The following is a 56,396-nucleotide window of genomic DNA, read 5'->3' on the forward strand; positions in this document are numbered from 1 at the left end:
GCAGCAGGGCTGGACCAGCGATAACCAGTTCCACCGTGCCGTCGCAGACATCAACGGCGATGGGTTAGACGACATCGTCGGCTTTGGCGCTGCCGGCACATGGGCGGCGCTCTCCAATGGGGATGGCACCTTCGGTCAGGCCTACTTCGCCTCGGAGAACTTCGGCAAGGCGCAGGGGTGGAGCAGTCAAGACGCGTTTTCCAGGCACGTCGCCGATGTGAACGGTGACGGCATCGCCGATATCGTGGGCTTCGGGGCCGCTGGAACTTGGCTAGCCTATGGGCGGGGCGACGGAAACTTCTCAGCCGTTAGCCATGACGTCGATGCTTTTGCCGCCAACCAGGGTTGGACCAGCGATGCCACCTATCACCGTGAATTGGCCGACCTCAACGGAGATGGCGCCGCCGACATCGTTGGCTTCGGGTATGCTGGCGTATATGCAGGAATGAACCAGGGCAACTGGTTGAGTACCTAGCATCACGCTAGGCACTGCTTAGCTACGTCGCGTCCGAGGTTTACGCTTCTCGGGCGCGGCGAAGTGAAGGGCTTGTAATCGCAACAGCAATACAGAGCGGGATTGGTCCTAACACTGGGAGTGTGCAGAAACCCGCGTGACGATCTGCTCACGGCCAATCGCAGCCCTAAGGTGCACATGAACGAAGGTCTGTTTATGGGCAGTGGCGCGGCGGCCCTGAGTGTCAGCAAGTGGGTCATTGCAGACGTTGGAAGTATCCACTCGACTGTTCTTGAGATCGGAGCATTGGTGTTCGCGTGAGTCGCGGTGCTCGGTGCGCGCCGCTGCCCTGACCGGCTGACCGGCAGGGCTGTGAGTGGTGGAAGCAGCATGTTGCCGCTTCAAACCGAAAGGCACTCACATGACCAAGGCAGACAAAGGCAGCGGCTCCGCTCAGCGGAGGGTCCACAGCCTCGGCGACGAAGCAGCTTTAACAAGGGTCAAGCCAGCTTCTAAGCTGGAAAGCCTGGCAGCGCTGCTGGTGCGGGATGAAGGCGCCACCCTCGACCAGATGATCGCTGCCACCGGCTGGCTTCCGCACACAACACGGGCGGCGATGACCGGCCTGCGGAAGAAAGGCTACTTGATCGACGGCGACAAGCTTGAGGGCGTGCGCACTTACCGCGCGGTGGCGCCGTAATGACTGCCATCGTGAACGAAGTCGCGGCATTGACGCAGCTTGGCCGCCCCGGACTGCAGATGCGCTGGCGGGAGGTGTTCAAGGCGGCGCCGCCGGCAGCCTATACCCCAGACCTGCTTGCTCGCGGGATCGCCTACCGGTTGCAAGAGAAAGCGCTCGGTCGCCTCGATCCCGCGCTTGCTCGTCAGCTGCAATCCACTGGCAGAGGCGGAAGGTCGGCGAAGACGAAGCTTCGGCCGGGCAACCGCCTTGTCCGGCGGTGGCGAGGCCGGACCTATGTCGTTGACGTGATCGAGGAGGGCTTCTGCTACGATCAGGTGACCTATGGCTCGTTGAGCGAAATCGCGACAAAGATCACCGGCACCCGGTGGTCGGGCCCTCGTTTCTTTGGGCTACCCAAGTGAGTCGGGTGCGCTGCGCGATCTATACGCGCAAGTCGAGCGACGAGGGGCTCGAGCAGGAGTTCAACAGCCTCGATGCCCAATACGACGCCTGCAAGGCGTACATCGCCAGTCAGAAGCACGAGGGTTGGTCGCTTGTTCGCGAGCGCTACGACGACGGCGGGTTCTCAGGTGGGAGCATGGAGCGACCTGGACTTAAGGAGCTGCTGGCCGACATCGCCGAAGGCAAGATCGATGTCGTCATCATCTACAAGATAGACCGGCTGACCCGCAGCCTGGCGGACTTCGCGCGCATCATCGAAACGCTCGAGAAGCATGGCGCCAGCTTCGTCAGTGTCACGCAGTCTTTCAACACCAAAACCAGCATGGGGCGGCTGGTGCTGCACGTGCTGCTGTCCTTTGCGCAATTTGAGCGGGAGGTTGGCGCCGAGCGGGTCCGCGACAAGATCGCTGCCTCGAAAGCCAAAGGCATGTGGATGGGCGGCACGGTTCCGCTTGGCTACGACGCTGTCGACCGCAAGCTGATCGTCAACGAAGCTGAAGCAGCCACAGTCCGCGCACTATTCAGTAAGTTAGTGGAGCTTCGGTCAGTGCAGGCGGCGTTATCTTGGGCACAGACGCAGGGCCTATGCACCAAGCAGCGCGCACGCAAAGGCAAGCAGGTTGGCGGAGGGGCGTTTCACTATGGAGCGCTGCGCTGCGTCCTTGGCAATCCGCTATATGTCGGGGACATTGCGCACAAAGGCCGCACATACAAAGGGCAGCATCAAGGTATCATTGGACGAGAGCTGTTCGACCAAGCTCGAGCTGTCCTTGCTAATGCGAAAGGATCAGGAAGACGGCAGCAAGCCGTTCTACCCAGCGTGCTGCAAGGCTTGTTGGTGGATCCGCATGGGCGACCGATGGGACCGGTACATACCCAGCGGAACGGGCAGCGTCTTCGTTACTATGTCACTCACCACCGCAGCTTGAGCGCTACTGGACCCGCCGCTTACCGGTTCGCGGCAATGCCGCTTGAGCGAGAATGTGCTGCCATGCTGGCCGAACATGTAAGGTCGCGGGTGACGAGTGCCGAAGAGCACGAACACGCAACCAAAGCGGCCGCGACCCTTACCGGTGGCGATCAGTCGGCGCGGCGGTGCATCATGATGACATGGATAAGTCAGATTACAGTTGGCGAGGGCGAGCTTACGATTGCAACTCATGATGGACAAAGGTTGCGTAAGGCGGTCACTCGGGTGCGGGATGGCCGTGATGTAAGGTTGGTTGTCGGCGAGCAGCAAGCTGGACGCGAAAACAAGGTCGATGCTCAGATCATTGCCTTGCTTCAGGACGCCAGGCGAGCCCAGGAGCTGGCGTTGGCGAAGCCGAAGCTAAGTCTTGCCGAGCTTGCGATTAAGTTCGGTCGATCGCCGGACCGGTTCAAGCGCTTGTTACGGCTTAGCTACTTATCGCCCACGATCGTGAATGCCCTGCTGCAAGGCAGCGCACCAGATGATCTCCATGCTGCCCGCCTTCGGCAGCTCGATCGTCTGCCGCTGGGGTGGGCGGAGCAAGAAGGCTTGCTCCTTCGTTGAGACGACCTGAGTCGGGCTCGAGTGGCTCCAGAGATAAACCCCGGCCGATTGCCGTATGGCCGGAAGGCAAGAGGGTCTCGGGACTTCGAGCAGCCGAACCGCCAGCGGTCTATCGGCGGATTTCAGCCTCTGTCAGAAGCACCCGCCAAGTTTGCTCAGGAGATAAGTCGCACCATGCACTGTGTGGTGAGCCCTGCTGGGTTCGAACCAGCGACCTACTGATTAAAAGTCAGTTGCTCTACCGACTGAGCTAAGGGCCCGCGCATTGGCGTGAACGCCCGTTAGTCGCGTGCGGGCCGGCGGGCAAGGCGTGCGGCGAAATGGCGCACGGTGAGCGCGCCCGCCACCGGCCACGAAGGGGCTATGGCCAGCAGCGGGTGAAGCGCGAAGTTCCGGTCGGCGAGACGCGGATGGGGGACCGACAGGTGCCGCGAGCGGACCGGCCCGCCGCTCCACAGCAGCAGGTCGAGATCGAGCACGCGAGCCGCCCAGCGCCGCCCGGGCCGGCGACCGAATGCGCGCTCGAGCTGCTTGAGTTCGGCCAGCATCGCCACGGGCCCGAGCGGGCTCTCGACGAGGGCGGCGGCGTTCGCGAAATCGCGGCCCGCTCCGCCGTTCGCCGGATTAAGGAGGGTCGGTGAGGCATCGAACAAGGTGAAACGGCGATCGAGCTCAGCGATGGCGGCCGCCACGACCCCGGGCGGGCGGCCGTGGCGGCCGTGCGGGCGGTTGGAGCCAATACCGATAGCGTAGAAGTGGAGCACTCGGGTGCCCTAGGCGTTCGGGCGGGCCTTGTCGAAGCGGACGGACACACCCTTCGACAAGCTGGGGGTGAGCGCTATGGGTGTAGCCATGCTGTTTTCCGCTGCGCCCGCCGTCGTGTCGCCCGTTCCGAACGCCGAGGCGCCGCGCGACTGCCCACTATGCCCGCGGCTGGTGCGGTTTCGTGAGGACTGCCGGGTAGAACATCCGGACTGGTGGAACTCGCCCGTCCCTGTATGGGGCGATCCGGGAGCGTGGCTGGCGGTAGTGGGCATGGCGCCGGGCAAGCACGGCGCCAACCGGACGGGGCGGCCGTTCACCGGCGACTATGCCGGCGAACTGCTCTACGCGACGCTGCTCAAGCATAAGCTAGGAGAGGGCGAGTATCGGGCCGACCCGGGCGACGGAGTCCGGCTGACCGGGGCCGTGATCCTGAATGCGGTGAAGTGCCTGCCCCCGGCGAACAAGCCAGAGCCGGGCGAGATCGCGACTTGCCGGACCTATTTCGAGGCGGCTCTGGGCCAATTGCCGAACCTCCGGGTACTGGTGGCGCTGGGCGCAATCGCGCATGCGGCGACGGCACGGGCCCTTGGCATGCGCCCAGCCCAGGCAAGGTTTGGTCATGGTGCGGAGGTTACCGCACCGAGCGGACAGGTGCTCCTGTCGAGCTATCACACCAGTCGCTACAACCAGAACACCGGCCGGCTTGACGCCGCGATGTTCGACGCGGTGATCGAACGGGCGATCATGCTTGGAAGGGGGAGCAATGGCGGGGGAACCGGAAAGCCTGAATAAAGCGGAAAGCTTTGCCCGGCACACGGCACGGCACCAACTCAACCGATCGTTCATGCTGTCGGATGGCGTGTTCGCCACCGCCAAAATCTTGCCGGCCGTGGAACTGAGGGTGCCCGGGGAGTGGGTTGGACAGCTTGCCTCGCGGCTGCACGAGAATGCCGACAGCGCAGCGTGGACGCGGCAGCAGCTGAGCGGGGCCGCCAGGAGAGCTCGGCTTGGTTGAGAGCATCGCAACCGAGCGGCTGCTGCTGCGGCGAGCGCGGGCCGAGGATGCGACGCCGCTTCACGCGATCATGCGTGACCCGCATGCCATGCGCTTCTGGTCGACGCTGCCGCATGCCGGAATGGCCGACACGGAAGCATTCGTCGCGAGCATGATGGCGCCGCCGCACGATGGCAGCGACGACTTCATCGTGGAAGCGGATGGAAGGGTGATCGGCAAGCTTGGCGCGTGGCGGCTACCGGAGGTGGGTTACCTCCTAAGTCCGGGCGTGTGGGGGCGAGGCTACGCCAGCGAAGCGCTGGCCGCCTTCATCGCGCACCGTCGCCGGTGCGGGTCGCAGGAGCTGACGGCGGACACCGACCCGCGCAACGAGGCGAGCATGCGGCTGTTGCGGCGGCACGGCTTCATCGAAACAGGCCGGGCGGAGCGGACCTGGCTAATCGGCGGCGAGTGGTTCGACAGCGTCTATTGGCGATTGGGACTCTAGCCCGCGCCGCGCGCGGCTGTGGCTTGCCGGCGGCTGCGGTCGACGATGATCGCCAAGACATTCGCCTGGATATCTCCCAGCCCGATGAGGGCGGAAGCATAGGTGCTCCTAGATGTCCTCCACCAGCCTCTTGTAGAGCTCCGGTCGCCGGTCGCGAAAGAAGCCGAACGCGGCGCGATGGCGGCGGGCCTGGTCGATGTCGAGCCTGGCCACCAGCACGCCCGTCTCGTTTGCGCCAAACTCCGCAAGCATGTCGCCGCGCTCGTCGCAGATGAAGCTGTGGCCGTAGAAGCGCTGGCCGCACTCGGTGCCGATGCGATTGGCGGCGACCACGGGCACGACATTGCTGACCGCATGGCCGACCATCGCCCGCCGCCACAGGCGCGAGGTGTCGAGGTCGGGGTCGTGTGGCTCGGAGCCGATCGCGGTCGGGTAAAAGAGGATCTCGGCGCCCATCAGCATCATCGCGCGGGCCGTCTCGGGGTACCATTGGTCCCAGCAGACGCCGACGCCGAAGGTGGTCGCCTCCGGACCCTGCCAGACCTTAAAGCCGGTGTTGCCGGGCCGGAAGTAGAACTTCTCCTCGTAGCCGGGGCCGTCAGGGATGTGGCTCTTGCGGTAGAGGCCGGCGATCTTCCCGTCGGGGCCAATCATCGCCAGGCTGTTGTAGTGATGCGGTCCGTCGCGCTCGAAGAAGCTGGTCGGGATCCAAATGCCGAGCTCGGACGCGAGCGCCTGCATGGCCGTGACCGACGGATGTTCGGCCGTGGGCTGGGCGGTGGCGAACAGGCCTTCGTCCTCGACCCGGCAGAAGTAGGGCCCTTCGAACAGCTCGGGCGGAAGGACGACCTCCGCGCCCTTGCCGGCCGCCTCGCGGACGAGTTCGGCGACGTTGCGGATGTTCTCGGCGGTGTCTTCGGAGAAGGCTAGCTGCAGGGCGGCGACAGTGATCTGGGTCATGGCCGCCTACTTAGTGGCTCGGACCGGGATGTCGAAGTGCAGCACGTCCTCACGCTGCCCCAGCTTGCTGTAGAGCGCGATCGCGGGATCATCGCCGTGATCGGCCTGGACGTAGACCACCCAGGCGCCGATCTCCGCCGCGATGGCCCGCAGCTGAGTGATCAGGGCCGTTGCCACGCCCGACCGGCGATGGCTGGCGGCAACAGCGAGATCGTAGAGGTAAACCTCACTCCGTTCCTGTTCGAGCTTGGGGAGAACGTAGGCGACCAGCGCGCCGACCATCTCGGCGCCGTCCTGCGCGACCAGGGCGACGACGTCGGCCCGGCCCAGCACCGTCCGGAGATAGCGGTCGGGCGGGGGCGCCGACGAGTAGCTTTGCGGATCATCGAACGCGGTGGCGAACAGGTCATTCAGGGCACGGGCGCCGGTCACGTCGCCAGCGTCGAGGCGCCGAACGGCGAGCATCAGGCGGGAAGTTGCTGGCTGATGCAGTGAAAGCTGCCGCCGCCGGTCAGGACATGGTCGGCACGCAGGCCGACGGCCTTGCGCTCGGGGAACAGCGCCTGAACGGTATGAACGGCGGCATCGTCGTTGGCGGCGCCATAGAGGGGCACAACCACCGCCGCATTACCGATCAGGAAATTCATGTAGCTGGCGGGCACGATCTCTCCATCGCGCTCGACCTGGCCGGGCGAAGGGATGTTCACCACATCGAGCCCGGCAGCCTTCAGCCGCCTGGCCGCATCGGAGTAGACGGCGGCGTTCGGGTCGTCCTTGCCCGCCGCCGTCGGAATCGCGACGCGTCCGGGCGCCACGAAGCGGGCCAGGTTGTCGACGTGGCCGTCAGTGTGGTCGTTGAGCAGGCCTTCGCCCAGCCACACGACGCGCTCAAGGCCAAGGTCGGCGTGCAGGCGCTGCTCGATTGCCTGACGGTCGGACGACGGATTGCGATTGGGGTTCAGCAGGCATTGCTCCGTGGTCAGCACGCAGCCAGAACCGTCCATGTCTATGGCGCCGCCTTCCAGCACCCACTCGCCGCGCTGGTAAGGAAGGAGCGCGGACTGCGCGAGGCGCTGGCCGATGCTTTCGTCCCCAGGCAAGTCGTACTTGCCGCCCCAACCATTGAAGCGGAAACCCTGCGCCCGGCGGCCTCTGCCCGAACCGGTGACAATCGGACCGGTGTCGCGAAGCCAGATGTCGCCGAACGGTTCGACGATCACCGTGGCGAACGGCGCAAGTTTGCGGGCCGTCTTGGCGGCGATCTCGCTGGCGGCGACCAGCCGAATTTCCTCGCCCTTGCCGCCGGCGTGGAGCGCCCTTGCGAGCGCCGCCACCTCCTTCTGGGCGGGCTTGAGATCCTCAAGCCATAGCTCGGGATCGGACGGGAAGCCGATCCACATCGCCTCGTGCGGGGACCATTCGGGCAGGGGGGTCTGCATGGGCGCGGCGACTAACAGAGGGGGTGCAAGCCGCCAAGTTGCATTCCCGGAGATGTGCGCCAAGGTGGAAGGGCTCGGCAGGGGGAAGCGCCACCGCTATGAGTCTGCGCCGAGCGGCGGCAAGGTCGCCTTCATCGGCCTCCAGCCGGGCAGGACAATCGCCTCCACGGCCGATTTCGCCACCGGGGTGGCCAAGGGTTCCGCAGCAGCGCCAAGCCGGTAGAATCGCTGTGCTGGTGCCGGCTCGTCACGGACGAGCGCCTGATCTGCGATTTACGATAACCCTGTGGATGGACGGCTGACGTCGGTTGGGCGGCTGCTGGAGCAAATCGATCGGACATTGAGGCAGGCGAGGAGGGGCCGGCGGCCTCCCCTGCACGTTCACACTTCGTTCAAGGCCGCCGGGCCAGTTCTTGGCTGGGGCGGGTTGGTTTTCGCAAGTGGAGCGTACCTATGCCTCTTTCCCTTCGCCTGGCCGCAGTGGCGGCAGTCGGCGCTGCGCTCGGCGGCTGCGCGACGTACGGCCCTTATGGCTACAGTGGTGTCTCGGTCGGCTATGGCTCGGGCGGCTACTACGATGACGGCTATTACGGCGGTTACGGCTACGGTTCGCCGTACGTCGGTTATGGGTACGGTTCTCCGTACGTCGGCTACGGCTATGGCTCGCGTGGATATGCGTGGCCGTATGGCGGCTGGTACAACAACTACTATTATCCGGGTACCGGCATCTACGTTTATGACCGCAGCCGTCGTTCGTACCGGATGAGCGACGCCCAGCGCCGTTACTGGGAGCAGCAGCGGGCCCTCCGCCAGCGCAACCCCGAGGTGATCCAGAACCGGCGCGCGTACCGGGTCGACCGCCAAGGTGACCGCCGCGTCTATCGGATCGAGCGGCGCGAGGAGCGCCAGGCGCTGCAGAGCGGCCAGGTTACTCGCGAGCAGTACCGGGCCGACCGCCAGCAGGACAGGCGTGCCTATCGCCAGGAGCGACGGGAGGATCGGCGCAATCTGCGGCGCGAGAATCGCGAGGATCGTCGACCCGATTGATGCAGCACGGGCTGGCGGCTTGCCGGTGGGCGTGAGCCTCGCTAACGCGCGGCCATGTCCGTCGATACCGCCACCGTGCGGCACATCGCTCGGCTTGCGCGTCTGCAGATGAGCGACGCGGAGGTCGCGGCGATGGTGCCGGAACTCAACAACATCCTCGGCTGGGTCGAACAGCTTGGCGAGGTCGACACAGACGGCGTCGAGCCGCTGACTGCTGTGATCGAGCAGAAGCTGCGCCTGCGGGACGATGTCGTGAACGACGGCGGAATACGGAACGAAGTGCTCGCCAACGCGCCGGATGCGCAGCACGGCTTCTTCGCCGTACCAAAGGTCATCGAATAGTGGCCGGATTGACAGGCAAGACGATCGCCGAGCTGCGCGACGGCTTCCGCGCGGGCGAGTTTAGCGCGCGGGAGATCGCCACTGCGTTCAACGACGCGGTGGCTGCGGCACGTGCGCTGAACGCTTATACGGTGGAGACCCCCGGCGATGCATTGGCGGCCGCCGACACGGCCGATAACGCCCGGAATCGCGGCGACCTCCAGCCGCTGTCCGGCATTCCGCTGGGCATCAAGGACCTGTTCGCGACCGCAGGGGTGGACACGACCTCCGGCTCCAACATCCTCAAGGGCTTCAAGCCGCCGTACGAGAGCACGGTGACGCTGAACCTGCGCCGAGCGGGCGCGGGCATGCTGGGCAAGCTCAACATGGACGAGTTCGCCATGGGCTCGTCGAACGAGACCAGCGCCTATGGACCGGTGATATCCCCATGGAAGCGCTCGGACGGCGGCAATGCGGCGCTGACGCCGGGCGGGAGCTCGGGTGGTTCGGCGGCGGCGGTCGCGGCCGGGCTGGCGCCCGGGGTTACCGGCACCGACACGGGCGGCTCCATCCGGCAGCCGGCGGCGTTCGTCGGCATCTCGGGAATCAAGCCGACCTACGGCCGCTGCTCGCGCTGGGGCGTGGTGGCGTTCGCCAGCTCGCTCGACCAGGCGGGGCCGATGACGCGGACGGTGCGCGACTGCGCAATCATGCTCGAGGCGATGAGCGGGTTCGATCCGAAGGACTCCACCTCGCTGGACCTGCCGGTACCGCATTGGGAAGCCGGGCTGTCGAGCGATCTCAGGGGCAAACGGGTCGGCATCCCGCGGGAGTACCGGATCGACGGCGTGCCCGAAGAGATCAACGCGCTGTGGGACCGCGGGATCGAGTGGCTGCGCGACGCTGGCGCCGAGCCGGTCGAGATCAGCCTGCCGCATACCAAATACGCGCTGCCGACCTACTACATCATCGCGCCGGCCGAAGCCTCGTCCAACCTCGCCCGCTATGACGGCGTCCGCTATGGGATGCGGGAGCAGGGCTCGGGCGGGCTCGAGGGCATGTACGCCGCGACGCGCGCGGCCGGCTTCGGGGCCGAGGTCAAGCGGCGGATCATGATCGGCACCTACGTGCTGTCGGCCGGCTTCTATGACGCTTATTTCAACAAGGCGCAGCGGGTGCGGGCGCTGATCAAGCAGGACTTCGCGCGCGCCTTCGAGCAGTGCGACCTGATCTTGACGCCGACGGCACCGAGTGCGGCGTTCGGGCTGGGCGAGAAGATGAGCGATCCGCTCGCCATGTACTTGAACGACGTATTCGCGGTGCCGGCGAGCCTGGCCGGGCTGCCGGCGATGAGCGTTCCGGGCGGGCTGGACGCACAGGGCCTGCCGCTGGGGTTGCACCTGATCGGCAACGAGCTGGACGAGCAGGGCGTGCTGAACGCGGGTCTGGCGATCGAGGAGCGCGCCGGGTTCACCGCGCGGCCGGAGAAGTGGTGGTGAGCTGGGTTGGCGAACTCATCGTCCACGCTGTGGGCGGGCTTGTCGATCGTCGCAAGAACAAGAGTTTTGACCCGAGCCGCTATGGTGAGGCTCGCTTTGACAGCAGCACCGGGAAGCAGATCAAGTGAACGCACCTTACCGCCTCAAGGGCATGACTGGCGAGTGGGAGGTCGTGATCGGCCTTGAGGTCCACGCGCAGGTGGTCTCCAACGCCAAGCTGTTCTCCGGCGCGGCGACGGCGTTCGGAGCCGAGCCGAACACGCAGGTATCGCTGGTCGACGCCGCGATGCCGGGCATGCTGCCGGTGCCGAACCGCGAGTGCATTCGGCAGGCGGTGCGGACCGGCATGGCGCTCGACGCACAGATCAACAAGTGGTCGCGGTTCGACCGCAAGAACTACTTCTACGCCGACCTGCCGCAGGGCTACCAGATCAGCCAGCTATACCACCCGCTGGTGGGCGAGGGGACGATCGAGGTCCTGCTGGACGAGAAGGACGAGGGGAGCGTGCGCCGGATCGGCGTGGAGCGGATCCACGTCGAGCAGGACGCGGGCAAGCTGATGCACGACCAGCACCCGACCATGAGCTACGTCGACCTTAACCGCTCAGGCGTGGCGCTGATGGAGATCGTGTCCAAGCCGGACATGCGCTCGCCGGCGGAGGCGGGCGCGTACCTGCGCAAGCTGCGGGCGATCCTGCGCTATGTCGGGTCGTGCGACGGCAACATGGAGGAAGGCTCCATGCGCGCGGACGTTAACGTCAGCGTGCGCAAGCCCGGTGAGGCGTTCGGGACGCGGACGGAGACCAAGAACGTCAACTCGGTCCGCTTCGTGATGGCGGTGATCGAGCACGAGGCCCGGCGCCAGATCGACGTGCTGGAGGAAGGCGGCGCGATCGTCCAGGAGACCCGCCTGTGGGACCCCGACAAGGGCGAGACCCGGACACTGCGGTCCAAGGAGGACGCGCACGATTATCGCTACTTCCCGGACCCCGACCTGCTGCCGCTGGAGCTGGACGACGCGTTCTTGGACGAGTGCCGCAAGAGCCTGCCGGAGCTGCCGGACGCCAAGCGACGGCGCTTCGAGATGATGGGCATTTCGGCGTACAATGCTTCCGTGCTGACCGCCGAGGTGGAGACGGCTGCCTGGTTCGATGCGCTGCTGAGCAACGATGTCGATCCCAAGCAGGCATCGAACTGGGTGGTGGCTGAGCTGTTCGGGGCGCTAAACCGGCTGGGCGCGTCGATTGCCGAATGCCCGGTCTCGCCGGCGCATGCGGCCGAGTTGCTAAGGCTGGTGGCCGACGGGACGATCAGCGGATCGATCGCCAAGACCGTATTCGAGAAGATGCTCGAAAGCGGCGACCCGGCGGGCGCCATCGTGGAGCGCGAAGGGCTCAAGCAGACCAGCGACACGGGCGCTATCGACGCGGAGATCGATAAGATCCTGGCGGCGAACGCGGACAAGGTCGAGCAGTACAAGGCCGGCAAGCAGCAGCTGTTCGGCTTTTTCGTGGGCCAGACGATGAAGGCCATGGCCGGCAAGGCCAATCCGGGCGTCGTCAACGAGCGGCTGCGGGCCAAGCTGGACTAGTCATTGGCGGCGACGCGTGGCCGCTGCTAAGCAGCGGCTCATGCGTTCGCTTCTCCTTGCCGCCACTGCGGCGGCCCTCACCGCCGCACCCGTTTCCGCCCAGCCGACCACCCCGCCCAAGCTGCTGATCGCCATCTCGGTCGACCAGTTCGCGGCCGACCTGTTCGACCAGTACCGACCGCTGTTCACCGGCGGCTTCGCGCGGCTGGCCAGCCAAGGTACGGTTTTCGTCAACGGCTATCAGAGCCACGCGGCGACCGAGACCTGCCCCGGACATTCCACGCTGCTGACTGGCAAGCATCCGGCCGGCACCGGCATCATCGCCAACGACTGGATCGATCAGGGCACGGCACGCACCGACAAGCATGTCTACTGCGCGGAGGACGAGAGCCAGCCGGGCACCACCTTCACCAATTACAAAGTGAGCCCGGTCCACCTCAGGGTACAGACTTTCGGTGATCGCCTGAAAGCCGTCAGTCCGCAGAGCCGCAACGTGGCCATCGCCGGCAAGGACCGCGCGGCGATCATGATGGGTGGGCGCAATGTCGACCAGCGCTGGTACTGGGACGGCAAGGTGTGGAGCACGGACACCGGGAAGACACCGCCGCGCACGATCGCGGCGCTCAACCAGTTTTTCACGGCGAGGCTGGCGCAGCCGAGCGAACCGCTGGTGCCTCCGGCGGTCTGCACCGCGCGAGCCAAGCCGTACACAGTGGCGCCAGGCCTGACGGTCGGCAACGGGACCTTGCAGCGGGCCGCCGGTGACCTGCGCTTCGTGCGGGCGCATCCGGATTTCGATGGAGCGGTGCTGGCCGGAGCGGCCGCGCTGGTCGGTGAGCTTGGGCTGGGCAAGGGACCGGCCGCGGATGTGCTGTCCGTGGGCCTGTCGGCGACGGACTATGTCGGACATGCTTATGGCAACGGCGGGCAGGAGATGTGCCTGCAGATGCTGGCGCTGGATCGGGAGTTGGGCGATTTCCTCAACCGGATCGACCAGACCGGCGTCGACTATGCGGTTGTGCTGTCGGCTGATCATGGCGGCATGGACCTGGCCGAGCGGCTGAAGGATCGCGGCAACGCGCAGGCGCAGCGGGCCGATCCGGCGCTGGCGGCCGACGCGATGGGCAAGCTGCTGGCGCCGCAGTTCGGGCGGACGGAGCCGGTGCTGTTGGGCGTCGGAATAGCCAACGACGTGTGGCTCGACCGCCGGCTTGATGCGGCGACGGCGCGCAAGGTCCTGGCGGCGGCATTGCAGCGCTACCGGGCGCATCCGCAGGTCTATGCGGCGTACAGCAGGGCGGAGATCATGGAGGTGGCAGTGCCGCGCGGAGCGCCGGACAAGTGGAGCGTCATCCAGCGGGTACGCGCGTCCTACGATCCGACGCGGTCGGGCGACATCTATGTCACGCTGAAGCCCTACGTCAGCCCGATCGCAGCGCCGGCACCGGGCTACACGGCGACGCACGGATCGGTGTGGGACTATGACCGGCGGGTGCCGATCATCTTCTGGCGCCGGGGCGCGGCTGCGGCCAACCGAACAGAGGCGGTCGAGACGGTCGACATCCTGCCCACGGCTGGGCCGCTGCTCGGGTTGGCGGTGCCGGCGAGCAGCGTCGACGGCCGTTGCCTCGACGGTGCGGCCGGGGTGCGCTGTCGCTGAGGATCGTTCATCTCACAGCAAGGTGGCGAGCCATAGCCACTGCCTAATCTAAGCCACTGTTTTGGCTTGCTTCCTTGCTGACCGGCAGGGTGAAACGGAGGGGTTGATGCGGCGTTCGCTGGTACTGGCTGCGGTGGCCGCCTCCTTGATGACCTCCGGCTGCGTGCAGACGCGGCAATTCGCCGACCTTCAGTTCGCACCCCCGCAGGGCGACTACAAGCTGCTGGTGCTGCGCCCGGACGTGCAGGTCGGCTCGGTTACGACCGGCGGCCTGGTCGAGCCGCGGGCGGACTGGACCGAGCAGGCGCGGGCCAACGTGATCGCCGCACTTCGTGCGCAGCAGGGTGGGCGCGGCGGGCAGACCTTGATCCTGGAGCGGCGCGACTCGCTGCCGGGCATTCCCGCCGAGCAGGTCGCCGAGATCGAGCGCCTGAACGCGGCGGTGAGCCAATCAATTGCCTTGCACAAATATTCGGGTGCGACGCTGCCGACCAAGCGGCGGCGCGGGCTGGAGTGGACGCTGGGTCAGGACGCGGTCCGGTTCGGTCAGCGCACCGGCTACGATTATGCGCTGTTCCTGCATGCGGAGGACAGCTTCGCCAGCACCGGTCGAGTCGCGCTGCAGGTGCTGGGCATTGCCGGCTGCGCCATCGGCTTCTGCGCTCCGAACATCGGTGGGGCTGGGCAGTTCGCCTATGCCAGCCTGGTCGACCTCAGGACCGGCGAAGTGGTGTGGTTCAACGTGCTTCAGGCCGGTAGCCAGATCGCCGGGATCAAGATGGGCGACATTCGCACGCCGCAAGGGTCGGCGCAGATGGTCGACCGGCTGCTCGGCCGGATGAAGGCCGGGCGCGAGGTGCGGCGGGCACAGGCGGCCGCACGGAGGGCACAATGACCGGTGATCTTTCGCGGCGCGCGCTGCTGGTCGGCAGCGGCGCGACGGCGGCAATGCTGGCGAGCGGTGCCGGCGCGCGCATCCTGCCGTCGAGCCTGCAACCGCTGATCGGCCCTGGCTATCGCCCGACCGACCGCGACGAGCTCGGCATGTGGCAGCAGATGCAGCGGGTCGAGGAGGAGATTGCCGGCTCCAACCTCCTGATCAAGGACGAGGGGGTGAACCGCTACCTCCAGAGCCTGATCGGCAAGGTCGGCGGCCCGGCGGCCAAGGACATGCGCATCTACCTGGCGCGCATCCCCGAGTTCAACGCGGTCATGTTCCCGACCGGCTTCGCGGTGGTGTTCAGCGGCCTGCTGCTGCGTATGCGGGACGAGGCGCAGCTCGCGGGCGTGCTCGCCCACGAGAGCAGCCACTTCCTGCTGAAGCACCAGATCCGCCAGTGGCGCGACACCAAGCGGCGGACGGACGTGCTGTCCTTCACCACTATGTTGGGCGGCATGGCGGGCGGCGCCGCGGGCGTATACACGGGCGACCTGGCGCAACTGGCGCAACTCGGCACTATTCTGACGCTGCTCAGGTACAACCGGCAGCTTGAGGCCGAGGCGGACGCGCTGGGGATCAAGTTGATCGCCGGCTCTGGCTACGAACCCTTGTCCATGTCCCAGACATGGGAGCAGCTGATCGGCGAGATCGAGCTCAGTGCGCGGGTGCGGCGCAAGCGGCCGGATCGCGGCTATTCCATTTTCTCGACTCACCCGGCGCCGCGAGAGCGGATGATCGACCTGCGACAATCCGCGGCCGAGCTGACGGTGCCGGGGCGGCCATACGATCGCGGGCGGGAGCGTTACCTGCAGGCGATCGGCCGGGTCCGGCCGACCCTGTTCGACGACCAGGTCAAGCTCAATGACGCCGGCGCCACGCGTTACATCATCGAGACGTTGGCCAAGGACGGGTGGAACGGCCAATTGCGGTTCTACGAAGGCGAGTCGCTGCGGCTGCAGAACGCCGATGCGATCCAGGATCGGGCGGCGCTGAGCTATGCGGCGGCGGTGGCTTACCCCGACGCGCCGGCTGATGCCTGGCGTTGGCACGGCATCTACCTGTTGAAATCGGGGCGGCGGGACGAAGGCCGGGCTGCGCTGCAGCGTTACCTGACCTTGGCGCCGAGCGCGCCGGATGCGCCGTTCGTGCGCCAGATGCTGGTGAGCTGAGGAGTTTCGATGACCAAGCGCACGCTTCTGGCCGCGGTGGCCGTTTCACTCAGCCTGACAGCCTGCACCGGCGGCGGGGTCGGCGGCTTCGGCCTCTATTCGCTGGTGCGGCCGGGTCGGACGGTGAAGGTCGGCAACGGGGCAATGACGGTGGTCACTCCACGTGAATGGAATCGGACCACCCGCAACGGCTTCACCGATATCCGCTATGTCGAGGACTGGACGCTGAACGGCCCGTACCTTGACGGCATCAGCTTCGTGACCGGATTGCCTGACAATCACCGGATCATCCGGCAGGAGTACAAGGCCGACCGGCAGGTTCCGAAGTTCCGCTCGGTCATGACCCCGCCGGAGATCGCGGCGTTGGTAGAAAGCCTGTACCGGATCGAGGGCGGGGCGAGCGACTGGCGGACGCTAAACCTGGCGCCACGGCCCTTCCTCGGAACCAGCGGATTCCAGCTCGACTATGAGCATCTCGATGGCGACGAACTGTGGCGCAAGGGGCGGGCGGTCGGCGCGGTGATCGACGGGCGTCTGTACATGATGCTGCTGGATGCGGCCCGATCCCATTACTACGAAGCGGCGCTGCCGGACTTCGAGGCGATGGCGGCAAGCGCCCAACTGCGGCGCTGACGCGCAACTTCCGGCCCACACCGCCGGTTGTCGGTTGATGAACAGTCTGGATGTGGCCCGGCGTGATTCGGGCAATTCACTGGAACAAGCAGACCTCGCCGTCGCGGGAACGCTGCTGCCCCTGTCCGGCGACCTGGCGGTGCGGGCGATCGGGGCGGTCAGCGACCTCAGTGATCAGGAGCCGCTCTATGCGGCATCGGCGGCGGTGATCGCGACCGCCGCCGTGATGCGGGACAATCGTACGCTGCAGACCGGCTTGCGGCTGCTAGCGACACACCTGTTCGCGACCGCGCTGCGAGGCGTGGTCAAGCAAACGGTGGACCGCACACGGCCGATCGCGGCAGCGGAGCGGGGGCACTACGAGCTAGGACCGGGCGAGCGCTACGAGAGCGACTTCAACAGCTTTCCGTCCGGCCATTCGGCCGGCGCGGTGGCGGTGGCGCGGGTGATCGCCCGTCGCTACCCGGGTGCGAGCGGGCCGGCGCTGGGCCTAGCTGCCGCAAGCGCCGGGGCCCAGGTGCTGCGGTCCAAGCATTACCTTACCGACGTGGTTGCAGGCGCCGCCATCGGCTGGATGGCCGAGGAACTGCTGCACGCGCTGCTGGCGCGGTGCGAGCGGATCTAATCGCGCTCAGCGGAGCACGGGGTCGGGCTGCGGCGGCGACTCCGGTTCGGTCGGGTCCGACGGGGGCAGGTCGGGCTCGGGCGGACGCGTCGCCATCAGCCGACCGGCGAGATGGGCGTGGGCGAAGGATCGTTGCCGGGGCTGGTCGGCGACGGAACGTCGATCGACGGCTGGGTGCCTGGCGCTTCGGCGGGCGCCTCGCTCGGCTGTCCGGGCTGGCTCGGCTGTGCCGGCTCGGATGGCGGGGTCGGCTCGAAGCCAGGGTTGTCGTCGGGGAAGGGGGGCAGTTGTTGCATGGGGCGCTCCTTTGCGCTGGAGAACGATGAGGAAGCCTATCCGGTTGCTCCGTCCGGCTTGCCCCACGGCCCATCCTTGCTATAGGCCCTCGCGCCTCACGGGTCCGATGCGCGCGTGGCGGAATTGGTAGACGCGGCAGGTTTAGGTCCTGTTGTCGCAAGATGTGGGGGTTCGAGTCCCTCCGCGCGCACCAGCCGCCTTTGCCGGTGCCGGACCCAAGCAGTTTCAATGGGATAACGAAGTCATCATGCAGAGCGTCGAGATCGAGAACGAGGGCCTGAAGCGGGCGTACAAGCTGACCATCGGCGCGGGCGAGATCGACGCCAAGGTCGACGCCGAGGTGAAGCGGCTGGCGCCGCAGATCCGCATGCCCGGCTTCCGCCCTGGTAAGGTGCCGGCGAACCTCATCCGCAAGATGCACGGCGAGTCGCTGCAGGGCCAGGCGCTGGAAAGCGCCGTGCAGGAGGGCGTGCAGCAGCTGTTGCAGGACAAGGGCCTGCGGCCCGCGATGCAGCCGCAGGTCGAGCTGGCCGAGGGCTATGCGCCTGGCGCCGACGCCGAGGTGACGGTCAGCCTGGAGACGCTGCCGGACGTGCCGGCACCGCAGATTGAAGGCCTGAAGCTCGAGCGGCTGACGCTGGAGCATGATGAGGAGCAGGTCGAGCAGCAGCTGAAGCAGCTCGCATCGGGCCAGAAGAGCTGGACCGATGCCGAGGAAGGCCGTGAGGCGCAGAACGGCGACCAGGTCGTGATCGATTTCATCGGCAAGACGGATGGCGTCGCGTTCGAGGGCGGCACGGGCGAGGACATGGCGCTTGAGCTGGGCTCGGGCGCGCTGATTCCGGGCTTCGAAGAGCAGCTGGTCGGCGTGAAGGCGGGCGACAGCCGCACCATCGAGGTGACCTTCCCCGAGAATTATCCAGCCGAGAACCTGAAGGGCAAGCCGGCGACGTTCGACATCACCGTCAAGGCGGTGAAGACGGCCGGCGAGGTCGACCTCAATGACGAATTCGCCAAGAGCCTGGGTCTGCAGGATCTGGACCAGCTCAAGGGGCTGCTGCGCGACCAACAGACGCAGGAGCTGAACGGGCTGACCCGGACGCACATGAAGCGGCGACTGCTCGATCAGTTGGCGGACACGCACCAATTCGAAGTGCCGCCGTCGATGGTGGACGCCGAGCACCAGAACATCTTGGCGCAGCTGGAGCACGAGGCCAGCCACGAGGCCGACCCGGAAGCCGCCCGCGCCGAGATCGAGAAGGAAAAGGATGACTATCGCCGCATCGCCGAGCGCCGCGTGCGTCTGGGCCTGCTGCTGAGCGAGATCGGTCAGGCGAACGGCGTGGACGTGTCCCAGCAGGAGATGCAGCGCCTGATCCTGCAGGCGGCGCAGCAGTACCAGCCGGCCGAGCGCGAGCGCTTCATCCAGTTCATTCAGCAGAACCCGATGGCGGCCGCCCAGCTGCGTGCGCCGCTGTACGAGGACAAGGTGGTCGACTTCCTGTTCGAAAAGGCGGACATCACCGACCGTCCGGCGACCCGCGCCGAAATCGAGGCCGACCTCGAGAGCGAGGAGGGCCATGTGCACGGTCCGGGCTGCGGCCACGACCACTCGCACGATCAGGCTTCTGCGCCGAAAGCGAAGAAGGCTAAGAAGGCGGGCATCGAGGATGCTCCCGAGGCGGTCGTCAGCGATGCGGTTCCGGTCGACGCCGACGCGGCTGCCGAAGCAGTGAAGCCGGCCAAGAAGGCGCGGGCGGCCAAGCCGGCGAAGGGCGCCGTGGACGCGGAGCCTGCCACTCCCGAGCCGGCCGAGCCGCTCAAGGACCATGCCCCAGCCAAGCCGAAGCGGACCAAGGCAAACCCGGCCTGAGGCCGAAGACCGGTTCCGATGTCCTGGCACCGGAACCGGTCGCTTTTGAAGCAGCGCAAGCGCGCCTCGCAGCTGCGCGGCTCTGAGCTTAGCAGTTCGGCGGCAACGTGAGCGCCGAGGAACAGGAATGGGACTGAACCAGATGCGGTAGGGTAGGACCGGCTGCACAATTTAGGTGCGACGGGACCTGCGCGATGGGCCAGATCGCGGACGCTCGGCGCCCACTCGGCGCCGCGCAGAGGAAGCCATCCAACCCGCGAGAAGATACCGGACGGGGGTAGGCGGGCAGCGGCCTCCGGTGCCGTTCGAGCGCTCGGCACATTTCCGGGTGCCGCTGGTCGCACGGACATGGCTGTGGAACCTTGGCTGCTTCCCAACGGGGAACGCCTGCAGAGCCCGACCGCTTGCCGAGTTCCACCGTCTCGCCATACAGGACGCGAAATCTGACGAAAGGCGCACTTCCCATTGGCTGTGAATGAATCGCCCCGGGTTGCCGTGCTGCTACCATGCTACAATGAGGAAGCCGCCATCGCCCAAACGGTGGCGGGCTTCCGGGCGGCGCTGCCGGAGGCGGTGGTCTACGTCTACGACAACAATAGCCGGGACCGGACCGTCGAGGTCGCTCGCGCTGCTGGGGCGGTGGTCCGCTGCGAAGTTGGCCAGGGCAAGGGTCATGTGGTCCGCCGCATGTTCGCGGATGTGGACGCGGACGTTTACATCATGGCCGACGGCGACCTGACCTACGATCCAAGGTCCGCCCCCGCAATGGTCGACCAGCTGTTGACCGAGCAGCTCGACATGGTGGTGGGCACCCGCCAGCATGAAGAGAAAGGCGCCTATCGCGGTGGGCACGTGCTTGGGAACCGGGTTTTCACCGGACTGCTGGCTGGCCTGTTCGGGCGTAGTTTCTCCGACATTTTCAGTGGTTACCGGGTGTTTTCCAGACGGTTCGTCAAGAGCTTCCCAGTGCTGTCCTCCGGATTTGAGATCGAGACGGAGATTAGCGTCCATGCGCTGGAGTTGCGTATGCCGGTTGGCGAGCAGGCGACGACCTACTTCGCTCGGCCGGAAGGGTCAGCATCCAAGCTTAGCACCTTCCGCGACGGTTGGCGCATCCTGAACACCATCGCGACCCTCTATCGGATCGAGCGGCCGGTGCTGTTCTTCGGCGGCATCGGCCTGCTGCTGGTGCTCGCGGCGTTGGTCCTGGCCTTGCCGCTGGTCGTAACCTACCTCAAGACCGGGCTGGTGCCGCGGCTGCCGACGGCGGTGCTGGCCACGGGCATGGTGATCGTGGCAGTGCTGTGCTTCTTCGCCGGCCTGATCCTCGACACGGTGACGCGCGGTCGCCGCGAGGTGCGGCGACTGGCCTATCTGGCACACCCGGCACCCGGCGCTTGAACTCCCCCGCGGCCCGTCCGATGTAGGCGAGCAGAACACAACAAGGACCCACTCCCCTCATGGATCACCAGGACATTGCCTCCGCCCTCGTTCCCATCGTCATCGAGCAGTCGAACCGGGGCGAGCGCAGCTTCGACATCTACTCGCGGCTGCTGCGGGAGCGGATCATCTTCATCACCGGGCCGATCGAGGACCACATGTCCTCGCTCATCACCGCCCAGCTGCTCTTCCTCGAGTCCGAGAACCCGAAGAAGGACATCTTCATGTACATCAATTCGCCGGGCGGCGTGGTGACGGCCGGCCTCGCGATTCACGACACCATGCAGTACATTCGCCCGCGAGTTGGCACCGTCTGCATCGGCCAGGCGGCGAGCATGGGCAGTTTCCTGCTTGCCGCGGGCGAGCCGGGCATGCGCATCGCGCTGACCAACAGCCGGATCATGATCCACCAGCCGTCTGGCGGTGCGCAGGGCATGGCGTCGGATATTGAGATCCAGGCGCGCGAGATCCTTCGCATGCGCACGCGGCTCAACTCGCTCTATGCCAAGTACACCGGCAAGCCGATCGAGGAGATCGAGGCGGCCATGGACCGCGACAAGTTCCTGGAGGCCGACGAGGCCAAGGACTTTGGGCTGATCGACGCCGTCTTCGACAAGCGTCCGGAGAGCGGCGACTTCGAGGGTGCCGGCCTGAGCGGGGGCAGCGACACGCCTGCCTGAGCCTGAACGCACGGCCAACCCGGAAAGGGCGGGGAGCCTTGCGCTTCCCGCCCTTTCTGTCATTGGCGCGTCACAAACGAAGCACGGGCGAGTCACGCCCATCCAAGCTCGACGGGGAAGGGTCATTCGCCAGATCGCTGCCTTGCCGTACCGCACCGGCGGGACGTCGCTTGATGCGCCCGTCAGCGTGCTGCTGGTGACCTCGCGCGAGAGCCGGCGATGGGTGGTGCCCAAGGGCAATCTGTCGAACGGCCTGACACCGCACGCGGCGGCTGCCGTCGAGGCGGAAGAGGAAGCGGGCGTGCGCGGCGCGGTGTGCCCGATCCCGCTCGGTTCCTATCGCTACCGCAAGCGGCGCAAGACCGGAGCCAGTCTGATGTTCGATGTGGATGTCTATCCCTTGAGCGTCAGCGAGGAATTGGCCGAGTGGAAGGAAGCCGGGGAGCGCACGCGGCGCTGGTTCAGCCTGGCGGCGGCGGCCGACGCAGTCGAGGAGGAGGATCTGGCCGACCTCATCCGGTCGTTCAATGCGGCGGAGTTCAACGGCGCGACGCGACGCAAGTCGCTGATGTCCGTCGTGGCCGAGAAATCGAAAGTGGGTCCGATGTTTGCCTGGTTCCAACGCCTGCTGCCCAAGACGGGTGGATTCTTCGAGCTCTTCGAGGCGCATGCCGAAAGCGTGTGCGGCGCGGCCAATGCGCTCGGCCGGCTATTCAATGACGGCCAGCATCGGGCCGAACACATCCGTGAGATCAGCGAGCGTGAACATGATGCCGACAACATCATCCGCGAAATGCTTCATACAGTTCGCCGAACGTTCCTGACGCCATTCGATCGCGGCGCGATCACGTCGCTGATCAGCTCGATGGACAATGCCATTGATGAAATGCAGGCGGCCGCCAACGCCGTCGACCTGTATGACTATTCTGCTTTCGAGCCCGAGATGCGGGACATGGTAGCGATCATCATCGACTGCGGCCGCTTGATGGCCGAGGCGCTGCCGCTGCTGCGCGACGTGGGCGCAAATGGCTCGCGGCTGCACGAATTGACCGAGCGGCTGGTCCGGATGGAAGGGCATGCCGACGAGATTCATCGCGCGGGCCTGAAGACCGCCTTCCAAGGCTACGGACATGAAGGCGGTTCGGCCATGCAATTCACGGTCCGGCGCGAGATCTACAAGCATTTGGAGCGGATCGTCGACGCTTTCGAGGACGTCGCGAACGAGATCGACGGCATCGTCATCGACCACGCCTGAGCCTGACCGGTGCATCAACTTGCCCTTCCGCTGCTTGCCGGCCTGATCCTGGTCGCGCTGATGTTCGATTACCTGAACGGACTGCACGACGCCGCCAACTCGATCGCGACGGTGGTTGCGACCCGGCTGCTCGGTCCGGTTCAGGCAGTGGCGTTCGCTGCCTTCTTCAATTTCGCGGCTTACTTCCTGACCATCGCCTTCCCGGCGCTGCACAAGGTGGCCGAAACGATCGGCAAGGGGCTGATCGACCAGCAGCTGGTCACGCCGTCGGTGGTGTTCGCCGCATTGATCGGGGCCATGTTCTGGAACGTGGTGACATGGCTCAAGGGCATACCTTCCTCGTCGAGCCATGCGCTGGTCGGCGGCATTGTCGGGGCGGGCCTCGCGTCCGCAGGAGTCGGCACAATCCAGTGGACGGGCGTCACCAAGACGCTGGCCTTCATTCCCCTCGCGCCGCTGCTTGGCATGGCGATGGCGATGATGGTCATGCTGCTGTCGAGCTGGGCCGCGGCACGAGCGTCGGCGCGCGGCGCCGACCGCAGCTTCCGCGCGCTGCATCTGCTGTCATCGGCCGCTTACTCGCTCGGCCATGGGCTGAACGATGCCCAGAAAACCATGGGCATCATCACCGTGCTGCTGTTTTCGACCGGCTACCTCCACGGCGAGTTTCAGGTTCCGCATTGGGTGGCGATCAGCTGCTACATCGCCATCGGGCTCGGCACGCTGACCGGTGGGTGGCGGATCATCGAAACAATGGGCAGCCGCATCACCAAACTTGACCAGCACCAGGGCTTCGCCGCGTCGACTGGCGGTTCGTTCCTGCTGTTCGGGGCGAGTTGGTTCGGTATTCCGGTGTCGACCACGCACACCATCACCGGGGCGGTGATCGGGGCGGGCGTGGCGCGCCGCGCCAGCGCGGTTCGCTGGGGCGTCGCGCAGAACGTGGTCATGGCCTGGATCATCACGATCCCGGCCAGCGGCGCCGTCGCGGCCCTGATCTACTGGCTGACCACCTTCTTCTAACGGCCCTTGATCAGCCGCCCTTGCCGGTCTTCTTGCTGTTGCCCGAGCCGGAGCCGCCCTTGCCGCCACCGCCGCGACCGCCGGCTCCAGTGGCCGTGCCACCCTTTTCCGTGACGCCGCTGCCTTGGCCGCCTGCTGCTTTCTGTGCCATGCCGGTATCCTCCTGGTAGGTGCTGCCAACCGGCATTGAGAGGCGAGGTTCCCGCATTCTCAATCACTTGAGCGCAGGTCGGCTGGTCCACGGCCTTGTGGGAGTGTGTCCTCCAGCCCATATCCCTGTCAGAAAAGTTTCGGGGCCGGCAACGCGCAGAGGCTCCCGAGAGTTTGATAATGCTAGAAAGCGGGCTAGCATCGCCCATGAGGGCGCCCCGGGCGGGACCCGAAGACAAGGAAGATTATGACGAAGCTTTCCGGCGGCGACAGCAAGAGCACCCTCTACTGCTCCTTCTGCGGCAAGTCGCAGCATGAGGTCAGGAAGCTGATTGCCGGGCCGACCGTGTTCATCTGCGATGAGTGCGTCGAGCTGTGCAACGACATCATCCGCGAGGAGAGCAAGTCGGCCCTCGTGAAGACTCGCGACGGCGTTCCGACGCCGGCCGAGATCTGCAAGGTGCTGGACGATTATGTGATCGGCCAGGACCGGGCGAAGCGCGTGTTGTCGGTGGCGGTGCACAACCACTACAAGCGGCTGAACCATGGCGCCAAGGGCGGCCAGGACGTTGAGTTGGCCAAGTCCAACATCCTGCTGATCGGCCCGACCGGCTGCGGCAAGACGCTGCTCGCGCAGACGCTGGCGCGGATCCTCGACGTGCCGTTCACCATGGCCGACGCCACGACGCTGACTGAGGCTGGCTACGTCGGCGAGGACGTCGAGAACATCATCCTGAAGCTGCTGCAGGCGTCCGACTACAACGTCGAGAAGGCGCAGCGCGGCATCGTCTACATCGATGAGATCGACAAGATCAGTCGCAAGTCGGACAATCCGTCGATCACCCGCGACGTCTCGGGTGAGGGCGTACAGCAGGCGTTGCTGAAGCTGATGGAAGGCACCACCGCTTCCGTCCCGCCGCAGGGTGGCCGCAAGCATCCGCAGCAGGAGTTCCTGCAGGTCGACACGACCAACATCTTGTTCATCTGCGGCGGCGCGTTCGCTGGCCTGGACAAGATCATTGGCGACCGCCTGCAAGGTAAGTCGATCGGCTTCGGTGCGCATGTCGCGGCGCCAGAGGAGCGCAAGACCGGCCAAGTACTCAAGAACTGCGAGCCCGAGGATCTGCTGAAGTTCGGTTTGATCCCCGAGTTCATCGGCCGCCTGCCGGTGATCGCGACCTTGGAGGACCTCGACGAGGCCGCCCTGGTGAAGATCCTGGTCGAGCCGAAGAACGCGCTGGTGAAGCAGTACGGCAAACTGTTCGACATGGAAGACGTCGAACTGGAGTTCACCGAAGACGCGCTGTCGGCCGTTGCCCGCAAAGCGATTGACCGCAAGACTGGTGCTCGTGGCCTGCGGTCGATTCTGGAGGCGATTTTGCTCGACACCATGTTCGACCTGCCCAGCATGGATGGCGTCGACGAGGTCCATGTCGACAAGGACGTGGTCGATGGCCGCAAGGAGCCGGTCAGGGTTTACGCCGAAAAGAAGAAAGACGACGCAGCGGCCTGACGCGTGAGCTTCCATGACCTCTTTTCGGGTCATGCGAAGCTCTACGCCGCCGCGCGGCCCTCCTATCCGACAAGCCTGATCGCGGAAATTGCCGCGCTGGCGCCTAGCCGGGCGCTGGCGTGGGACGCCGGGACCGGTAACGGGCAATCGGCTCGGCTGCTGGCGGGGCACTTCGATCGGGTGCACGCAACCGACGCCAGCCCGCAGCAGGTTGCGGAGGCTGAACCCCACCCCCGCATCAACTTCGCTGCCGAACCCGCGGAGCAATGCTCGCTTGGCGACGGCACTTGCGACCTCGTCCTCGTCGCGCAGGCGCTGCACTGGTTTGACTTGGATCGCTTCTATCCGGAGGCGTGCCGGGTGCTTCGACCGGGCGGTCTCCTCGCGGCGATCGGCTACGGTTGGTTCTTCGTCGACCCGGTTGTGGACGAGATCGTCGGACGGACGCTCCTGAAGCCACTCGAGCCCAAGTGGGCGCCGGGCAATTGGTTGCTGATCGACGGCTATCGCACCATCGACTTTCCCGGCGGGGAGGTGCGCCTGACGCCCAGTGCCGCGCACTTGGCGTGGACGCGAGAGCAGTTGGAAGCCTACGTCGGCAGCTGGTCCGCGGTGCAGCGCTGGGATGCCACGCGACTTGCCGACGCTTTCCACGAGCTCGCGTCCGTCTGGCCGGACACCGAGGCCCGCCACGTCTTCATGCCGGTGATCAGCCGGGCCGCCCGGCTCTAGGCCGGCACCTTCTCCCGTTCGGCCGGTTTCTTCTCGCTGGCAGCGGCCACCCGCGCCAGGCCGCGGCTCAGCTGCACCGCTCCATTCAAGCGGGCGCTGGGCGTCGTCCAATCACGGCTGACCAGCAGCTTGCTGTCGGGCCGTAGCTTGGCTGCGCCCTTGAGGCGGTCGACGTAGCCGAGCAGCCCGGGCAGGTCGGGGAAGCCACCATCCGCAAAGGTGACAACCGCGCCGCGCTGGCCCACGTCCAGCTTGGCAATCCGGGCCTTGCGGCAGTTGATCTTGGTCTCGACCACCTGAAGCAGGTTCTGTGTCTCCTCGGGCAGCGGGCCGAAGCGGTCGATCATCTCCGCGGCGAACTCCTCGACCCCGCGGCCGTCCTCAAGTTCGCCAAGACGGCGGTAAAGGCCCATGCGCAAGTCGAGGTCGGGAACGTACAGCTCCGGGATCATGATCGGCGCGCCCTCGACGTTGATCTGCGGCGAGAAGTCCTCGCGGCGCTCGGTCGAACCGCTCTTCACCTCGAGGATCGCCTCCTCCAGCATCGACTGGTAGAGCTCGAAACCCACTTCCTTGATGTGGCCGGACTGCTCGTCGCCAAGCAGGTTGCCGGCGCCACGGATGTCGAGGTCGTGGCTGGCGAGCTGGAAGCCCGCGCCTAGGCTGTCGAGGTTGGCAAGCACCTGCAGCCGCTTCTCGGCGGTCTCCGTGATCTGGCGATCCGGTGGGGTAGTCATGTAGGCGTAGGCGCGCGTCTTCGAACGGCCGACGCGGCCCCGCAGCTGGTAGAGCTGGGCGAGGCCGAAGCGATCGGCGCGGTGTATGATCAGCGTGTTTGCGCTCGGAATATCGAGGCCGCTCTCGACGATCGTTGTGGACAGCAGCACGTCATACTTGCGGTCGTAGAAGGCGCTCATCTTCTCCTCGACCTCGGTGGCGCTCATCTGCCCGTGAGCGGTGACCGCCTTCACCTCCGGCACCTCCTCGCGCAGCCATTCCTCGATGTCGGGCAGGTCGGCGACGCGCGGCACGACGAAGTAGCTCTGCCCACCGCGGTAATGCTCACGCAGCAGGGCCTCGCGGACCACCACCGGATCCCACGGTGTGACGTAGGTGCGCACCGCCAGACGGTCGACCGGCGGCGTTTGGATCACGGACAGTTCGCGCAGGCCGCTCATCGCCATCTGCAGCGTGCGCGGAATGGGCGTCGCGGTGAGCGTCAGCACGTGGACGTCGGCCCGCAGCTCCTTCAGTCGCTCCTTGTGGGTGACGCCGAAACGCTGCTCCTCATCGACGATGACCAGGCCAAGGTTCTTGAACTTGATGCTCTTGGCCAGGATGGCGTGGGTCCCGACCACGATGTCGACCTGCCCCGCCTCGAGGCCTTCCTTGGTCTTCTTCGCCTCGGCCGCGGGAACCAGTCGGGACAGGCGACCGATTTCGACGGGGAAGCCTTTGAAGCGCTCGACGAAGTTGGTGTAATGCTGCCGGGCGAGCAGCGTTGTCGGGCAGACCAGCGCCACTTGCCGCCCCGACATGGCGGCCACGAATGCTGCCCGCAGCGCCACTTCCGTCTTGCCGAAGCCGACGTCGCCGCAAACCAGTCGGTCCATCGGCTTGCCCGCGCCGAGATCGTCGAGGACATCGCCAATTGCCCGCTCTTGGTCGTCGGTCTCCTCGTAGGGGAAGCGATCGACGAAGGCAGGGTAGGCGCTGTCCGGCTCCGCCACCGTGCCGGGGCGGGTCGCGCGCAGGGCGGCGACCTTGATAAGCTCGCCCGCGATCTCGCGGATGCGCTCCTTCATGCGGCTCTTGCGCCGCTGCCAAGCTTCGCCGCCTAGGCGGTCCAGGGTCACGCCCTCTTCGCCAGACCCGTAGCGGGAGAGGACGTCGATGTTCTCGACCGGCACGTAAAGCTTGTTGCCGCCGGCATACTCCAGCGCCACGCAATCGTGCGGGCTCCGGCCGACGGGGATGGAGGTCAGGCCCTCGTAACGCCCGATGCCGTGCTCCATATGGACGACTAGGTCGCCCGGCGTGAGCGTTGCCAGTTCGGACAGGAAGGCGTCGGCGCTCTTCTTGCGCTTGCGGCGGCGGACCAGCCGATCGCCGAGCATGTCCTGCTCCGTCAGGACCGCCACGTCGGGCGTGGTGAAGCCGTGGTCGAGGGGCAGGACGATCAGGGTGGCGGCGGCGTTGGAGCCGAGCGCCTCCTGCCAGCCGGGCGCGCCCTTCAACCCGGTCAGGCCATGATCCTTAAGCAGACCGGCCAGGCGCTCGCGCGCGCCGCCGGTGTAGCTGGCCATGACCACCTTGTGCCCGCTCTTACGGAGCTTCTTCACATGGTCGACCACGGCTTCGTAGATATTTTCGTTCTGCGCCCGCTCCGGTGCGAAGTCGCGGGCGGGGGAGACGCCGAAGTCGACGATGGTCGCCGCCTCGGGCTCCGGGAACGGCGAGGTGCGATGGACCGGGCGGTCCGCCAGCTGTGCGTCCAACTCCTTGCGACTAAGGTAGAGCGCGGATGGTGGCAGCGGGCGGTAGCTCCCCGGCTGGGCTACCATCGCCCGCTCGCGGTTGGCGAAATAGTCGTGGATGGAGTCGTAGCGGGCCTCGACCGCACCATCGGTCCCGCCGTCGCGGATGATGATGTCGCCCTCGCCGAGGTGATCGAAGAGGGTCTCCAGCCGCTCTTCAAAGAGCGGGAGCCAGTGCTCCATTCCGGCCAGCCGGCGGCCGTCGCTGATTGCCTGGTAGAGCGGGTCACTGGTGGCGTTGGCGCCGAACTTCTCGCGGTAGCCGGCGCGAAAGCGCTTGATGCTCTCCTCGTCCAGCAGCGCCTCGGACGCGGGCATCAGCGTGAAGGCCTCGGCCGGGCCGGTTGTCCGCTGATCGGCGGGGTCGAACGCCCGCATGGTCTCGATCTCGTCGCCGAAGAAGTCGAGACGGATCGCGTGCGGCTGCCCGGCCGGATAGAGGTCAACCAGGCTGCCGCGAACGGCGAAGTCACCTGCGTCCGCAACCGCATCGGCGCGCTGGTAGCCGTTAGCGACCAGCAGGGAGACCAGCTTGTCGCGGTCGATTCGCTCACCCGGGGCAAGGCGCTTGGTAAGCTGGCGAATACGGAAGGGGGTGAGCGTGCGCTGCGTGGCAGCGTTGGCGGTGGCGATTAGCAGCTGCGGGCCGGTGCGCTGGGCTTGGAGTGCCTGAAGCGCCGCCAGCCGCTCCGCCATGACCCGCAGCGAGGGCGAAGCCCGGTCGTAGGGCAGGCAGTCCCAGGCAGGATAGGTCACCACCTGCAGCTCGGGCGCGAACACGGGTGCGGTCTCCGCCAGCGAGCGCATGGCCGCTTCGTCCGGCACGATCACGACCGCGCGGGCACCCTTGCCGGTGGCGTGCGCGGCGCGGGCGAGGTCGGCGGCGAGCCACGGCAGGAAGCCGGCCGGCACCCCGGCGAGGGTCAGCGCTTCGGAGGCAGAGAGAATGCGTTGAAGGTCGGGCACGAACTACTCAGCGGGCGATCGGCAGATAGTCGAGCCGCTGCATCGCCTGCATCAGCCCGCCTTGGAAGCGCGCCGGGACCGGCTGGGTTCCGATCGCCCAGGCCATGATGTCGACGTCCTGTTCCTCCAGCAGGGCGGTGAACAGCGCCCGGTCGGCCGCGTCCCAAGTGGCTGAGTGCTTGTCGAAGAAGCCGCCGACCATCTGGTCCGCCTCCTTCACTCCACGATGATGCGCGCGCCACTTCAGGCGCTTCAGCTCGACGTCCTCGGAATGCATGAGGGGCATGTAGGCGCGAACCGCGTTGCTCGCTAGACGTAGCCACGCATGCGGCCCGATCTGCTTAATCCCCTGTTCGCCGAAGTGGAGACGCTGAAGGGCGTCGGCCCGCAGCTGGCCCGAGCGCTTCATCGCCTGGACCTGGAGCGAGTGGTGGACCTGCTGTTCCACCTGCCCACCGGCAGCGTCGAGCGGGTGCGCGCGCCGGCGGCCAGTCCGGTGCTGCTGGGGCGCTTGGTGGTGCTCGAGGTTACGCCGTTCGAGGCGCGGCTGAGCCAGGGACGTGGGCCAACCCGCATTTTCGGCAGCGATGCCGACGGCAATGTTATCACGTTGGCCTTCTTCAATCATGGCGGTTGGGCGAAGAAGCAGCTGCCGCTGGGCGAGCCCAGGATCGTGTCGGGCAAGCTGGAGGCTTATGGTGACCAGTGGCAAATGGTGCACCCGGACGTGGTTGAGCCGGGCAAGGCCGAGCCGCCGCTGAAGGAAAGCGTCTATCCGCTGACCGAAGGGCTGACGAGCAAGCGCCTGCGGGAGTTGGCGGCGCAGGCGCTGGAGCGGGCGCCGGAACTGACGGAATGGGTCGAGCCGTCCTTGCTGGGTCAACGTGGGTGGCTCCCCTGGCGGGCGGCGGTGGCGAGCGCCCATGCGGAGCCGGGCGACACGGCGGTGCGGGCACGGCTGGCCTATGACGAGATCTTCGCCAATCAGCTGGCGCTGCAGCTGCTGCGGCAGGTCAGCCGGCGCAAGAAGGGTGTGCCGCTGCAGGGAGATGGGCGGATCGTTGCCCGGCTGCGGCTACCGTACGAGCTGACCGGGGCGCAGCGGCGGGTAGCCGAGGAGATCCGCGGCGACATGGCGCAGGCCGCGCCGATGCTGCGGCTGCTGCAGGGCGACGTGGGGTCGGGCAAGACGCTGGTGGCGCTGCTGGCGATGCTCAACGCGGTGGAGGCGGGGGCACAGGCGGCGCTGTTGGCGCCGACCGAAATCCTGGCTCGGCAGCACCATGCGACCTTGCTCAAGCAGCTCGACCCCATTGGCGTCCGCGTCGCCATCCTGACCGGGCGCGAAAAGGGGCGGGCACGCGATAGCGTCCTTATGGGCCTGGCGGACGGCAGCATCGACATCCTGGTCGGCACCCACGCCATCTTTCAGGAGAAGGTGGCGTACCGGAACCTTGGGCTGGCGGTGATCGACGAACAGCATCGCTTCGGCGTCTCGCAGCGGCTGCTGCTGTCGGCCAAGGCGGCACGGCCGCCGCACCTGCTGGTGATGACGGCGACGCCGATCCCGCGGACTCTGACGCTGACGCAATATGGCGAGATGGACGTCAGCCGGATCGACGAGATGCCGCCTGGTCGAACACCGGTGGAAACCCGGGTGATCAGCGACGAGCGGCTTGGTGACGTGATCGACGGACTGGCCCGGCACGTCGCCGCCGGGGGGCAGGCCTATTGGGTGTGCCCGCTGGTGGAGGAGAGCGAAACCAGCGACGCGGCTGCGGCCGAGGAGCGTGCGGCGGTGCTGCGGGAACGGTTTCCGGGACAGGTCGGGCTGGTGCACGGCCGGATGAAAGGTCCGGACAAGGACGCCGTCATGGCGGCGTTCGCCGTCGGTGAACTGGCCGTGCTGGTCGCCACCACGGTGATCGAGGTCGGAGTGGACGTGCCCAATTCGACGCTGATGGTCGTGGAAGGCGCTGAGCGGTTCGGGTTGGCGCAGCTGCACCAATTGCGCGGCCGGGTCGGACGCGGAACGGGCAAGTCGACGTGCCTGCTGATCCGCGGCCAGACGCTGAGCGAGACGGGCCGAGCGCGGCTGGCGCTGATGCGGGAGACCAGCGACGGGTTCCGCATCGCGGAGGAAGACCTGAAGCTGCGGGGACCGGGCGAGATCTTGGGCACCCGGCAGTCGGGGGAGGCGGCGTTCCGATTGGCAACGCCGGAGTTGGTGCAAGAGCTGGCCGGAGCGGCAACCGACGATGCCCGCCTGCTGCTCGATCGCGACGGCGGCCTGGCGGGGCCACGCGGGGAGGCGGCGCGGCTGTGCCTGTACCTATTCGAGCGCGACCAGGCAGTGGACCTGCTGCGGTCGGGCTAGGGCAGCAGCAGGCCGTGCTTCTTCTTGCCGAGGCTTAGCTTGGTTTCGGAAGTGACTGATATCACGAGCAGAGGATCGCTCACCGGCTGGTCGTCGATCCGCACCGCTCCCTCGGCGATCTTGCGCTTGGCCTCGCCATTCGACGCGCAGAAGCCGAGCCCGGTCAGCGCCGCCTGCACGCCGATCTGGCCGCCGGTCTGAAGGGTTGGTAGCGCTTCGCCTGACCCGCCGCCGGCAAAGGTCTGCTGCGCCGTCTCGGCCGCGGCCTCGGCCGCCTTACGGCCGTGGAGCAGGGCAGTCGCCTCCGTCGCCAGAACCACCTTGGCCCCGTTTATCTCTGCGCCCGGCATGGCCTCCAACCGCGCGACCTCTTCGAGCGGAAGATCGGTGAACAGGCGCAGGAACTTGCCGACGTCCGCATCGGCCGAGTTTCGCCAGAACTGCCAATAGTCATACGGCGAGAGGCGATAACCGTCAGGACCGTCGGCGTTCAGCCAGACCGCGCCTTGCGCCGTCTTGCCCATCTTGCCGCCGTCGGCGGTGGTGATCAGCGGGGTGGTGACGCCGAACACCTCTTGCCCGGCGATCCTGCGGGTCAGCTCGATGCCATTGACGATGTTGCCCCACTGATCCGAGCCGCCGAGCTGGAGACGGCAGCCGGCGCGGCGGAACAGTTCCAGGAAGTCGTAGCCCTGGAGGATCATGTAGTTGAACTCCAGGAAGCTCAGCGACTGCTCGCGGTCGAGGCGGAGCCGCACACTGTCGAAGCTCAGCATCCGGTTGACGGAAAAATGCTGGCCGATCTCCCGCAGGAACGGGATGTATTCCAGGCGGTCCAGCCAATCGGCGTTGTTGACCAGCACCGCGTCCGTCGCGCCATCGCCAAAGGTCAAAAAGCGCTCGAACACCCGGCGGATGCCGGCGATGTTGGCGTCGATCTGTTCGTGGCCAAGCAGCTTGCGGGCTTCGTCCTTGAAGCTCGGATCGCCGATCTTGCTGGTGCCTCCCCCCATCAGAACGATCGGCTTGTGCCCGGCCTGCTGTAGCCGGCGAAGCATCATGATCTGCACCAGGCTGCCGACGTGGAGCGAAGGCGCGGTGGCGTCGAACCCGATGTAGCCGGTGACCACCTCCTTGGCCGCCAACGAGTCCAGCGCCGTAGCGTCCGTCGCCTGGTGGATGTAGCCGCGCTCGTCCAGCGCGCGGAGGAGGGTGGAGGCGTAGGTCATGGCGGGGCTCCTAGCTTCTGTGTTGGCGCTTGTCGAAGGGCCGCTTGCCCGCCAAACGGGCCCCATGCGCTTCGAACTCCGCCCTCATTCCGACACGCCGCCCGACCGTTCGGACATGACCCTGGAGGTCTGGCTTGAGCGGTGGGACGATGGACGGGCGGAGATCAGCTATCACCTGCACGCGCCAACGGACGAGTTGGTGCTGCCGGACCAGCCACGCGGCCGCGCCGACGAGCTGTGGAAGTCGACCTGCTTCGAATTGTTCGTGAAGGACGAGGCTGGCTACACCGAATATAACTTCTCGCCCTCGGGCGCGTGGGCTGCTTACCGGTTCGAAGGCTATCGTTCGGGCATGCGGCCGCTGGAGGTAGATCGTCCGCAGATCGACCTGGACGATAATGGCGACGCCTTCCTGCTCGACGCCGTGATCGAGCTGGAGGCAGACGGCCGGTTCGGGCTCGCCGCCGTCGTCGAGGAAGTATCGGGCACCAGGAGCTACTGGGCGCTGGCGCACGGGCCGGGTAAGCCGGACTTCCACGCGGAGGCTTGCTTCGCGGCCACGCTGCCGCCACCAACCGCCGCATGACCCTGTTCGGTATCGACCGGCTGCTTGCCGATCCTGAGCTCCGCCGCCCGCTCGAGGGCAAGCGTATTGCGCTGCTGGCCCACCCCGCATCCGTCACGGCGGACCTCACCCACGGCATCGACGCACTGGTCGCGGCCGGGCTGAACGTGACCGCCGCTTTCGGGCCGCAACACGGGCTGAAGGGCGACAAGCAGGACAACATGATGGAGACGCCGGACGAGACCGATCCGCGGCTCGGCATCCCGGTGTTCAGCCTCTATGGCGAGGTGCGGCGGCCATCAGGCCAGATGATGAGCAGCGCCGACGTGTTTCTGTTCGACCTGCAGGACCTCGGCTGCCGGATCTACACGTTCGTGACGACCTTGCTCTACCTGCTCGAGGCCGCGGCGGAGCATGGCAAGACGGTATGGGTCCTCGACCGACCCAACCCGGCGGGGCGGCCGGTGGAAGGGACGCTGCTGCTGCCCGGGTGGGAGAGCTTCGTCGGCGCCGGGCCGATGGTCATGCGCCACGGCCTGACTATGGGCGAGATGGGGCAGTGGTTTATCCGCCACTTCAACCTCGACGTCGACTATCGGGTGGTCGAGATGGAAGGCTGGCGGCCGGACGCCGCGCCGGGCTTCGGCTGGCCCGAGGACCGCGTGTGGATCAATCCGTCGCCGAACGCCGCCAATCTCAACATGGCGCGGGCCTATGCCGGCACGGTGATGCTGGAGGGCACGACCCTGAGCGAGGGCCGGGGAACGACGCGGGCGCTGGAACTGTTCGGGGCGCCCGACCTTGATGGACGCACGGTGCTGGACGAGATGCGGCGGATTGCGCCTGAGTGGCTTGAAGGCTGCGCGCTGCGGGAGGTCTATTTCGAGCCGACCTTTCACAAGCATGTGCACCAGCTCTGCGGCGGGCTGTTTATCCATGCGGAGGGGCGCTTCTACGACCATGCGCGGTTCCGGCCGTGGCGGCTGCAGGCGCTGGCGTTCAAGGCGATCCGGCAATTATGCCCAGACTATCCACTGTGGCGTGACTTCCCGTACGAATATGTATTCGACAAGCTGGCGATTGACGTGATCAATGGCGGTCCAGCCCTGCGCGAGTGGGTTGACGATGCGGCGGCGGAGGCGGGCGACCTCGAGGCGCTCGCGGCTCGCGACGAAGCCCGCTGGTGGGAAGAAACGCGCGGGCTGCACCGGTACTGAGCGCCATATGCGCGTTGCGCTCTTCGAACCGGAGATAGCCGGCAATGTCGGTGCCGTGCTGCGACTGGGCGCCTGCCTTGGCGTGCCGATCGATCTTATCGAGCCCATGGGGTTCGCCTGGGACGACCGCAGGGTGCGCCGGACTGCAATGGATTACATCGACCATGTGGCCGTGACGCGCCATGCAGACTTCCCGGCGTTTCGGGCGAGCATCGCACCCGCCCGAATGGTCCTGTTCACGACCAAGGCCAGCCGATCCGCCTATGATTTCCGGTACCAGCCAAACGACGTGCTGCTGTTCGGCAAGGAAAGCGCGGGCGTGCCGGCAGCGGTTGCGCAGGCGTGTTTCGAGCGCGTGCGACTGCCCATCCGCCCGGAGGTCCGCTCTATGAACCTTGCGACCGCCGCGGCGCTGGGGCTGGGCGAGGCGCTGCGGCAGACGGGAATGCTGCCGGATACTTGAGTGACCGTTAGCCGTGCTTGCGATGCAGCGGAGCCGGGCAAGCTAGTCCTTGTCGAGCGCGCTTCCGGCCGTCCGACGGCCCAGGAAGCCTTCGGCACCCGCCTGCGTCCTGGCGTCGAATTCCGCCCATTCCGCTTTGGTGAAGCAGAACCTCTTGGGCATGATCGAGCCGGTCGGGATGAACTTGCGGCAGGTCTTCTCTGTGGCCGCCGGCTGAGCCGGTGTGGCTGACGGCGCAGCAGCCTGAGCTGCCTGCGGGGCAGGCGAGAGCGCAAGGGCGGCGGTGACGAGCAAGGACAAGAACATGGGAGCCTCTCCACCAAGTAGCGCCCCATCATGTCACGACGCGCTCGCGTCGTCCATTCGCCGAATATCGGGATGAAGATGTGGCGCCTTTACAGGCTGTCGACCGTCATGAGCGGGCGCCAGCCGGGCGTGAGGTCGGCCGGGTAAGGCTCGCCGTCGTGGATTCCGCCGGCGACGTAGACGCAATCGATGCCGTAGCTCGCGGCGCCAAGTACGTCCGTCTTCAACCCGTCGCCGATGGCCACCACCGCATGCCTGGGCGGGCCACCGGCGAGGTCCAGCGCATGGTCGTAGGTGGAGGCAAAAGGCTTGCCGTGCCACACGGTACGACCGCCCATTGCCTCGTAGGCGTCCGCCAGCGCTCCGGCGCAGACCACCCGCCTTCCGCCGTGGTCCACGACCCGGTCCGGATTGAGGCAATGGAGCAGCACGTCATTCCGCCGCCACTCATCCAGCCGTTCGGCGTAATCATCGACAGTTTCGTGCGACTGGAGGCCGGCGCAGGCGAGTTCGCGATAGCCCTTGTCGGTCAGTTCCAGGCCCGCCTCGACCAGGTCGGCCCGATCCGCCGCCGTTCCGCAGAACCCGACTGCTCGACCCTTGAGCGCCGCAATCCCGACTTCGCCCGCGCTGACGATTCCGTCGTAGAGCATCGGATCGAGCTTCATCGCGTCGAGTTGGCGTCCGGTCGTGGCCGCGCTGCGCGGAGCGTTGGTGACGAACAATGTTTTTCGCCCTTCCGTTCGCCAGCGTTTCAGGCGGTTCTCGGCACCGGGCAGCAGCCGGTAACCGTCATGGACGCAGCCCCACAGGTCGCACAGGACCAGGCGGTAGCGGGCCGGCAGCGCGTCGAGGTCGTTCACACCGTTGGCGGCGGCGGAGGGACGTGGGCCGGGGCGTGAGGGTGCTCGATGACCGGCGAGAATTCCTCGTGAAGTGTGCCCTCCCACTTGGCGACCAGCACGGACGCAACGGCGTTGCCGACCACGTTGGTGGCCGAGCGGCCCATGTCGAGAAAGTGATCGACCGCCAGGATTAGAAGCAGGCCCGCCTCCGGTATCTTGAACAGCGACAGGGTGGCGGCGATCACCACCAGGCTGGCGCGGGGCACGCCGGCGATGCCCTTGCTGGTGACCATCAGCACCAGCAGCATGGTGATCTCCTGCCCGAGGCTGAGATCGATGCCATAGGCCTGCGCGATGAAGATGGTCGCGAAGGTCATGTACATCATGGAGCCGTCGAGGTTGAACGAATAGCCGAGCGGCAGCACGAAGCTGGCGATGCGGGGCGGCACCCCGAACCGGTCGAGCGCCTCCAGGGTTCGCGGGTAGGCCGCTTCGGACGAGGCGGTGGAAAAGGCCAGGATCAGCGGATCACGGATGTGGCGCACGAGGTGCCGGGCGCGTTGGCCGACGGCGGCGAACGCGATGCCGATCAGCATGACCCACAGCAGGAAGAGGCCCAGGTAGAAGCTGCCGATGAACTTGCCAAAGGTGGCGATGATGCTGGGTCCCTGCTCGGCGATCGAGGCGGTGACGGCAGCGAACACCGCGATCGGAGCCAGCGCCATGACGTACCCGGTGACCTGGAGCATCACCTGAACCAGCGCCTCCACTCCGCGAACCAGCGGGGCGGCCTTTTCGCCGACGGCGGTGATGGCTACGCCGATGAACACGGAGAAGACGACGATCTGCAGGATCTCGTTCTCGGCCATCGCCTGGATCATGGAAGCGGGGACAAGGTGCGTGATGAAGTCCTTGAGATTGAACGCCTTCGTCTCCAGCCCGCTGGCGGCAGTGGCGGGCGGGATCGGCAGGTCGAGGCCGACGCCCGGCTGCAGCGTGTTGACGAGGATGAGACCGAGGGTGAGCGACAGCAGGCTCGCGGTGATGAACCAGGCAAGCGAGCGCAGGCCGACGCGGCCCAGCGCGGCAGTGTCGCCCATGTGCGCGATGCCGGCGACCAAGGTGGCGAACACCAGCGGCGCGATGATCATCTTGATGAGGCGCAGGAACAGCGTGGTGATGATGCCGAAATAGCCGGCGATGTCCTTGAGCCGGGCGGCGGCCTCGGGCGTGCCGTTGTCGACCTGCGCGTTGATTATCCAGCCGGTGACCAGGCCGAGAATCAGCGCGGCCAGAATATACCAAGTCAGCCGTTTCGCCACTTAACTCTTCCTCTCACGCGTCATTGCGGGCGCGTGAGCGCCGGAGCAATCCAGTTGGCGGCTGGATTGTCCCGGTTTGCTCCCGATGACAAGCCTCAGGCGTGCTCGGGCTCGCGCGCTTTGACCACCTTGTCGGCCAGCGTGCCGTTGAGCTCCGCCAGATGGTGGAACTCGGCTTCATAGGTCGCAAGGCCCTGGCTCAGAGAGCGGAGCTCGGCCTCGAGGCCGCTCAGTTCCGCTTCGGGGATCAGGGCCTCAACCCGGTCCCAGCCGTCCCAGCCGTCACGCGGGCCCATGCCCAGCATCTGCCCGCGACGGGAGGCCACGGCCGAGCTGACCTTGCTGGTTGCACCGGTCGGCGAGACGACAACGACCCGGTGCACCGGCTCCAGTAGGTGCGGCGCGGCAGCGGCGAGCGCTTCCTGCATGGCGATCCGGCCGGCGGTGCGAAAGGCAAGTTCGCTGCTGTCGACGCTATGGAAGCTGCCGTCCGTCAGCGTCACGGCCACGTCGACGATCGGAAAGCCAAGCGGTCCCTTGTGGCAGGCGTCGCGCACGCCTTGTTCGATGGCCGGAATGTACTGGCGCGGGATGGCGCCGCCATGGATCGTCTCGGTGAAGGTGACGCCCTCGCCGCGACCGAGGGGGCGGACCTCGATGACCACGTCGCCGAATTGCCCGTGGCCGCCTGATTGCTTCTTATGGCGCCCGCGCTGGGTGACCGGGCGACGGATGCTCGTGCGGTAGCCAATGGTCGGCTGGCGCGAGGTCACGCTGACCCCGTAGCGGCGCTTGAGCTTCGCCGTCACCGTTTGCAGTTGCTCGTCATTCACGCCGCGCAGGACCATCTCGTGCGCCGCCTCGTCATGGTCGAGGCGCAGCGCCGGGTCCTCCTCCAGCAGCTTGGCCAGGGCGCCAGACAGTTTGACGTCGTCCTTGCGGTCGGCTGGCTCGATGGCGAGGGCGCAATTGAGCGCCGGCGTGGGTACGTCCGGCGCCGGGGGCAGGGTGCCGGTACCAAGCCACTGGCCGGCGCGGACGCCTTCCAGCTTCGCCAGCGCCATCACCTCGCCATCCTCGCCGCGGGCGAGCTTGGCCATCTTGTCTCCCTGAACGGAGAAAAGTGCCCCGAGCCGCTGCGCACGGCCGTCGGCGTCGCGCACGTCCGTGCCTTCGCCGATCAAGCCGCCAAGCAGGCGAGCGTAGGCGAGGCGGCCCATCTGGCCGGCATTACTGATCTTGAAGCACCACAGCGCCGGATTGGTGACCCCGAGGCGCGCGGCAGTGGCGGTCGGCGCGGGAGTTTCGTGGCGCAACGCCTTGAGCAGGCGCCGGACGCCCCAGCAATTGCCAGCCGATCCGAACAGCACCGGCACACCAAGGTTCTCGCCGGTCTCACGCGCCAGGTCGCGGAAGACGTGGGCCGCGTCCGGCTGCTCGTCCATCAACAGCTGTTCAAGCAGCTCATCGTCGTGGTCGGCGAGCTGCTCGAGGAGCTGGGTGCGTGCCTGGTGCTCGCGGTCGAGGAGGTCGGCGGGAATGTCGATGCGTTCGGACGGTTTGCCGGCCTCGTAGTGAAAGGCGCGTTCCAGCGCGACGTCCACGAAGCCGGTGACCTGATCACCCTCGTGGGTGCGAGCACGAATGGGAATCTGACGGGCGATCAGCGGCGACACGCTCATCGGCTGCAGCGCCGCCAGCAGCTCGCGAATCGAGCCACGCGCCTGGTCGATGCGATTGACGAAAATGAGATGCGGCACGCCAAGCTCGTCCAGCGTGCGCAGGGCAGGGGCGGCAAGCGGCGCGCGTGCGGGGTCGGGATCGACCACCACCACCGCCAGATCGGCGGCGGCTAGCGCGCGCGTGCCGTCGGCCGCAAAGCCCGTGCCTCCAGGCACGTCGATCAGGGCGAAGCGCTCGTCCATGAAGCGCAGGTGCATGAGGTTGAGTTCGGTCGAGCCGCCACGGGCGCGCGCCTCTGGCGAGCTGTCGCCGACGCTGGTGCCCGCTCCGGTCGAACCCTGCCGGTCGATGGTCCCGCTGGCAAACAGCAGGGCATCGGCAAGGCTGGTCTTACCCGCGCCGGCCGGTCCGACCAGCGCGATGGCTCGAGTGCCTGGTACAGCCTCATGCATGTGCGACTCTCCTTCGTCCGAAGCTCGGGCGGCGAGTCGCCTGGTCACAGGCGCTTGACCACCTGGGAAGCTCGAGGGTCCTCCCGTTCGCGGGCGAAGGCAAGGGGGCCATGCGGCGAGCCGTGCCTGACACAGGCGAGTTACTGCCGAAACCGGGAGTCGGCCGAGTCCTTTGATTGCCGCTGAGGTAACTAAGGAGTAAATGCAAACCTGCTTCCAAGGGGGAGCAGGCAAATGCCCGATCTAGCCGTCGTCGTCTGTGTGGCGTTTGATCATCGCGCTCCCTTCACCGGCGTGAAGAGCTTCAAGGAGTGCATCTGCACCTGCCCCTTTGTCGACTCCGTGCTGGAGGTCTCAGGCACATACGACTTGATCGTGCACGCCCGTCTGTCCTCGCTTGAAGAATATACCACCGAGATGGAGCGCATCGCTCCGCAGCTTGCCGAATACGCGTCACGGGTCGAGTCGAACTTCGTCGCTCGCAAGGTCGATAGAACTCCCAAGGAATGCGCTCTTTGGGTACCCTGCCGGGAAGGCCGTCGGCGGATCGATGCCAGCATGATCAACAAGATCAACGCCGAAGGCGATTACATGCGCCTTTACATGGATGGCTCGGATTGCCTGGTGCACGACACGATCCGGCATCTGATGGCGCAACTCGACGCCGAGCAATTCATCCAGCTGCATCGGTCCACCGTGGTTCGGGCTGATTTCATTGATCGGCTGATGCACCGTGAGCGCCGCTGGGTGGCCCGTCTGCGCGACGGAACGGAGCAGGCAGTGGCCAAGAGTCGGGTCGGCGCGATCCTGCGCTCATTGTCGGCCGATTCGTCGACAGGTGGGAGCGTTTCGCCGACCTTCGGCAAGCCGGTCGAAGAAGTCAGTACGGTTAACGAAACGGAAATGAAGCGGCTTACCTAACGAGTTAACAAGGCCTCCGCGGGGAGACCTCCCGCAACGTCAGGAGGACGCAATGGAAAGCCGCAAGATCGCCTGCATCCTGGCAGCCGGTTTCATCGGCCTGGGACTGACGGCAAGCGCCACCGGCGCCTTCGCCAAGTCGCCGAAGGGTGATGTGGTGGTGGAAGCCCGGCGGATTGATCCGGAGACGCAGCGGGTCGTTCGCTACGACGACCTGAACCTGGCCTTCCGGTCCGACCAGAAGAAGCTGAATGGCCGCATCTGGCACACGGCAAGCCGGCTTTGTTACGCGCTGAACGGCGACCTCAACCACATGGGTTGCACCGGCGACGCGATCAACAGCACGGACGAGCAGGTCGCCGCGGCGATCCAGCGGGCCAAGCTGCGGATGGCGGGCCTGCCTGTCGGGCCGGCCGTAGCCATCTCGATGGTAATCGGCGCCCGCTGATCGCCGGCGACAAGGGGGGCGAAGGTGGCGGTCAGCTCGCCACCTGGGCGCCCGTGAGCGGCCCAAGGCGGCGTTAGCCACGGAACGCCTCTCCGTTCGCCTAGTTGGATGGGCGAAGGAGTGTTCGCGTTCATGGCTACCGCCGCCCGTCCCCCCGCCGATTCCCCTCAGGCCGATCACGGCCGTACCGCCGAGAAGCCGACCGAAATACCGGTCGTCGGCTGGAAGGAGATCGCCTTACGCAGCTGGAAGGAGGGCACGGACGACAACATCGGTCTGGTCGCCGCCGGGGTCGCCTTCTACGGCTTCCTGGCGTTGGTACCGCTGCTTGGCGCCACCGTGCTGACTTACGGCCTCGTGGCCGAACCACAGACAGTGCTGCGCCACGCCGGTGCGATCACCAACATGCTGCCGGGCGAAGCGGGGCAGCTGATCAGCCAGCAGCTTATTCAGGTGGTCCAGACCAGCGGCGGCAAGAAGGGCCTGGGCCTGCTGCTGGCGCTGGCGATCGCCCTGTGGGGTGCGCGCAACGCGGCTGGCTCGGTCGTGATCGCGCTCAACATCGCCTATGAGGAAAAGGAGACCCGCGGCTTCATCAAGAAGAACGTGCTGGCGCTGCTGATGACAATCGGCGCCGTGCTGCTGGCGCTGCTCGCGGGCGGCGCGATGGGCGTGCTGGCGGGCTTGGAAAAGCTGCTGCCGGACATCGGACCGGTCGGATCGTTCCTCGCCAAGTTGCTCACCTACGCCGTGCTGGGCGCCATCGCGGCGGCGGCGGTGGCGACCCTGTTCCGCTATGCCCCCGCCCGCGACAAGGCGAAGTGGACCTGGCTTACGCCCGGCTCGATCGCCTTCGCGGTCGGCTGGATCGTGCTGACCCTAGCTTTCGGCATCTACGTCCGGAATTTCGGCAACTATGGCGCGACCTACGGCTCGCTGTCGGCCATCGTGGTGATGCTTACCTGGCTGTACCTGTCCGCCTATCTGCTGCTGTTCGCGGCCGAGATCAACAGCGAGCTCGAGCACCAAACGGAGAAGGACACAACGTCCGGCGCCGACAAGCCACTAGGCGCCCGCAACGCATGGAGCGCGGACCATGTCGCCGCCGGCAAGACGGCAGCGGGCGAAGAGGAAGAGCGCAAGCCAGACGACGCTGCCCAGGCTCCCCCGGTACGCCAGCCGGTGCGCCTGGCAACCTCTTCGGGCGAGCCTGTCGGGGACGATGCCGGTCACCCGTACCTCGTCTCGCGCGTCAGTTCGCGGGCCGGTCAGCTGGCAGGCGCGCGCAAGATCTCGATGGTGTCGTCGGGCTTGGCGACGCTCGGCCTCGGCATGCTCAAGAAGCGCGGGCGCGAGAAGACCGGTGCAGCGCTGCTGGCAACGGCGGCGGGGCTGGCCTTGCTCCGCCGCCGCTGAGCCGGCTTACGCGGGGGAGACCCGGCCCTTCAGGGTGAAGCGATCATCCGCAAAGCCGAGCGGCAGCTCGAACTCGCCGCCGGACGAGGCGCCGACGGTGTGGACGCCGATGCCCAGATGGTCGTCCTGGTCGCGATGAATGTCGCTGTAGTCGTAGGTGCCGTGGATGGCGCCGCGGATCTTGGACATGACGTTCTCGCGCAGCTGCTCGATCACCGCTTCGTCGAAGCCGCTGCCGGACAGCTGGCGGAGCTGTGCCTCGACCTCCTGATGAAACGCCTGGTGCGCCTGCCCGACGGCGACGTCGCGGGACAGGTCCTCGTCGATCACCAGCGCGACCACGCCGACCGTGGCGTTGTCACCGGCAGTGAGGCTGGCAGTGCCGATCTCCTGCGGGACCGGCAGGGTTTGGCCGGCCTCGACGTCGTTGGCGAAGGCGCCGCGAATATCGTGGTGAGCCGGCGACTGCACATCGACCTGGCCGCCGCCGATCGCGAAGAAGCTGGTGAACAGATAGGGCTCGCAGCCGCCCTGTTCCGACTGGGCCTCGCAACGGAGGTCGGTGAGGGTGATGGTGACGCGGTCGGCCATGAGTTACTCCCCTGTGTGTCGGTGCGGCTAGCCGCGTAGCATGACAGCGGTGAGTCGCAAATCAGCGCAGCAGCAGGACGGCGGCCGCACCCGCAACCGCTGCGATCAGGGCGATCAGCAGGTCGCGGCCCTGCGGTTTGGGCAGTTCCTTGACCTCGACCTGGGCCGTAGGCAGGTCTGGCGGTGCGGCGCCGGGCGCAGGAAAGTAATGGTCGATGCGGTCGATCAGCTCGGGCAGCTTCTTGAGCGCCCGCACCGTATCGATGATCCGGTCGGCGTAGTAGGCCTCCGGGCCGAGTTCGCCTCGGATCCACTCGCGCAGGAAGGGCTCGGCCGTTTCCCACATGTTGATCTCGGGATCGAGGAAGGTCGCGACGCCTTCTTCCATGACCATGGTCTTCTGCAGCAGCAGGAGGTGCGGCTGCGTTGGCATATCAAAGTCGCGGGTGATGCTGAACAGCCCTTCAAGCATTCGCCCGACGCTGATGTCCTTGACTGCGAGACCGCGGATCGGCTCGCCAACGGCGCGCAGCGCCGTGGTGAACTCGGCCATGTTGTGGTGCGGCGGGACGTACTGCGCCTCGAAGTGGATTTCCGCCACCCGTTGGTAGTTGCCGGTGATCAGGCCGTAGAGGATCTCCGCCAGCCACAGCCGAGCCCGGCGATCGACCCGGCCCATGATGCCAAAGTCGATGGCGGCGATGCGCCCGTCCGGCAGGGCGAACAGATTGCCCTGATGGAGGTCGGCATGAAAGAAGCCGTCAATCACCGCTTGGCGCAAGAAGGCGCGGACCAGGGTGCGGGCCAGCTGGGGCAAGTCGTGACCGGCGGCGATAAGCTCGTCGCGCTTGGACAGCTTGATCCCCTCGATCCACTCCAGCGTCATCACCCGCCGGGCGCTGCGCCTCCAGTCGATCTCGGGCACATAGAAGCCTGGCTCGGCGACCATGTTCTGCTTGAGTTCGCTGGCACTGGCGGCCTCGCGGTTGAAGTCGAGCTCGCGCCTGGTCCACTGGCGGAACTGGGCAATGACGCTCTGCGGGCGGAGGCGTGCGGCCTCGCCGCCCAGGCGCTCGACGTGCGCGGCGGCCCATTCATAGGTCTCGAGCGCGCGGGCGAACTCGTCCTCGATGCCCGGCCGCAGCACCTTGACCGCGACCTGCCGGCCTTCGGTGGTTACCGCCCGATGCACCTGGGCGATGGAGGCGGCGCCAACTGGAACCTCGTCGAACTCGGCGTAGAGACTTTCCAGTGGCCTCTCCAACGCCTGCTCGACCGCGGCTCGGATCAGCGGAAAGGGCGCGGGCGGAAGCGAGTCCTGGAGGCGCAGCAGGTTGTGCGCGGCGCGCTCCCCGACCAGGTCGGGCCGGGTGGCGAGCGCCTGGCCCAGTTTGATCGCGGCCGGGCCGATCTCCTGCAGGGCATGGGCGTAATCGGGCTCGGCCGGCTGGCGCAGCCCGAAGCGGGCGAGGCGTAGAAGTCGGCGAACGCCAGGCGGAGTCAGCGGGTCCCGCTCAATGCCCTGCAACGCACCATTCCGCGCAAGCGTCCGACCCCAGCGCAGCAGACGGGTGAGATGCGTAGCGGAAGTGGTCAAACCTTCCACCCGCTCCAGATGCACACCAGACCGCCCATCAGGGTCTCCACGGAAGCGCGCTGGAAACCGGCGTCGGCGATCATGGCGCGGAACTGCTGCGGCTTGGGGAAGCGGCGAATGCTTTCCACGAGGTAGCGGTAGCTTTCCTCGTCGTCGGCCACGACCTTGCCGATGCGCGGGATCATCTTGTCGGCCCATAGCTCATAGGCGTCGCCGAACCCGGGCCACTCGCTGGTGGAGAACTCCAGCACGAACAATCGCCCGCCAAACTTGAGCACCCGGTGTGCCTCGCGGAGAGCCTTGGGTATGTCCGTGACGTTCCGGATGCCGAACGCGATGGTGTAGGCATCGAACTGCCGGTCGGGGAAGGTCAGCGTTTCCGCATTCTGCTGCGACCAGCTAAGGCCCTCGATGCCCCGCTGCTCGGCCCGTTCCATGCCGACGCCCAGCATGTCGGCATTGATGTCCGACACGGTCACCAGCGCGCCGCGCTTGGCCATCCGGAAGGCGATGTCGCCGGTGCCGCCGGCCATGTCGAGGATGTGTTCGCCCCGCTGTGGCTTAACTCGGCCGACGAAACGATCCTTCCACAGCCGGTGGGTACCCGCCGACATGAGGTCATTCATCAGGTCGTAGCGGCGGGCGACGGAGGAGAAGACGGCACCGACGCGGCGGGTCTTCTCCTCGGGGCTGACCAGCTGGTCGCCAAAGTTCACGGTGTCCGACATGGCGGCGCTCTAGCCGGGACCGGACGGGCGCGCCATATGGCCTTGCGTGCCCGAGCTTCCCGAAGTCGAGACGACCGTTCGCGGTCTGGCCACCGTGCTGGACGGCCGGCGGCTTACGCGCGTCGAGCCGCGCCGGCCTGACCTTAGACGGGCGCTGCCGCCCGACCTTGGCCAGCGGCTGACCGGCTCTCGGGTGACCGGCCTTGGACGGCGCGCCAAATATGGCCTGATCCATACCGACCGCCGTGACACTCTGGTTTTCCACCTTGGCATGAGTGGGCGCTGGCGGATCGATCCAGCCGAACTCGACAAGCATGACCACCTGCTGATTGAGACGGAGGAGGGACGGCGCCTCGCGCTGAATGACCCGCGGCGGTTCGGTAGTGTGGACCTGGTGCTCACGGCCGAGCTGGCCGAATGGAGCGGGTTTGCTGGGATGGGCCCGGAGCCGTTCGACATCACGGCCGAAGAACTCAAGCGGCGGCTGGAAGGGCGGAGCGCCGCCATCAAGCTGTTGCTGCTGGACCAGCGGATCGTCGCAGGGCTCGGCAATATATACGTATGCGAGGCGCTGTACCGCGCTGGCATCAGCCCCAATCGGGCCGGCGGGCGGATCAGCCTGGAGCGGCTCCGGCGGCTGGTGCCGGCTATCCACCAAGTGCTGGCTGAAGCGATTGAGGCGGGTGGGTCGACGCTGCGCGACTATGCGCAGCCCGATGGCGCGCTCGGCTATTTCTCGAAGAACTTCTCCGTCTACGACCGGGAAGGAGCGGCCTGCGCCTGCGGCGGCACCGTGAAGCGCTTTGCGCAGGGTGGGCGGTCCACCTGGTACTGCCCGGCCTGCCAGCGGTAGAGCGTTGACCCGAATCGGGCCCTCGTATAGGGAGCCGGCACGCCGGTGCGAGCTGACAGGCTTCGCGCCGCTTTTCTTTTGCACATCGAGGGACCTGACGACGACATGGCGAACACGCCGCAAGCCAAGAAGCGCATCCGCCGCAATGCCCGGCGCGAAGTCATCAATCACAGCCGCGTGAGCCGCATCCGGACCTTCATCAAGGCGGTCGAGATGGCGCTGACGGCCGGTGACAAGGGTGCGGCGACGTCGGCTCTGCAGGCGGCCCAGCCCGAGATCGCGCGCGGCGTGGCTCGCGGCGTCATCCACAAGAACACGGCGGCGCGGAAGTTTTCCCGCCTGACCAAGCGCGTATCCGCGCTGAGCTAAGACCAGCTCTCATTTTGTGCCGTTACGGAACGGCCGTCGGACCCTGTCCGGCGGCCGTTTTTCGTTTCGGACGAAAAACGTAATGATTCCTGCGATTCGCACGTTACTGCTCGGTTAACCACCACCATAAAGTCCGGATTTTCGCCATTAACGCGGCTTACTGAGAGCAGACCGCTGTCAAGACGGTTTATTTCAACGCTGTGAAAAAACGGTGCTTGGCATCCGACCCCGAGGTCCTCAAAACGCTCCTCCGGCAGTGATTCCACTGGGGGGATGCACTCAAGGGCAAGAGGCTAGCGCCGCGACTCGCGTCCGGCGCAACGGCTCCTCTGTGCCCGCGTCGGATGGGGCAGCAGGAGGCGGATAGCGGTGCAGCAGGATTGGTCGTCACAGGAGGCAGAGGATAGCGGCGAAGGGCTTGCTCCTCCGCTGACCGCCGCCTGGGAGGCCATCCGGAGCGGGCTGCGGCGCGATTGCGGAGTCCGGACCTTTGACGGCTGGCTGAAGCCGGCCGAGCTGGGCGAGTTTGATCCGGATACGGGTGCGCTCGAGCTGGTGATGCCATCCAAGTTCATGGCCGACTGGGTCCGCAGCCATTTTGGCGAGCGGCTGCAGCTTGCCTGGAAGACGACGCTGCCGATCGTGCGGGAAGTCCGGATCGTCGCGTGCGAGGGTGGGCCACGTCCGAGCCCGCTTCTGATCCTGGACGACGAGCCGACTCCCGCCGAGCGCGCAGTGGCCGCGTCCGTCCACCCGCGCCCCAACTTCGACCCGCGCTACAGCTTCTCGACCTTTGTCATCGGCAAAGCGAACGAGGTCGCCGCCACTGCCGCGCGCACGCTCGCGGAGGCGGATTCCGTCACCTTCAATCCGCTGTTCGTCCACGGCGGCACCGGACGCGGCAAGACTCACCTGCTACATGCCATCGGCCAGCGGTTCCTGGAGCTTCGGCCCGACGCCCTTGTGGTGTCGATGTCGGCCGAGAAGTTCATGGTCGAGTTTGTCCGCGCCATCCGCGAGAACGACACCATCGGCTTCAAGGGACGGCTGCGTTCGGCCGACCTGCTGCTGATCGACGACGTCCAGTTCATCGCTGGCAAGGAATCAACGCAGGAAGAATTTTTCCACACGATGAACGAGATCATCACGGCCGGACGGCGGCTGGTGATCACCTCGGACCGCGCGCCGCAGGACCTGGACGGGATCGCGCCGCGCATTCTGTCGCGCCTCAGCTGGGGCCTGGTCGCGGACATCAACCAAGCCGATTTTGAACTTCGCTACAATATCATCCTGGCCAAGCTGGCGGCGCTCCCCGGCGTCGCCATGTCGGGCGACGTGGTGCAATTCCTGGCTAAGCGTCTAACCGCCTCCATCCGTGAGCTGGAGGGCGCACTGAACCGCATCGCCGCTTACGCGATGATGACCGGCCGGGCGATCGACATTGCCTTCGTCGAGGAGGTGCTGGCGAACGTGCTGCGCGCCAACCAGCGACGCATCAGCATCGACGAAATTCAGACCCAGGTCGCCGAGCACTACCGCATCCGCAAGGCCGAGATGACCAGCGCTCGCCGAGCGCGCGAAGTCGCCCGGCCGCGTCAGGTCGCCATGTACCTTTCCAAGCAGTTGACCCCCAAGTCGTTGCCCGACATCGGCCGGCGCTTCGGCGGCCGCGATCACACCACGGTGATCCACGCTGTGCGCCAGATCGAGAAGCTGCGCGCGATGGACCCGGAGATCGACGCCGCCATCCGCCTGCTGACCCGCCAGCTGGAAGGCTGAGCGGGCCTGCCGCGGGCTGTCGCTACAGGCTGAAGTTGAGCATCAGCGAGGCGACGTGGTCGACGTTGTCCGGCCCGTTGCGGATGAAGAAGTACTGGTTGAGGTAACCGACCTCGGCATTCACGCTCTTCGACAGGGGCGCGTTGATGGCAGCGAGGTTGCGCATGCGCTCGAACCCCTTCTGCGCCTGAAAGCTCGGGGTGTTCAGATTGACGAACTGCTCATCGCTGAGAACCAAGCTTGTCTTGCCCACCAGGGGCATGGCGTAGCGAAGATAGGGGCGAACCCGCCAGCCGGTGCCGTCTATCCCGCGATGCCATCGCTGCTCGAACCGCATCCGGCCGAACAGATTGCCCGGGCCAACTTTCGCAAAATTATCGATGCTCACCTGCTCGCGGGCGCGTCGCTCGAGCACCGTGAAGTCTCCGGACGCATATTGCGGGTCGTGAGTATAGCCGGCGGCGATCGTGACCTTGGGCGTTAGCTTATAGCCGATCAGCGTGTTCGACTCGATCTCGTAGAGGCCGTCGCGATTATCGCTGAACCTGCCTACCAGCTCCTGCGACAAGCGCCACTTGCCGCCCAGGTTCACCGTGGCACTGGCGCCAGTCCAGATCTGGCTATCGTCGCGCGCGTGGGCGGCACCGGGCAGGACAACACCGCCGAGCAGGATGGCGGAAAGGGCGGAGCGTCGGATCAGGTGAGCCATGGCGCTCTCATCAAACCCTATTGTGACAATATCGCGACGCCATGCAGCTAGTTCCTTGACGGTGAGGCGCGCGGAGGAACTTCCGGAGCAGACGCCGCTTGTGGACGCAGGCTCCGGCGAGGAGAGGCCCATTGTCCCTGGTGCACCTGGTTGGCCGCTGGGCCGCGCTCTTTCTTGCCGGCCTGCTGCTCGGCGCCTGTGCCACGGCAACGCAGCTGTCGCGCCGTGACGCGCCGCTGATCCAAAATCGGACCTATGTGATCGTCGGCGCCTCCAGCGGCTTTGGTCGGGGCACAGCAGTGCGGCTCGGCGCGTTGCGGGCGAATGTGGTGCTGGCGGCGCGGCGGGCCGAGCTGCTGGCCGAGGTAGCCCGCGAGGTGGAGGCCGCCGGAGGTCGCGCGCTGGTGGTGCCGACGGACGTGAGCGATCCAGCGCAGGTCAACCGGCTCGCCGCAGCGGCGGTGACGCGCTTCGGCCGGGTCGACGTTTGGATGAACATTGCCGGCGCCGGGGCGGTCGGACGGTTCTGGGAAATTCCGATCGAGGACCAGTCGCGGGTGATCGACGTCAACGTGAAAGGCGTCATAAACGGCAGCCAAGCCGCGCTCCGCCAATTTGTTCGGCAAGGTGGCGGAACCCTGGTCAACATGGGCTCGGTCGAAAGCGAAGTGCCGATCGCCTACCATGCGACCTACGCCGCGTCGAAGGCGGCGGTGCTGAGCCTAGGCCGAGCACTCAACGAGGAACTGCGCCACGCCGGATATTCGCAGACGATCAAGGTCTCCACGGTGATGCCATGGGCGGCCGACACGCCCTTCTTCATCCACAACGCGAACTACACCGGTCACAAGGCACGGATGATCATGCTCGACGATCCCCGCAAGGTGGTCGACGCGCTGGTGTGGGTGTCGCTGCATCCGCGCGAGGAGCTGCCGGTCGGGTGGAAGGCGCAGGCGTCGGTCACCGCCCACAACCTGCTGCCCGACCTGACGGAGCGGGTCGCGGCCGACATCCACCGCTCGGAACTGAGCAAGGGCGCGGCGCAGCCGAACTCAACTGGATCGCTCTACCAGCCCATGCGGGACGGGCGAGGCGTGGATGGCGGCATTCGGGAGCGCCGGCGGCTGGAAGATGCGGCGCGCAAGGCAAGGCGGCCCCGCTAAACGAAAGGCCCGCCCGGATCACTCCGGACGGGCCTGCCTGATGGTCGGTGTCGAGCTTAGCGCGCGCGGCGCGTCGGAACGCTGATCTTCACCGTCTCGCCGCTGCGGCCCGGGAAGCCCGTGAACATGGCTTCGATCAGGTTCGGCACCAGCGTGCCAAGCTCGTCGGTGGTCGAGCGCGCCTGCGCCCGGCCGTCGAACAGCGCCTGATTGGTCGCGCGGTCCCGAATGTCCATCTCCAGCTGGCTGCGATACTCGGTGTAGACACGCAGGCCGCCATTCCAGAACGGATCGTCCCAGCCGTAGTAGAAGGGCGAGCCGAACCGGCCGTAGCCGAACCCGTAACCAAAGCGGCTGTAATATGGCCGGCCGGTATAGACGCCCCAGAACGGGTCGTAGCCACCGAAGCCGTAGCCGCGCCCGACGAACGGCTCTTCCTGGACGACCTGACGGCCGCGATCAACGCCGTAGCCAAGCTGCACGATCAGCTGCGCTTGCGCCGGGCTGGCCACCTGGCGATAGCCGCGGGCGTTCAGCTGCTGCGCGGCGAGCTGGGCAAAGGTCTGAAACTCCAGACCCCCGCGAGCGGCCGCGCCCATGCCGGGGACGACCGCGAAGGTCTGGCCGGCCGGAACCGGCATCGCCTGGTAGCGGGTAACCTTGGTCGGCAGCGTGGTGGCGCAGCCACCCACCGCAAGTGCCGACGCGCCGAGCAGGACGGCCGCCGTCACCTTCTTGAACATCTTCATGCTTGCACCCTCGTCTGGGACGAATTCCCGTTTAGTGTGAATGCTATAACACCCACGCACTTGAACGGTCGATGAAGCGAGATTGTTCAGCGGCGAAGCGAGCTACCGCAGCCCAACCGCCCGGTACGCCGCGTCAAGGGTCGGTGCGGCAATCTCGGCCGCCCGCTTCGCCCCGGCCGCGAGCTCGCGGTCCAGCATGGTCGGGTCGGCCCGAAGTTGCTCCAGCCGGCCGCGGATGGGGGCCAGCAGGGCGATCAGCGCGTCGGCCAGCGCCGGCTTGAAGGAGCCGAAGCCCTGGCCGGCGAAGTCGCGGCATACGTCAGCCTCGGTCCGGCCGGTCACCCCGGCCATGATGCCGACCAGGTTACGCGCCTCGGGCCGTCCGGCGAGCAGGGCAGGGTCATCCGGCAGCGGATCGGGATCGGTCCGAGCCTTGCGGATCTTGGCGGCGATCGTGTCGTCGTCGTCGATCAGGTTGACCCGGCTCATGTCGGACGGATCGGACTTGCTCATCTTGGCCGAGCCATCGCGAAGAGACATCACCCGGGCGGCCGTGCCGGCACCAATGAATGGCTCGGGCGGGACGAACAGGTCGGTGTCGTAATCGGTGTTGAACTTGATCGCGATGTCGCGGGTCAGCTCGATATGCTGTTTCTGGTCCTCGCCCACTGGCACGTGACTGGCGCGGTAGAGCAGGATGTCGGCGGCCTGCAGCACGGGGTAGTCGAACAAGGCGACGGACGCGCCTTCCTTGTTCTTGCCCGATTTGTCCTTCCACTGCGTCATGCGGCTCAGCCAGCCCATGCGCGCGGTGCCGTTCAGCAGCCAGCATAGCTCGGCATGGGCGGGGACGGCGCTCTGCGCAAACAGAACGGACTTGGCCGGGTCGATACCGCTCGCGATCAGCGCGGCCGCCATCTCGCGCACGTTGGCGCGGCGGGTGCCCGGGTCGACATGCTCGGACAGGGAATGGAGGTCGGCCAGAAAGAACAGGCACGGCGCCTCGTCCTGCATCGTCACCCAGCGCAGGATGGCGCCCAACAGGTTGCCGAGATGCAGGTTGCCGGTCGGCTGAATACCGGAAATGACCCGCGTGACGGGCACAGGCTCAGCCGGCATCTTCGACCGGCTTTCGGCGGCGCAGCAAGGCCTTGAATGCGTCCCGGTCGACGCCGCCGAGGACCCACACCAGCGGAAAATAGACCGCCAGGCCCGCGCCGATCAGGGCGGCGAGACCAACCAAGCGGTGGCCAAGGCCGCCCGTGAACCAGCCGCCGAGCAGCATGCGAACGCCATACAGGGCGGCGACCATGGCAGCGCCGGCGACCAGCTGCCGCGCGACCCGGCTGGCCAACCAGCCCGGGATGCGGAAGTGCCCCCGGCGATGCAGGATCGTGTACAGGATGATGCAGTTGAGCCAGCTGGTAATCGCCACCACCGCCGACAAGCCGGCGATGCCGAACCAGGGGATCAGCAGGAAGTTCAGGACGACATTCACGACCAATACAAGGGCGGCGATCTTGACCGGGGTCTTGGTGTCCTGGCGCGAATAGAACCCAGGGGTGAGTACCTTGACCAGCACATAAGCCGGCAGCCCAAGCACGATGATCGCCAGCACCTGCGCGGTGACCGCAGTGTCGGCCGCGCTGAACCGGCCACCCTGGAACAGTGCGCCGACCAGCGGCCCAGCGGTGGCACACAGTGCCAGCGCCGCGGGCAGGCAGAGCAGCATGGCGAGCTCGGCCGCCTGGGCCTGGATGGTCGCGGCCTTGTCGGGCTCACCGCGCCCGACGTGGCGGCTGATCTGCGGCAGGATGGCGGTGCCAAGTGCGGCGCCGATCACGCCAAGGGGCAACTGGTTCAGGCGGTCCGCGAAATTGAAGTAGCTCGGTGCACCGGTGCCGAGCCGGGTCAGGAAGAAGGTATCGATGAACGCGCTGATCTGGTAGACGCCGGCGCCCAACGTGGCAGGCACGACCACCCGCACGAACTGGCGCACGCCCGGCGTGATGCGCGGCCGCCGCAGCTTGAGCGAGATGCCCGCGCGCTTGGTGGCGACCAGCAGGAGGGCGAGCTGGATGACCCCGCCGGCCGTCACCGCAATCGAGAGAGCCGTTGCGCTCGCCTCGCCGCCGGTGGGAACGACGATCAGCGCCAGCATCATTGCCAAGTTCAGCAGCGCCGGCGCGAAGGCCGCGGCGGTGAAGCGGGTCAAGCTGTTGAGGATGCCGGAGAACAGCGAAACCAGGCTGATCAGCAACAGGTAAGGGAAGGTGATGCGTGTCAGGAAGGTGGTCAGCGCCAGCTTCTCGCCCGAGTAGCCGGACAGCGCGGCAACGAACGCCGGCATGATTAGCTGGAACACCAGGGTGAAGATGATGAGCGTCGGCAGGAACACCGCCAGCACCTCTTCGGAGAAGCGCCGCGCATCCTCCGCGCCGCCTTCGCCGTGCAGCCGCTGCGAGAACAAGGGCACGAACCCGGCCGAGAACGCCCCTTCGCCGAACAGGCGGCGAAAGGTGTTGGGCAAGCGGAACGCCACCACGAACGCGTCCGTAGCATTGCTGGCGCCCAGGATGCGGGAGGTTAGCATCTCCCGACCAAAGCCGAGAATGCGGCTCACCATGGTGAGCCCCCCGATCGTGCCGGTGGACTTGAGCAGGTTCATGACTCTGCGGTGACCCCCCCGAAGGCCGCTTATTGGCCGAATACGCTTACTGGACGGTAGGTTCGCCCTGCGGCAGCGCGCCGCCGGCACCCTGCTGTTGCTCCATCTGCGCCATGAAGATGGCGGCAAAGTCGATGGGGTCGAGCATCAGCGGCGGAAAGCCGAGGTCCTGGGTCGCGCCGGCAATGATCTGCCGCGCGAACGGGAACAGCAGCCGCGGCGCCTCGACGAGCAGGAACGGCCCAAGGGCCTCTTCCGGCACGTTGCGCAGCGCGAACAGGCCGCCGTAGCTGAGGTCAATGACGAAATGCACGCCGCTCTGACTGCGCGCCGAGGCATCGATTTTCAGCACCACCTCGTGCAGGTCATCGCCGACTTTGCTTACGTTGATGTTGAACTGCACGTCGAGCTGCGGCTGTTCATTCCACTGGAAAACCTGCGGGCTGGACGGATTCTCGACCGACAGGTCCTTAATGTACTGCGCCAGTGCGGCGACCTGCGGCTGGTCGCCGCCGTCCTGCGGGTTGGCGTCGCCGTTGGTCGGGGAAAAGGAGTCCTGCTCGGCCATGGATCGTTGAAACCTTCGCGTGCATTGAGGTGCGTGGGACAGCGGCGCAGCACTGGTCCGACTGGAATGCGCGACTAGCAGTCGGGCCGGAAGGGCGCAACCGCGCGGCGAAAGCGCACATCCGCCAAAAGGCGGGGGTTGGACCGATGCGACGCAAGGCCTATGTTGTGCGTTAGACTTCCTGGACTGGATTGACCTTGGTTTCGATCATCATCCTTGCCCTTGTGGCCCTGTTCATCGGCCTGCGCCTCTATAGCGTATTGGGCGAGCGCACCGGGCATGAGCAGCAACTGACCCTCAAGCCGGCAGAGCAGGACGCGACGGTGGCGCCGCGTCCGCAGCCGTCCCCGCTGATTGCAGCGAACCCGGCCGAGCCTAGCGGCGACGCTTATCTGCCGACTGCCGGCCCGGGGGTGCGGGCCATCCTGTCCGCCGACAGCAGCTTCGACGTGGCCCGCTTCCTTGAGGGAGCGCAATCCGCCTACCGGATGATCCTGGAGGCGTTCTGGCGCGGCGAGCTTGACGATGTGCGCGGGTTCATCGACCCGGAGGTATACGCCACCTTTGCCACGGCGGTGGAGGAGCGGAACACGGCCGGTCACCGGCTGGACAACCGGTTGGTGGCCATCGAGCATTCCGTGATCGCAGCCGCTGCCTTGGACCGGTCGGTAGCCACCGTTACTGTCCGCTTCGAGGCCGATATCGCGGCCGTTACCCGCGACGCTGCCGGGGAAGTCGTCGCCGGCTCTCTGAGCGATGCGGTGCAGACGCGCGACAAGTGGACCTTCCGCCGCGACCTCGCCAGCCGTGATCCGAACTGGATCCTTATCGAGACCGACGAAGAAGAGTGAGCCACTCGTACCGATTGCTGGCGGTGACGAGCGCCGCGCTGCTGAGCGCCGCCTGTGCCACCCGACCAGCTGCTCCGCCGATCACTGGCCCTACGCCGCCCGCTGTGGTGCCCAAGCCGGTATCGCCCAAGCCGGCCAATGCGCTGGCGGCGGGTGTCACGCTGGCGTCGCCCCGCACGCTGACCGTCGAGCAGGCGGAGCGGGCGCTGCCTGCCTTCCGCCTGAGCTGCCCGGCGCTGATGCGGCGCACGGACCCATCCGGGCTGACCCGCGGCACCGACTGGCAGCCGCTGTGCGCCGAGGCCGCGGCGGTGCAGCCAGGCAGCGCCAAGAATTTCTTCGAGACCCGCTTCGAATGGGCGCGGGTCGGAACCGACGCAGCCTTTGCCACCGGTTATTATGAGCCCGAGATCCTCGGCAGCCGCACACCGGCGCCGGGCTTTGCCGTGCCGATCCATCGCACCCCATCGGACCTCGTGCGCTGCACTCGTGCAGATGGCCAGACCGGGCGTGGGCGCATCGACGAGACCGGCACTTGCGTCCTCTACTACACTCGCGCCGACATCGAGGACGGGGCGCTGGCGAACAAGGGTCTCGAGCTGGCCTATGCGGCTGACCCAATCGACCTGTTCTTCGTCGAGATTCAGGGCTCGGGCCGGCTGAAGCTGCCGGACGGCAGCGTCATGCGACTCGGCTACGACGGGCAGAACGGCCGCGACTACATCGCCATCGGCAAGCTACTGCGCGAACGTGGCGTGCTCCCGCCGGGCGGAGCCAA

General features: G+C 66.5%; 56 protein-coding genes and 2 tRNA genes (1 of these 58 running past the window's edge). 36 read left to right on the forward strand and 22 right to left on the reverse strand.

What is annotated here, in order from left to right:
• The 4 genes from OMW55_RS05335 to OMW55_RS05350 all read left to right on the forward strand — a co-directional run.
• Positions 1-475, forward strand: a 475-nt coding sequence (locus OMW55_RS05335; RefSeq protein WP_264881385.1) for an FG-GAP repeat domain-containing protein, incomplete at its 5' end; no start/stop codon positions are given.
• Between the two features lie 400 nt (positions 476-875).
• Complete coding sequence (locus OMW55_RS05340; protein ID WP_264881386.1) at positions 876-1,154, forward strand: DUF3489 domain-containing protein; 279 nt, start codon at positions 876-878, stop codon at positions 1,152-1,154.
• Positions 1,154-1,558: a DUF2924 domain-containing protein gene (locus OMW55_RS05345; RefSeq protein ID WP_264881388.1), complete on the forward strand. Its 405-nt coding sequence runs from the start codon at positions 1,154-1,156 to the stop codon at positions 1,556-1,558. Before OMW55_RS05340 ends, OMW55_RS05345 begins: the two co-directional genes overlap by 1 nt.
• A 5-nt stretch (positions 1,559-1,563) precedes the next feature.
• Positions 1,564-3,132: a recombinase family protein gene (locus OMW55_RS05350; RefSeq protein WP_264881389.1), complete on the forward strand. Its 1,569-nt coding sequence runs from the start codon at positions 1,564-1,566 to the stop codon at positions 3,130-3,132.
• Between the two features lie 184 nt (positions 3,133-3,316).
• Here OMW55_RS05350 and OMW55_RS05355 read toward each other — a convergent pair.
• Positions 3,317-3,392 (reverse strand) — tRNA-Lys (locus OMW55_RS05355).
• A 21-nt stretch (positions 3,393-3,413) separates the two neighbouring features.
• Positions 3,414-3,896 carry a 2-amino-4-hydroxy-6-hydroxymethyldihydropteridine diphosphokinase gene (gene folK / locus OMW55_RS05360; protein ID WP_264881391.1) on the reverse strand — a complete coding sequence of 161 codons (483 nt, stop codon included), beginning with the start codon at positions 3,894-3,896 and terminating at the stop codon, positions 3,414-3,416.
• Between the two features lie 88 nt (positions 3,897-3,984).
• Here folK and OMW55_RS05365 point away from each other — a divergent pair, with 88 nt between their 5' ends.
• Positions 3,985-4,689, forward strand: coding sequence for a uracil-DNA glycosylase (locus OMW55_RS05365; RefSeq protein ID WP_264881393.1), 705 nt, complete (start codon positions 3,985-3,987; stop codon positions 4,687-4,689).
• Positions 4,690-4,904: 215 nt separating this feature from the next.
• The gene (locus tag OMW55_RS05370; protein WP_264881395.1) at positions 4,905-5,399 is read left to right on the forward strand and encodes a GNAT family N-acetyltransferase; all 495 of its coding nucleotides are present in this window, start codon (positions 4,905-4,907) and stop codon (positions 5,397-5,399) included.
• A gap of 108 nt (positions 5,400-5,507) precedes the next feature.
• On the opposite strand, the gene aguB is transcribed toward OMW55_RS05370, so the two are convergent.
• The 3 genes from aguB to OMW55_RS05385 are packed head-to-tail and all read right to left on the reverse strand — an operon-like array spanning position 5,508 to position 7,798.
• Positions 5,508-6,359: an N-carbamoylputrescine amidase gene (gene aguB / locus OMW55_RS05375; protein WP_264881397.1), complete on the reverse strand. Its 852-nt coding sequence runs from the start codon at positions 6,357-6,359 to the stop codon at positions 5,508-5,510.
• Positions 6,360-6,365: 6 nt separating this feature from the next.
• Positions 6,366-6,824 (reverse strand): AAC(3)-I family aminoglycoside N-acetyltransferase, encoded by a 459-nt coding sequence (locus OMW55_RS05380; RefSeq protein WP_264881399.1) that lies wholly within the window; start codon positions 6,822-6,824, stop codon positions 6,366-6,368.
• A complete protein-coding gene (locus OMW55_RS05385; protein WP_264881400.1) occupies positions 6,824-7,798 on the reverse strand; it encodes an agmatine deiminase family protein in 975 nt (324 codons plus the stop codon). The genes OMW55_RS05380 and OMW55_RS05385 overlap by 1 nt, the downstream gene beginning before the upstream one ends.
• 453 nt (positions 7,799-8,251) lie before the next feature.
• Here OMW55_RS05385 and OMW55_RS05390 point away from each other — a divergent pair, with 453 nt between their 5' ends.
• The 9 genes from OMW55_RS05390 to OMW55_RS05430 all read left to right on the forward strand — a co-directional run bounded on the left by OMW55_RS05390 (position 8,252) and on the right by OMW55_RS05430 (position 17,283).
• Positions 8,252-8,845 carry a hypothetical protein gene (locus OMW55_RS05390; RefSeq protein ID WP_264881403.1) on the forward strand — a complete coding sequence of 198 codons (594 nt, stop codon included), beginning with the start codon at positions 8,252-8,254 and terminating at the stop codon, positions 8,843-8,845.
• A 54-nt stretch (positions 8,846-8,899) separates the two neighbouring features.
• Positions 8,900-9,187 carry an Asp-tRNA(Asn)/Glu-tRNA(Gln) amidotransferase subunit GatC gene (gatC, locus tag OMW55_RS05395; protein ID WP_264881405.1) on the forward strand — a complete coding sequence of 96 codons (288 nt, stop codon included), beginning with the start codon at positions 8,900-8,902 and terminating at the stop codon, positions 9,185-9,187.
• Positions 9,187-10,665 carry an Asp-tRNA(Asn)/Glu-tRNA(Gln) amidotransferase subunit GatA gene (gatA, locus tag OMW55_RS05400; protein WP_264881407.1) on the forward strand — a complete coding sequence of 493 codons (1,479 nt, stop codon included), beginning with the start codon at positions 9,187-9,189 and terminating at the stop codon, positions 10,663-10,665. The genes gatC and gatA overlap by 1 nt, the downstream gene beginning before the upstream one ends.
• A gap of 124 nt (positions 10,666-10,789) precedes the next feature.
• Positions 10,790-12,256, forward strand: coding sequence for an Asp-tRNA(Asn)/Glu-tRNA(Gln) amidotransferase subunit GatB (gene gatB / locus OMW55_RS05405; RefSeq protein WP_264881408.1), 1,467 nt, complete (start codon positions 10,790-10,792; stop codon positions 12,254-12,256).
• Positions 12,257-12,296: 40 nt separating this feature from the next.
• Positions 12,297-13,916, forward strand: a complete 1,620-nt coding sequence (locus tag OMW55_RS05410) for an alkaline phosphatase family protein (protein ID WP_264881409.1) — start codon at positions 12,297-12,299, stop codon at positions 13,914-13,916.
• A gap of 106 nt (positions 13,917-14,022) precedes the next feature.
• Positions 14,023-14,811 carry a hypothetical protein gene (locus OMW55_RS05415; RefSeq protein ID WP_264881410.1) on the forward strand — a complete coding sequence of 263 codons (789 nt, stop codon included), beginning with the start codon at positions 14,023-14,025 and terminating at the stop codon, positions 14,809-14,811.
• The gene (locus tag OMW55_RS05420) at positions 14,808-16,025 is read left to right on the forward strand and encodes a M48 family metallopeptidase (RefSeq protein ID WP_264881412.1); all 1,218 of its coding nucleotides are present in this window, start codon (positions 14,808-14,810) and stop codon (positions 16,023-16,025) included. Before OMW55_RS05415 ends, OMW55_RS05420 begins: the two co-directional genes overlap by 4 nt.
• 9 nt (positions 16,026-16,034) lie before the next feature.
• Entirely contained in the window at positions 16,035-16,658 is a 624-nt protein-coding gene (locus OMW55_RS05425; RefSeq protein ID WP_264881414.1) for a hypothetical protein, read from the forward strand.
• Positions 16,659-16,710: 52 nt separating this feature from the next.
• Positions 16,711-17,283, forward strand: coding sequence for a phosphatase PAP2 family protein (locus OMW55_RS05430; RefSeq protein ID WP_264881415.1), 573 nt, complete (start codon positions 16,711-16,713; stop codon positions 17,281-17,283).
• 95 nt (positions 17,284-17,378) lie between these two features.
• Here the strand turns inward: OMW55_RS05430 and OMW55_RS05435 are convergent, their stop codons facing one another.
• The gene (locus OMW55_RS05435) at positions 17,379-17,579 is read right to left on the reverse strand and encodes a hypothetical protein (RefSeq protein ID WP_264881416.1); all 201 of its coding nucleotides are present in this window, start codon (positions 17,577-17,579) and stop codon (positions 17,379-17,381) included.
• Positions 17,580-17,688: 109 nt separating this feature from the next.
• Between OMW55_RS05435 and OMW55_RS05440 the strand changes: the two genes are divergently transcribed.
• From OMW55_RS05440 to OMW55_RS05465, 6 genes are all read left to right on the forward strand, one after another.
• Positions 17,689-17,773: transfer RNA gene (locus tag OMW55_RS05440), tRNA-Leu, on the forward strand.
• Positions 17,774-17,827: 54 nt separating this feature from the next.
• Entirely contained in the window at positions 17,828-19,453 is a 1,626-nt protein-coding gene (gene tig, locus OMW55_RS05445; RefSeq protein WP_264881418.1) for a trigger factor, read from the forward strand.
• A 465-nt stretch (positions 19,454-19,918) separates the two neighbouring features.
• Entirely contained in the window at positions 19,919-20,854 is a 936-nt protein-coding gene (locus OMW55_RS05450) for a glycosyltransferase family 2 protein (RefSeq protein ID WP_407822102.1), read from the forward strand.
• 59 nt (positions 20,855-20,913) lie between these two features.
• The gene (locus OMW55_RS05455; RefSeq protein ID WP_264881419.1) at positions 20,914-21,573 is read left to right on the forward strand and encodes an ATP-dependent Clp protease proteolytic subunit; all 660 of its coding nucleotides are present in this window, start codon (positions 20,914-20,916) and stop codon (positions 21,571-21,573) included.
• A gap of 187 nt (positions 21,574-21,760) precedes the next feature.
• On the forward strand, positions 21,761-22,828 hold the full coding sequence (locus tag OMW55_RS05460) for a DUF47 family protein (RefSeq protein WP_264881421.1): 1,068 nt from the start codon (positions 21,761-21,763) through the stop codon (positions 22,826-22,828).
• A gap of 9 nt (positions 22,829-22,837) precedes the next feature.
• Positions 22,838-23,851, forward strand: a complete 1,014-nt coding sequence (locus OMW55_RS05465; protein WP_264881422.1) for an inorganic phosphate transporter — start codon at positions 22,838-22,840, stop codon at positions 23,849-23,851.
• 10 nt (positions 23,852-23,861) lie between these two features.
• On the opposite strand, the gene OMW55_RS05470 is transcribed toward OMW55_RS05465, so the two are convergent.
• Positions 23,862-24,059, reverse strand: a complete 198-nt coding sequence (locus OMW55_RS05470) for a hypothetical protein (protein ID WP_264881424.1) — start codon at positions 24,057-24,059, stop codon at positions 23,862-23,864.
• Positions 24,060-24,248: 189 nt separating this feature from the next.
• Between OMW55_RS05470 and clpX the strand changes: the two genes are divergently transcribed.
• Together clpX and OMW55_RS05480 are read left to right on the forward strand one after the other, a co-directional pair.
• Entirely contained in the window at positions 24,249-25,514 is a 1,266-nt protein-coding gene (gene clpX, locus OMW55_RS05475; RefSeq protein ID WP_264881425.1) for an ATP-dependent Clp protease ATP-binding subunit ClpX, read from the forward strand.
• A 3-nt stretch (positions 25,515-25,517) separates the two neighbouring features.
• Positions 25,518-26,246 carry a class I SAM-dependent methyltransferase gene (locus tag OMW55_RS05480; protein ID WP_264881427.1) on the forward strand — a complete coding sequence of 243 codons (729 nt, stop codon included), beginning with the start codon at positions 25,518-25,520 and terminating at the stop codon, positions 26,244-26,246.
• Here the strand turns inward: OMW55_RS05480 and mfd are convergent.
• Positions 26,243-29,749, reverse strand: coding sequence for a transcription-repair coupling factor (mfd, locus tag OMW55_RS05485; RefSeq protein WP_264881428.1), 3,507 nt, complete (start codon positions 29,747-29,749; stop codon positions 26,243-26,245). The two genes, OMW55_RS05480 and mfd, sit on opposite strands and share 4 nt — an antisense overlap.
• Before the next feature lie 7 nt (positions 29,750-29,756).
• Positions 29,757-30,026, reverse strand: a complete 270-nt coding sequence (locus tag OMW55_RS05490) for an FAD assembly factor SdhE (protein ID WP_264881430.1) — start codon at positions 30,024-30,026, stop codon at positions 29,757-29,759.
• A gap of 48 nt (positions 30,027-30,074) precedes the next feature.
• Here OMW55_RS05490 and recG point away from each other — a divergent pair, with 48 nt between their 5' ends.
• On the forward strand, positions 30,075-32,126 hold the full coding sequence (gene recG, locus OMW55_RS05495; protein ID WP_264881431.1) for an ATP-dependent DNA helicase RecG: 2,052 nt from the start codon (positions 30,075-30,077) through the stop codon (positions 32,124-32,126).
• On the opposite strand, the gene tyrS is transcribed toward recG, so the two are convergent.
• Positions 32,123-33,355, reverse strand: coding sequence for a tyrosine--tRNA ligase (tyrS, locus tag OMW55_RS05500; protein ID WP_264881432.1), 1,233 nt, complete (start codon positions 33,353-33,355; stop codon positions 32,123-32,125). The two genes, recG and tyrS, sit on opposite strands and share 4 nt — an antisense overlap.
• A 64-nt stretch (positions 33,356-33,419) precedes the next feature.
• Between tyrS and OMW55_RS05505 the strand changes: the two genes are divergently transcribed.
• Genes OMW55_RS05505 through OMW55_RS05515 form a run of 3 tightly spaced genes read left to right on the forward strand, consistent with a single transcriptional unit; the run spans position 33,420 to position 35,600 of the window.
• Positions 33,420-33,941 (forward strand): DOMON-like domain-containing protein, encoded by a 522-nt coding sequence (locus OMW55_RS05505; protein ID WP_264881433.1) that lies wholly within the window; start codon positions 33,420-33,422, stop codon positions 33,939-33,941.
• Entirely contained in the window at positions 33,938-35,137 is a 1,200-nt protein-coding gene (locus tag OMW55_RS05510; protein ID WP_264881434.1) for an exo-beta-N-acetylmuramidase NamZ family protein, read from the forward strand. The genes OMW55_RS05505 and OMW55_RS05510 overlap by 4 nt, the downstream gene beginning before the upstream one ends.
• Positions 35,138-35,144: 7 nt before the next feature.
• Positions 35,145-35,600, forward strand: coding sequence for a tRNA (cytidine(34)-2'-O)-methyltransferase (locus OMW55_RS05515; RefSeq protein WP_264881435.1), 456 nt, complete (start codon positions 35,145-35,147; stop codon positions 35,598-35,600).
• A 42-nt stretch (positions 35,601-35,642) separates the two neighbouring features.
• Here the strand turns inward: OMW55_RS05515 and OMW55_RS05520 are convergent, their stop codons facing one another.
• The 4 genes from OMW55_RS05520 to OMW55_RS05535 form a co-directional block, all read right to left on the reverse strand.
• Positions 35,643-35,906 (reverse strand): hypothetical protein, encoded by a 264-nt coding sequence (locus tag OMW55_RS05520; RefSeq protein WP_264881437.1) that lies wholly within the window; start codon positions 35,904-35,906, stop codon positions 35,643-35,645.
• An 89-nt stretch (positions 35,907-35,995) separates the two neighbouring features.
• A complete protein-coding gene (locus OMW55_RS05525) occupies positions 35,996-36,769 on the reverse strand; it encodes an HAD hydrolase-like protein (RefSeq protein ID WP_264881438.1) in 774 nt (257 codons plus the stop codon).
• Positions 36,766-38,073 carry a dicarboxylate/amino acid:cation symporter gene (locus OMW55_RS05530; RefSeq protein ID WP_264881439.1) on the reverse strand — a complete coding sequence of 436 codons (1,308 nt, stop codon included), beginning with the start codon at positions 38,071-38,073 and terminating at the stop codon, positions 36,766-36,768. Before OMW55_RS05530 ends, OMW55_RS05525 begins: the two co-directional genes overlap by 4 nt.
• A gap of 95 nt (positions 38,074-38,168) precedes the next feature.
• Positions 38,169-40,208, reverse strand: coding sequence for an elongation factor G (locus tag OMW55_RS05535; protein ID WP_264881441.1), 2,040 nt, complete (start codon positions 40,206-40,208; stop codon positions 38,169-38,171).
• Positions 40,209-40,583: 375 nt separating this feature from the next.
• On the opposite strand from OMW55_RS05535, the gene OMW55_RS05540 reads away from it, so the two are divergent.
• The 3 genes from OMW55_RS05540 (at position 40,584) to OMW55_RS05550 (ending at position 42,993) form a co-directional block, all read left to right on the forward strand.
• On the forward strand, positions 40,584-41,129 hold the full coding sequence (locus OMW55_RS05540) for a LytTR family DNA-binding domain-containing protein (RefSeq protein WP_264882013.1): 546 nt from the start codon (positions 40,584-40,586) through the stop codon (positions 41,127-41,129).
• A gap of 52 nt (positions 41,130-41,181) precedes the next feature.
• Positions 41,182-41,577 (forward strand): UrcA family protein, encoded by a 396-nt coding sequence (locus OMW55_RS05545; protein WP_264881442.1) that lies wholly within the window; start codon positions 41,182-41,184, stop codon positions 41,575-41,577.
• A gap of 132 nt (positions 41,578-41,709) precedes the next feature.
• The gene (locus OMW55_RS05550) at positions 41,710-42,993 is read left to right on the forward strand and encodes a YihY/virulence factor BrkB family protein (RefSeq protein WP_264881448.1); all 1,284 of its coding nucleotides are present in this window, start codon (positions 41,710-41,712) and stop codon (positions 42,991-42,993) included.
• A 6-nt stretch (positions 42,994-42,999) separates the two neighbouring features.
• On the opposite strand, the gene OMW55_RS05555 is transcribed toward OMW55_RS05550, so the two are convergent.
• The 3 genes from OMW55_RS05555 to OMW55_RS05565 all read right to left on the reverse strand — a co-directional run bounded on the left by OMW55_RS05555 (position 43,000) and on the right by OMW55_RS05565 (position 45,909).
• Positions 43,000-43,584 (reverse strand): hypothetical protein, encoded by a 585-nt coding sequence (locus tag OMW55_RS05555; RefSeq protein WP_264881450.1) that lies wholly within the window; start codon positions 43,582-43,584, stop codon positions 43,000-43,002.
• Between the two features lie 61 nt (positions 43,585-43,645).
• On the reverse strand, positions 43,646-45,181 hold the full coding sequence (gene ubiB, locus OMW55_RS05560) for a 2-polyprenylphenol 6-hydroxylase (RefSeq protein ID WP_264881451.1): 1,536 nt from the start codon (positions 45,179-45,181) through the stop codon (positions 43,646-43,648).
• Positions 45,178-45,909 carry a class I SAM-dependent methyltransferase gene (locus tag OMW55_RS05565; protein WP_264881452.1) on the reverse strand — a complete coding sequence of 244 codons (732 nt, stop codon included), beginning with the start codon at positions 45,907-45,909 and terminating at the stop codon, positions 45,178-45,180. Before OMW55_RS05565 ends, ubiB begins: the two co-directional genes overlap by 4 nt.
• 46 nt (positions 45,910-45,955) lie before the next feature.
• On the opposite strand from OMW55_RS05565, the gene mutM reads away from it, so the two are divergent.
• From mutM to dnaA, 3 genes are all read left to right on the forward strand, one after another.
• Positions 45,956-46,762 (forward strand): bifunctional DNA-formamidopyrimidine glycosylase/DNA-(apurinic or apyrimidinic site) lyase, encoded by an 807-nt coding sequence (gene mutM, locus OMW55_RS05570; protein WP_264881453.1) that lies wholly within the window; start codon positions 45,956-45,958, stop codon positions 46,760-46,762.
• 105 nt (positions 46,763-46,867) lie between these two features.
• A complete protein-coding gene (gene rpsT / locus OMW55_RS05575) occupies positions 46,868-47,131 on the forward strand; it encodes a 30S ribosomal protein S20 (protein ID WP_264881455.1) in 264 nt (87 codons plus the stop codon).
• Between the two features lie 369 nt (positions 47,132-47,500).
• Complete coding sequence (gene dnaA / locus OMW55_RS05580) at positions 47,501-48,910, forward strand: chromosomal replication initiator protein DnaA (protein WP_264881457.1); 1,410 nt, start codon at positions 47,501-47,503, stop codon at positions 48,908-48,910.
• A gap of 22 nt (positions 48,911-48,932) precedes the next feature.
• Here the strand turns inward: dnaA and OMW55_RS05585 are convergent, their stop codons facing one another.
• A complete protein-coding gene (locus tag OMW55_RS05585; protein ID WP_264881459.1) occupies positions 48,933-49,619 on the reverse strand; it encodes a DUF2490 domain-containing protein in 687 nt (228 codons plus the stop codon).
• A gap of 140 nt (positions 49,620-49,759) precedes the next feature.
• On the opposite strand from OMW55_RS05585, the gene OMW55_RS05590 reads away from it, so the two are divergent.
• Positions 49,760-50,782, forward strand: a complete 1,023-nt coding sequence (locus OMW55_RS05590; RefSeq protein ID WP_264882014.1) for an SDR family NAD(P)-dependent oxidoreductase — start codon at positions 49,760-49,762, stop codon at positions 50,780-50,782.
• A gap of 56 nt (positions 50,783-50,838) precedes the next feature.
• Here the strand turns inward: OMW55_RS05590 and OMW55_RS05595 are convergent, their stop codons facing one another.
• The 4 genes from OMW55_RS05595 to secB form a co-directional block, all read right to left on the reverse strand.
• Positions 50,839-51,531, reverse strand: coding sequence for a DUF4136 domain-containing protein (locus OMW55_RS05595; protein WP_264881461.1), 693 nt, complete (start codon positions 51,529-51,531; stop codon positions 50,839-50,841).
• Between the two features lie 102 nt (positions 51,532-51,633).
• The gene (gene trpS, locus OMW55_RS05600) at positions 51,634-52,650 is read right to left on the reverse strand and encodes a tryptophan--tRNA ligase (RefSeq protein WP_264881463.1); all 1,017 of its coding nucleotides are present in this window, start codon (positions 52,648-52,650) and stop codon (positions 51,634-51,636) included.
• Positions 52,640-54,199: a murein biosynthesis integral membrane protein MurJ gene (gene murJ, locus OMW55_RS05605; RefSeq protein WP_264881465.1), complete on the reverse strand. Its 1,560-nt coding sequence runs from the start codon at positions 54,197-54,199 to the stop codon at positions 52,640-52,642. Before murJ ends, trpS begins: the two co-directional genes overlap by 11 nt.
• Positions 54,200-54,245: 46 nt before the next feature.
• Positions 54,246-54,767 (reverse strand): protein-export chaperone SecB, encoded by a 522-nt coding sequence (gene secB / locus OMW55_RS05610; RefSeq protein WP_264881467.1) that lies wholly within the window; start codon positions 54,765-54,767, stop codon positions 54,246-54,248.
• 197 nt (positions 54,768-54,964) lie between these two features.
• Between secB and OMW55_RS05615 the strand changes: the two genes are divergently transcribed.
• Positions 54,965-55,618: a Tim44/TimA family putative adaptor protein gene (locus OMW55_RS05615; protein WP_264881469.1), complete on the forward strand. Its 654-nt coding sequence runs from the start codon at positions 54,965-54,967 to the stop codon at positions 55,616-55,618.
• Positions 55,615-56,396 carry the 5' portion of a murein transglycosylase A gene (gene mltA, locus OMW55_RS05620; protein WP_264881470.1) on the forward strand. 433 nt of this gene lie beyond the right edge of the window, so 782 of the gene's 1,215 nt are visible here — the first part of the coding sequence; its start codon is at positions 55,615-55,617; its stop codon lies beyond the right edge, outside the window. The genes OMW55_RS05615 and mltA overlap by 4 nt, the downstream gene beginning before the upstream one ends.

The organism is Sphingomonas arvum, assembly GCF_026013565.1.
Classification (GTDB): Bacteria; Pseudomonadota; Alphaproteobacteria; order Sphingomonadales; family Sphingomonadaceae; genus Sphingomicrobium; species Sphingomicrobium arvum.

Coding starts and splice junctions, on each gene's coding strand:
- OMW55_RS05470 (WP_264881424.1), bottom strand. CDS start 24,059: ATGCGGGAACCTCGCCTCTCAATGCCGGTTGGCAGCACCTACCAGGAG.
- OMW55_RS05520 (WP_264881437.1), bottom strand. CDS start 35,906: ATGTTCTTGTCCTTGCTCGTCACCGCCGCCCTTGCGCTCTCGCCTGCC.
- OMW55_RS05345 (WP_264881388.1), top strand. CDS start 1,154: ATGACTGCCATCGTGAACGAAGTCGCGGCATTGACGCAGCTTGGCCGC.
- OMW55_RS05410 (WP_264881409.1), top strand. CDS start 12,297: ATGCGTTCGCTTCTCCTTGCCGCCACTGCGGCGGCCCTCACCGCCGCA.
- OMW55_RS05435 (WP_264881416.1), bottom strand. CDS start 17,579: ATGCAACAACTGCCCCCCTTCCCCGACGACAACCCTGGCTTCGAGCCG.
- aguB (WP_264881397.1), bottom strand. CDS start 6,359: ATGACCCAGATCACTGTCGCCGCCCTGCAGCTAGCCTTCTCCGAAGAC.
- OMW55_RS05595 (WP_264881461.1), bottom strand. CDS start 51,531: ATGAAGATGTTCAAGAAGGTGACGGCGGCCGTCCTGCTCGGCGCGTCG.
- OMW55_RS05390 (WP_264881403.1), top strand. CDS start 8,252: ATGCCTCTTTCCCTTCGCCTGGCCGCAGTGGCGGCAGTCGGCGCTGCG.
- clpX (WP_264881425.1), top strand. CDS start 24,249: ATGACGAAGCTTTCCGGCGGCGACAGCAAGAGCACCCTCTACTGCTCC.
- OMW55_RS05490 (WP_264881430.1), bottom strand. CDS start 30,026: ATGCATTCCGAGGACGTCGAGCTGAAGCGCCTGAAGTGGCGCGCGCAT.
- OMW55_RS05510 (WP_264881434.1), top strand. CDS start 33,938: ATGACCCTGTTCGGTATCGACCGGCTGCTTGCCGATCCTGAGCTCCGC.
- OMW55_RS05535 (WP_264881441.1), bottom strand. CDS start 40,208: ATGCATGAGGCTGTACCAGGCACTCGAGCCATCGCGCTGGTCGGACCG.
- OMW55_RS05365 (WP_264881393.1), top strand. CDS start 3,985: ATGCTGTTTTCCGCTGCGCCCGCCGTCGTGTCGCCCGTTCCGAACGCC.
- OMW55_RS05505 (WP_264881433.1), top strand. CDS start 33,420: ATGCGCTTCGAACTCCGCCCTCATTCCGACACGCCGCCCGACCGTTCG.
- tyrS (WP_264881432.1), bottom strand. CDS start 33,355: ATGACCTACGCCTCCACCCTCCTCCGCGCGCTGGACGAGCGCGGCTAC.
- OMW55_RS05385 (WP_264881400.1), bottom strand. CDS start 7,798: ATGCAGACCCCCCTGCCCGAATGGTCCCCGCACGAGGCGATGTGGATC.
- rpsT (WP_264881455.1), top strand. CDS start 46,868: ATGGCGAACACGCCGCAAGCCAAGAAGCGCATCCGCCGCAATGCCCGG.
- trpS (WP_264881463.1), bottom strand. CDS start 52,650: ATGCCGGCTGAGCCTGTGCCCGTCACGCGGGTCATTTCCGGTATTCAG.
- murJ (WP_264881465.1), bottom strand. CDS start 54,199: ATGAACCTGCTCAAGTCCACCGGCACGATCGGGGGGCTCACCATGGTG.
- secB (WP_264881467.1), bottom strand. CDS start 54,767: ATGGCCGAGCAGGACTCCTTTTCCCCGACCAACGGCGACGCCAACCCG.
- gatC (WP_264881405.1), top strand. CDS start 8,900: ATGTCCGTCGATACCGCCACCGTGCGGCACATCGCTCGGCTTGCGCGT.
- OMW55_RS05420 (WP_264881412.1), top strand. CDS start 14,808: ATGACCGGTGATCTTTCGCGGCGCGCGCTGCTGGTCGGCAGCGGCGCG.
- OMW55_RS05565 (WP_264881452.1), bottom strand. CDS start 45,909: ATGTCGGACACCGTGAACTTTGGCGACCAGCTGGTCAGCCCCGAGGAG.
- OMW55_RS05555 (WP_264881450.1), bottom strand. CDS start 43,584: ATGGCCGACCGCGTCACCATCACCCTCACCGACCTCCGTTGCGAGGCC.
- OMW55_RS05515 (WP_264881435.1), top strand. CDS start 35,145: ATGCGCGTTGCGCTCTTCGAACCGGAGATAGCCGGCAATGTCGGTGCC.
- OMW55_RS05550 (WP_264881448.1), top strand. CDS start 41,710: ATGGCTACCGCCGCCCGTCCCCCCGCCGATTCCCCTCAGGCCGATCAC.
- OMW55_RS05455 (WP_264881419.1), top strand. CDS start 20,914: ATGGATCACCAGGACATTGCCTCCGCCCTCGTTCCCATCGTCATCGAG.
- OMW55_RS05415 (WP_264881410.1), top strand. CDS start 14,023: ATGCGGCGTTCGCTGGTACTGGCTGCGGTGGCCGCCTCCTTGATGACC.
- OMW55_RS05425 (WP_264881414.1), top strand. CDS start 16,035: ATGACCAAGCGCACGCTTCTGGCCGCGGTGGCCGTTTCACTCAGCCTG.
- OMW55_RS05340 (WP_264881386.1), top strand. CDS start 876: ATGACCAAGGCAGACAAAGGCAGCGGCTCCGCTCAGCGGAGGGTCCAC.
- recG (WP_264881431.1), top strand. CDS start 30,075: ATGCGGCCCGATCTGCTTAATCCCCTGTTCGCCGAAGTGGAGACGCTG.
- tig (WP_264881418.1), top strand. CDS start 17,828: ATGCAGAGCGTCGAGATCGAGAACGAGGGCCTGAAGCGGGCGTACAAG.
- OMW55_RS05545 (WP_264881442.1), top strand. CDS start 41,182: ATGGAAAGCCGCAAGATCGCCTGCATCCTGGCAGCCGGTTTCATCGGC.
- OMW55_RS05585 (WP_264881459.1), bottom strand. CDS start 49,619: ATGGCTCACCTGATCCGACGCTCCGCCCTTTCCGCCATCCTGCTCGGC.
- OMW55_RS05380 (WP_264881399.1), bottom strand. CDS start 6,824: ATGCTCGCCGTTCGGCGCCTCGACGCTGGCGACGTGACCGGCGCCCGT.